We start from the raw sequence: 57671 nt of genomic DNA on the forward strand, positions 1-57671 counted from the left end.
CATGCGCCAACACAATATGGCTGTAATTACTGAGCTCTAAAGACGCTAAACGATTCATTTCAACAATGGTTGGCGCTACACCTACAAAACGATCTAGGTAGTACCACACTTCACCCGCTTCATATTGGCTCACGCCTTTACCGCCAACAAGTAACACCTTAGGTGCAGAAACCACAGCCATAGAGCGCGACCCTAAATCAGCACCTTTACTGGTTAAGCCAGTAGTAATTGGTTTAAGTTCAATCCCAAACTGGCTTTGTGCTTGATTTAGCTTTGCCACCCAGTCAGTATCAGTTTGAAGCCCAGCAGGAATGATAATACTACCGGCGTCAAAGTTTACTTCTGCGTTGGTTGATACTGCAGTTAATGGTTTTAGTGCAACACGTGCTTTAATGCCTTGCTGTAACAGACTATTGAGCATTTTCGGGGCCTGCATGTCATCCCATGCGAATCCATAGGCGTAATTTTTAGTCAGTGGCGCTAACTCTGGCTGCTTTGCTTTTTGCCAAGCTGTTTTTTCTATCTCTAACCCCCAACGGCTGTTTACTTTAGCAAATGGTAAATTAAACGCATGCGCTAATGTCCAACCCGACACATCGTAAAAGGTGTTATCGGCAAAGTTTTGTTGCTCACTAAAAATAGCTTTAACTAATCGATATTGTGGTTGCGCAAGCGGCACAAAATAACTATCAGCGGTAAAGTTTTTACCCTCAGCTTTTAGCCCTTCTTTCACTGGGTAGGCATTAATTTGATGTTGTTTAAGTATGCTTAAAAAATCGTTAGTACGGGTGTGATCTTCAGCTGCTTGAACAATATAGCCTTGATAGTCTTCATCTTTGGCAAGCTCAACCGCTTTGTTATAAAAGTTCGCTTGATACTCAAGCAAAGCTTGGCGGTTATCAATCGCCGCTTTAAACGTTGATAAGCTCGTTAAAAGTTGGTTTTTAATTGTAAACGCAAACGTTAGCGGACCATTGATCGTTTCTTGAATATGGCCACGAGAACTTGCTTGTTCAAATAAAATACCCACACCCCCGTTTACATCGGGGTAGGTAGAGCCTTTACCATAATAAAAGTCATCAAAGCTTTCTTCTGTAAAGTATAGCGCGTTGTTTTCATCTAATGTTTTAGCATGATAATTTGCAATCGCTTTGGTAAGGCTCACATTTTCTTCAGGCGTAATTGGGTGTTTACGACTTGGGATACCCGGTTGAAAAAAGTAGCTACTATTTGGCCCCATTTCATGAAAGTCAGTTAAAATATTAGGTTTCCAATAATGAAACTTAGCAATCCGAGCCCGCGACTCTGGGTGCTGTAACAACAACCAATCACGGTTTAAATCAAACCAATAATGGTTTGTACGGCTGCTTGGCCAGCTCTCTACATGCTCTCGGGTTTGCGGATCTGACGATAAGTTCATACCCCGATTACTATTAGCCCAATTTGCAAAACGTGCTAGTCCATCTGGGTTAAGCGACGGGTCGAGTAAAATAACCGTATTGTTAAGTAGGTCATTTATTTCATCGCCTTGCGCTGCCGCTAAATAATAAGCGACTAGTAACGCTGCATTACTACCTGATGATTCGTTACCATGAACACTGTAGCCCATCCATACGACACTGGGCTGCTCTGCTGTTTTATTGTTTGAATTATTTAGGCGAGCTAAATGTGCTTGGCGAGTTTTTTCTATATTTTTTAATTTGTTAGCCGCTGTAATCGTAAGCATAACTAACGGGCGCTGTTCGTGAGTTCGGCCTATTACTTCAAAATTAATTCGATCGCTTTTTTGAGCTAAAATTTCCATGTAGCGAACAAGTTGGTCATGCCTTACATGCCACTCACCCACTTGATAACCCAGTACCTCTTGTGGTGTTGGTATGGTGGAATCAAATTCAACCTGTTGCTCAAAATAATAAGATAGGGGCTTTGCCATACTTGAAAAACTGGCCAGTACCACCATTATTGTTAATATGAAGCGCATGTAAATCACTCTAAAAATGTTTGTTAATTGCACGCTACCATTGCTTAAAATAGATGCCAACTTTTTACGTTCAACACTAGCCGCAACACGATGAGCGGAGTATGATATGCAGTATCCGAGTAATTTAGTCAAGTATAGACGGTATTATGATTTCTATTTCCGAAACAGCGCAAGCGCATTTTGCTAAGCTATTAGCAGATCAATCTCAACAAACGAATATTCGTGTGTTTGTTGTTAACCCTGGTACATCACAAGCTGAATGTGGTGTTTCTTATTGTCCAGAAGACGCGGTAGAAGAGAGCGATATTCGCCTAAATTTTAACGGCTTTGATGCGGTTGTTGATGCTGAAAGCGCGCCTTTTTTAGCCGAAGCTGAAATTGATTTTGTTACCGACAAAATGGGTACTCAATTAACACTTAAAGCACCTAATGCTAAAGCACGTAAACTAGGTGAAGATGCCAGCTTGAATGAGCGTGTGCAACACATGCTAGAAACCGAAGTAAACCCACAACTTGCCAACCATGGCGGCCAAGTTAGCTTGGTAGAGATCACCGCAGCAGGTGTTGCTGTACTTCAGTTTGGTGGTGGTTGTAATGGATGTTCTATGATCGATGTCACACTAAAAGAAGGCATTGAAAAAGAGATGATTGCTAAGTTTGATGAAATCACCGGTGTGTCTGACATTACCGATCATGAAGCAGGCGAGCATTCTTACTACTAAGCATTAATTCATTATGCTAAAGCCACTTATTTACCGCTTAGGGAGCGACCCTAAGTTGAGTTTAAATCGCTTTTTTCGCGGGCTAGCACTATTTGTGCTAGCCGTGATATTTATCGCTGTAGGCTATTACAGCCATTATAGTTTGCAAGTTATTGGCTTAGTAATTTTAGTCCCCGCTTTATTTTTTGCTTTTTGGGGCTATGCGGGTATTTTTGCTAACCGCTTTTCTCAAGTATTAAAAAATATCCCTTCCAAAAATAACGACCCCGACCTTTGGAAGTAACGGTTTATATCAATTCGCTTAATTAAGTAATTGATTATTAGCTTTTAATTGTTGATATTTAACAATAAGCGTTACGCCTCGCATAAGCATAAAACAACTCATGGCTAACCATAAACCATGGTTTTGCCAGTCCTGAAATAGCCAAAACACCCCGAAAAAGCCTACAATCGCTGAAAGCAACATACTGTTTCGCATCGCTTTAGCGCGTGTCAGACCAACAAAAATACCATCGAACAAAAAGCAGCTCATAGCTAAAATAGGCAATGCTATTACCCAAGGTAAATAGTGAATGGCCTCGTCAATAACCTCTGGTACATTCGTTAATAGCTTAATAATGCTGCTGCCAAAAACTATAAAAAACACACTATACAAAACGCCAAATAACATACCCCAAAATACACTTATTTTTACCCAAAGCCTTATCTTTTCAACACTTTTTTGACCTTTAGCTTGACCTACTTTGGCCTCACTTGCATAGGCTATTCCATCAAGTGCAAAGCTAACTAACATTAAAAAGTTGAGTAAAACAGCATTGGCGGCCAGTGTGGTTTCACCGAGGCGAGCAGCATAAAAGGTCATAAAGCTAAAACATAATTGCAGTACTAAAGAACGAATAAAAATATCGCGGTTTAAGCTCAGTAGTCCTGCCATTTTTTCTAAACTAAACCAATTTGCTACAGCCAAGCTCATACCATGCTTTTTAGCAAGTTGAGCCACTAGCAATAAAGCAAATACAAGCGCGATATAGTCAGCAATAAGTGATGCCCACGCAGCCCCTGCAACCGCCCAATCAAGGTACACTACAAAATAAATATCGAGCACAATATTGGTAATGTTAGTCACTAACAGTAAATAAAATGGCCCTCGGCCATAATGAACACCTAACATCCAGCCTAGTAAAACTAAGTTGCATAGCGCTGCAGGGGCGCTAAAAATACGAATACTAAAATACCGATAGGCTTCATTGAGCACATCGCTATTGGCAGCTGATAAATACGCGATGGCATGTTTTATAAGGGGTGATAGCAAAATAAGGAGTAAGGCAACCGAAGTGGCTAACAATAAACTGCGCTTAAGTAAGGCTACGAGTTGGGTTAAATCATTTTGACCATAAGCCTGCGCCACCAGCCCAGTGGTGCTCATTCTTAAAAATCCAACGAGCCAAAATAAAATAGAGATCACAGTTGAACCCAAAGCAATACCGGCTAAATAATGCGCGCTCCCCAAGTGACCAATCACAGCCGTATCAACAATTCCTAACAACGGGACGGTAATATTTGATAATATCATCGGACCGGCTAACAACAACAAGCTTTTATGGTGTGCCTTATTATGTATAAGAAATTGTTTCATTTAGTATTATTATTCCTGATTTGTGGTTCTATACGCGCGCAAGCAGCTGTTATTCTACAGTATCATCACGTCAGTGAAACCCTTCCCGCTGTTACCAGCGTGAGTGCCAACACTTTTACTAAACACTTAAATTATTTAAAAGAGCATAACTTTAACGTTATTCCATTAAATGAGCTGATCAGTGCATTGCAACAAGGTAAGGCTTTAGAGGACAAAACAATCGCGATTACCTTTGATGATGGTTACAACAATAATTACGATCAAGCAGCTCCTATCCTTGAGGAATTTGGCTACCCGTACACTATTTTCGTAAACCCAAAACTCATTGATGAGCAAGCGAGCTATTTGATGGGGTGGGATAAGCTCAGGAAGCTTGCAAAAAAAGGAGCACTTATTGCTAATCATAGTGCCGAGCATAACTACCTACATAAAAAGCTTGAAAATGAAACGCAAAGCCAATGGCGCGAACGCACAAAAAAAGACATTCTTAGTTCACAACAGCGTATTAAAGAGGAAATAGGTCACGACTATAAATACGTTGCTTACCCATACGGAGAGTTTAACAATCAACTACAAGCACTCGTTACTGAGCTAGGTTTTGTTGGTATTGGCCAGCACTCAGGAGCCGTTAATCAACACTCTAACTTTAGCCGCTTACCGCGCTTCCCCGCATCTGGTTTTTATAGCAAACTAGGGACGTTAATTACCAAGATAAATTCAACTGCCTTTACCATTAATAAGCTAACCTATGAAGATAGTGTCACTTCAAAAAATCCACCGACACTCACTATAAAGCTTGAAACAGATGACTTTCATAAGAGTCAATTTGCCTGTTATGTATCAAGCGTTGGCCAAGCTAATTTAAATTGGTTAGACGATAGTACGGTTGAGATAACATCGCCAAAACAGCTTAATAAAGGCCGCTCTCGCTTTAACTGCACGGCTCCATCAATAAAACAAGCCGGCAGTTATTATTGGTTTTCACAACCTTGGGTGATCAACTAAGTTTTACCTTTTCATTACTTGATTTAATAACCGCTGGGTCATTTTCTCCAGCGGTACCACTTCATTTGCCGCCCCCATATCAATAGCAGCTTTAGGCATGCCCCATACCACAGACGAATACTCATCTTGCGCAAGCGTGTATGCACCTTGTTGCTTTAATGCGAGTAACCCTTTCGCACCATCACTTCCCATGCCGGTCAATAGTGTGGCAACAATATGCTTTGCACCTATTTCAAGTAATGAGTTAAATAAAACATCCACTGCGGGTTTATGTCTATTAACAGCCTCTCCATCATCAAGCTGACAATACAAAGCACTACCTTGTTTACTAATTCGTAAATGTAAGCCACCCGGAGCTATATAAGCGCAACCTGCTACCAGTTTATCGCCTTGCTGTGCTTCTTTTACGTTAATAGTACAAGTGCGCTGCATTCGCTCTGCAAATGAGGTGCTAAATACGGGAGGAATATGCTGCGTTATTACAATGGGTGGGCAATTTTTGGGCATACGTATCAGCACTTCTTTTATCGCCTCGGTTCCCCCTGTTGATGCACCGATTGCAATCACTTTATTTACTAAAAATTCGGCATGGGTGGGGATAGGTTCTGCTACAGCACTGGTTTTTTTGTAGCCTCGAACCCGAGCACTAGCCGCCACCCTGACTTTTTGCTGCACTGTGTCAGCATATTGACTCATTTGTTGTTTAACGTTAACCGTTGGCTTTGCAATAAAATCAACCGCCCCCAATTCAAGCGCTTCAAGGGTGATAGGGGAACCTTTTTGAGTCAGAGTGGAAATCATCACTACTGGCATGGGGCGTAAGCGCATTAAGTTTTTTAAAAAACTAATACCGTCCATTTTTGGCATTTCAACATCTAGTGTTAACACGTCCGGATTGTGTTTTTTAATCATTTCTCTGGCTTCGTATGGGTCTTGTGCACAACCCACTACCACAATGTCTTTTGCCTGTTGCAGTATCTCTGTCAGTAATTGCCTGATCAGTGCCGAGTCATCAATTATTAATACTCTAATCATAGCCATCCTTAAAAAAGTTCTATATCAGTGGCTTGAGTTTGCTGTTCAAGATTATGTAAGTAACGCACTTCACGTTTTTCAATGGTGTTATTGTGTAAGTTTCTTAGCTTTTTAACCTGTACTTTTCCATTATGGGGATTAAAAAATATTTTGCGCGGCCAGGGGCCACCCATATCATGCGCCACTAGGTTTAGCGCCTCTTCTACAACATACGCATTTGCAAAACTAATATTGCCAATACCTATATCTGTCATTGCGCTAATTATTTTGCCTCCCCCAAACAATTTTACTTTTAAGTTTGCCCGAGAAGCGCCATTTTTAAGCACTTCATTAATTAAATATTCCATGGCCCAGTTACCATAACGACAACTTAAACTATGTGCTTGGTCAATTCGCTCACCCTTTTGAATAGGTAGCATAAAGTGGTTAATACCTCCTATGCCAAGCTTATCGTCGTAAACACAAGCAGCAATGCACGACCCGAGCACTGTGGTGATCAGCTCATCGTTTTTAGAAACATAAAATTCACCTGGCAATACCTTAGCGACCACACGCTCTCGCGTGGCATCCCAATAGCGCTTAATGTGCTCGAATCCCGTTAAAACCGGCTTAAATTGTGTTTGCATGAGCTACTTTTTGATACATGGTTTTCCCTAAGTTTTTAAATAAGACATGCTCTTTTCCCATGGTTTCTGAATGCCCTAAAAATAAATAACCTTGGTTATTTAAAATATCGGCATAACGGTTAAAAAGCTGATCCTTTGTCTCTTTGTCAAAGTAAATCACTACATTTCTGCACAAGATCAAATCAAATGGACCCTTCATAGGCCAATCTTGGAGTAAGTTTAAACGCTTAAATGAAATACATTGCTGTAGCTTGGGTTTCACTTTATAACTTTGACCGTCTTTGCTAGTTAAAAACCAGCGCTTGAGCAGTGCATCATCCAATCCATTCACATTTGCCGCAGTATAAATACCGCTCTGAGCTTTAGCTAATACATTAGAATCAAGATCAGTTGCTAAAATTTTCACATCCCAATCACTTGGAAAAGCCCCTTGTAACGTCATAGCTAAACTGTAGGGCTCTTCACCGGTAGAGCAGCCAGCAGACCAAATGCGAACGCGCTTAGTCTGTTTATTTGTTTTTAACAGCGTTGGTATAAACTGCTCTTTTATAAACTCAAAGTGATGAATTTCACGAAAAAAAGAGGTTAGATTGGTAGTAATGGCATTAATAAATGCATCAAACTCCTGATCCTTATGATTTTTTAAGTAATCTAGGTAACTAGAAAAGTTTGTTAATTTACGCTCACGAATTCGCCTTGCTAATCGTGAGTAAACCATTTCACGCTTATGCTCTCCAAGCACAATACCACAAGCGTTATACACTAAATGAGCCACTTCCTTAAAATCGCTATCCGTTAATAAAAACTCTTTCATTATGCACTCTCAAATAAATATAAAGATAGATTCAAACTAACCTCATTGTTTGAACCATCTAAAATAGGGTTAAAACTCCTCCCACTCTTCAGCTGAGTCTACAAAGTTTTCACCTTTGCTTTTGTTATTAACAAAGCTATTTTCTTGCTTATGCGTTATTTCAGGGGTGCGAATGGTGGGCGATACCACCGCCATATCTTGCTGCCCTAGTGAAAAGAAGTGCAGTAAACGGCGCATTTCATTAGCCTGCTCTGCCATAGATTCACCTGCAGCCGATGCCTCTTCAACCAATGCCGCATTTTGCTGAGTCATTTCATCCATTTGCGATACGGCTTTATTTACTTGCTCAATCCCTGCACTTTGCTCTTCAGAGGCCTGAGTTATATCAGCTATCATTTGTGTCACACGTTTCACCGACACCACAATCTCCTGTAACGTCACACCTGATTCATTTACAAGAGCGCTACCATCAGCAACTTTGCCAACACTATCTCTAATTAACTCTTTAATTTCTTTAGCTGCACCAGCTGAGCGCTGAGCTAAGTTACGCACTTCACCCGCAACAACCGCAAAGCCTCGGCCTTGCTCACCCGCTCTTGCAGCTTCTACAGCAGCATTAAGTGCTAATAGGTTTGTTTGGAATGCTATTTCGTCTATTACACCAATAATGTCAGCAATTTTTTTACTCGATTCGTTAATAGCCGACATACTGGTTACGGCCTTATTAACAACCTCGCCACCTTGAATTGCTTTATCACAGGTTTCTTCAGCTAAGTCATTAGCCACCTTGGCATTATCAGCATTTTGACGAACCGTACTGGTCATCTCTTCCATACTAGAAGCTGTTTCTTCTAATGATGACGCCTGCTCTTCTGTACGCTGGCTTAAATCGGCATTGCCTTGTGAAATTTCTTCAGCCCCACTGGCCACCAGTGTAGCCGATGTATTAATGCGATTAATGACCTCGGTTAGCTTGTCTGCCGTCGCATTTGCATCTTTTTTAAGTTTATCAAACGAGCCGTAATACTGTTTTTCAATCCGTTTTGATAAATCCCCATTGGCCATTGCATCAAGCATAGTTCCAGTATCTGCTACGGCGTCATCAACCACTTTAACTAAACTATTAAGACCCTGAGCTAAACGCAGGAAGAAGCCACCTTTTCCTTGCTCAACCACTCGGCTATTTAATTCCCCTTTACTTGCGGCGCTGACCAACTGAGCAATCTCTTTTTCTATTGCCACCTCTGCCGTTCTGTCTTCCCATTCAACTACAGTCCCAATTCGCTCATCGTCTGGGGTTATAATTGGGTTAGCAACTAAACCAAAGGTTCTGCCGCCCACTTTAATTTCAGTACTGTAAGTGTTCGTTAGCTTTGCTAACATATTTTGCTGATGGGCTGGGTTTTTATGAAATATATCAATGTTTTGATTAAGTAAATTTTTACAATCAAAGTTAGGTAAATCGATGCGTATATCATTTTGAGCATTGCTCATCATATTTTTCACCGCGTCATTCATATACACAATCACATTCGATGCATCTGCAATCATAGTGTTTGTTGCTACAGTGTCTAACGCGCGACGAACACGTAGGTTTTCTTCTGCTCTAGCACGCTCTTCATCGGCCTTAAATACTTCATCAGTAATATCTTGCCACTCAACAATCGTTCCTAAACGCTCTCCTTCTTCGTTAAACCATGGCGAAGCAATTAAATTAAAAATAAGACCAGCTAATTTGAGTGTCGCTTTATGGGGCGCATCTAATTTTTTTAACAGCTCGCGCTGATGCGCAGGGTGTTGATGAAAATCATCAACACATGTGCCAATTAAGTCACTTACAGCAAAGTTGGGTAGTACCGATTGCAAATCCCTTTCCCGTGCTTTTAGCATTTGCTTAACACGGTCATTGGCAAAGATGATGTTTAAGTCATTATCAGCCATCATCACATTTGCTTGGCATACTTTTAGAGCGTTGGCTAAGTCAGCTGTTTTTTTAGAGGCTCTTTCAAGTTCTTTTTGTTCGCTAATATCAGTTGCATATTTAATGATTTTTATTAATCTTCCGTCCATATCATAAATGGGGTTATAAGAAGCATTAATCCAAATTTCACGGCCTTGTTTATCAAAGCGCAAGTACTCACCTCGGTCGTATTCACCCCGTCCCAGTTTGGCCCAAAAAGCTTGATAATCTGCACTATTTGCATATTCAGATGCAACAAATAAACGATGGTGTTTACCTTGTATTTCATTAAGGTGGTAGCCAAATGTGGCTAAAAAGTTATCGTTGGCATTTAGCACTGTGCCATCTAAGTCAAACTCGATTACCGCTTGCGATTTATTTATTGCCGCAACTTGTCCAGCAGCTTCTGCCGCCTTTAATTTTTGCAATGTGATCTCAGTGGCAAATTTAATCACTTTAATCACTTGACCCTGTGAATCTAAAACAGGGTTATAGGTGGCTTGTATCCAAACTTCTTTAGCATTTTTGCCAAACCGCTTAAATTCATCTGAAATAAACTCACCCGCGCTCAGTCGCTGCCAAAATTGACGGTATTCATTACTTTGCGCTTCGCTAGGGCTAACAAATAAAGAATGGTGCTGACCTTGAACCTCAGCAAGTGAGTAGTCCATTACGCGAAGAAAATTTGCATTCGCAGTGATAATTTTTCCGCTAGGTTCAAACTCAATTATTGCTAATGATTTATGCAATGCATTTATGATCAAATCATTGCTTGATTCAGACTGTTTTGAATTACTAAACCATCCCATGCTTATCACCACCTTTAAGTTATTTACTTTATTTAGTTACTGTTACCGCTAAATATCCATGGTTGCAGGCAAGTCAATCAGGGCGATCATTTTTTCGCCCACGTTAACTAACCCTGCGACATATTCACTTTCATTGGTTTGGGTTAAACTCGGTACGGCTTTAGCATCTTGCTCGGCAATACTATAAACATCCGCCACCGCATCTACCGTAATACCCATTACTTTACTTTCTTGTTCAAACTCTACTTTTACAATAATCACTACTGTTAACGGTCCATACTCAATGGTGGGTAAACCAAAACGTAACCGCAAATCAATAATAGGGACTATAGTGCCACGCAAATTAATAACGCCTTTTACGTACTCAGGGGCATTTGGCAATGCGGTTATGTCTTCCCAGCTGCGAATTTCTTGCACCGTTAATATGTCTACTCCGTATTCTTCTTCAGCCATAATAAAGGTAAGAAACTGCTTAACGCCTTCTTTGCGCTGTAGTTCAATATTGCTATTTAATGCTATTGATTCAGAGAACATGAATCCTCCAGAGTCGCCGATGGCTCAATACTTAATGCTTGGCTGCCAGGTTTTTTTAACCCAGAAAGCTTAATTAAACCGCTAATATCTAAAATTAACGAGACCCGCCCATCGCCTAAAATGGTTGCCCCCGATACTCCATCCACTTTATGGTAATTAGCTTCTAAACTTTTTATAACCACCTGCTGTTGCGACAATAAATCATCAACTAGCAGCCCTACTTTTTGGTTGTCGTTTTCCACTACAACCAACAGGGTTTTGTCTAGCGATTCAATCGCATTTTGATGATTAAAAATATCGTATAAACGCAGAATAGGAATGTATTCGTCACGTAATCTAAGTACGTCTAAGTCTTTACCAACTCGACTGACTTTGGAGATATCAATTTGTAATGACTCTACAATTGAGATTAATGGGATGATGTAAGTATGCTTGGCCACTTTAACCAATTGCCCATCTAAAATAGCCAAAGTGAGCGGCAGCCGAATAGTAAAAGTAGAACCAATACCTTGTGCAGAAGTGACCTCTACTGACCCATTTAATGATTGAATATTACGTTTAACCACGTCCATACCTACACCCCGGCCAGATAAGTCACTTACCTCATCAGCGGTAGAAAACCCTGGCATAAATATGAGTTCGTTAATCTCATCATCTGTTAACTCGCTATCGCCCGTAATTAGCTCGTTGGCAATTGCTTTTTCTTTAATCTTTTGGGTGTTAAGGCCTTGGCCATCGTCCATTATTTCTATGACGATGTTACCTCCCTGATGAAAAGCATTTAACGTAACCTTGCCCACAGGATCTTTACCTGCTGCAATACGCTTTTCTACAGTTTCAATACCATGATCCAAAGAGTTTCTTACTAAATGCACCATAGGATCAGATATTTTTTCCATCACGGTTTTATCTAGCTCGGTTTGCTCTCCAATCAGTTTTAACTCCACCTCTTTATTAAGCTTTTGAGCAATATCACGCACCAAACGCGGAAAGCGGCTAAACACAAAATTAATTGGCAGCATACGAATACGCATCACATTTTCTTGTAAATCTCGAGTGTTATGCGCTAATTGCGCCAATCCCTCTTGAAGAGACGTTACCGTGGTGGCTGTCATTTCCTGTTCGCTAAGCTGATTTAACATTGCTTGGGTAATGACCAACTCGCCCACCATATTAATTAATGAATCAACCTTATCGATACCAACCCGAATAGAAGTAGATTCAGGCGCAGCTTTAGCGCTGGGCGTATTGGCAGGTGCCTTTGCTTTACTCGCTTTGGGTTGCTCAGCAGTTTTGGAAGCTTCCTCCACAATAGCCGGTTCGTTAATTACTTCCTCTGACTCGGCTTTAGCATCATTAAATAAGCCGCCACATAGCTCGACTTTAATATCTGCATCATCTTCAACCCATTCAAAAATCTCTTTAATGGCTTGGTCATCACGTTCAGTATTTAAGAAAAATCGCCAATATAAAAAGCACTCATCAGTGGTTAATTCTTTAATGTCAGGTATCGCATCGGTGAATACTTGTACTTCTAACTCACCAAGCTCAGCTAATTCGCTGATCATAAACAAAGGTTCGTTACCGGTTTTAAATAGATGAAAATGTGGCTTAAAATCAATCTGGTAAGTATTAACGATAACCTGCTCAAGGTGTGTTTCATCACCTTGAACTTCACTTGCTGGCATACCTAGTAAGCTTTCAAACTGTTCTCGCAAAGTGTCTGCTTGGGTTAAATCAGGTTCTTCCTGTACTTTTAGTGAGCTTAGCAAAGCTCTTAAGCAATCTACTGATTTAAGTAATAAATTAATATGCTCGCTAGTTATATTGCGCTCACCTTCACGAATTTGATCTAGTAATGTTTCTAATACATGGGTAAAATTTGCAATTGAGTTAAATCCAAAAGTAGCACTGCCCCCTTTTATTGAATGAGCAGCTCTAAATATAGTATTAATGGTTTCTAAGTCTTCTTCGCCTGGCACTAAGTTGAGTAATTCAGTCTCCATGATATCGAGGCCTTCAAAACTCTCTTCAAAGAACACTTCAAAAAACTGGCTTAAATCAATACTCACAGTGCACTCCTAAGTTAACGGATTACTTTTTTTAGCACGGCTAATAGCTGATCTGGATTAAAAGGTTTTACAATCCATCCTGTTGCCCCAGCAGCTTTACCTTCTACTTTTTTATCCATCCCCGACTCCGTAGTAAGCATAAGCAGCGGTGTAAACTTGTAATCTGGTAGCCCTCTTAGTTCTCTAATAAGCGTGATCCCATCCATAATTGGCATGTTTACATCAGAAATAACTGCATCAAAACCTTGTTGCTTGGCAATGGCTAATGCCTCGCTGCCATCTTTGGCTTCGGTAACATCAAACCCTGCTGTTTTTAACGTAAAGCTCACCATTTGGCGCATTGATGCAGAATCATCGACAGCTAAAATTCTTTTCATATAAACCTCTAGTTAGTACTTTCTGAAGCTAAATATTCACTTAAACCGAGTTGTTCAATGGCATTTTTTAATGCGTCACTGCTGCCAACCCAGGCAATTTTTTGATTGATAGTAAGAAGGTGTTTTTGTAGGGCACAAAGGAGTTGAACCGAGGCGGTATCAGCAGACATAACATCGCTAATATCCAGACAAATATCTCGGCTATTATTAAGCTCGCTTAATAAATCTTGATGTAAAACGTCAACCTGAACAATTGAAAGCTCATTTGGTAGTTTAAGCATTTTTAAGCTTTTCCTTATCAACTCAATCCATAACAAAAGCTTAGACTGAGATAAAGAAAACGCCATAAAAACGACTAAAAAATAACTAATTAATTAAAAATAGCTGTTAAAAAACGTAAAAAGGGGCACAAAGCCCCTTTAAAATTATTAAACCATTAAAAGCTAGTTTTTGTAGAAATCTGCTATTTCAATAAATTCCGCTGTTAATTTTGTAGTATTAACCAAAGGCACATCACCTTGTTTAAATTCAGGCTTAAAAATAGCTCTTAATGCACCACTGCCATCAACAAGTGCAACCGATGCACTATGATCCACCGCATAGTCAGACTCATCACTATCACTAATTGCGTAAATTAATCCAAGTTCTCGTACAAATGGAAACAAGTCTTTATGCTCCCCAGATACAGCTAAAAAGGCAGGGTTAAAATAATCTATGTACTCTTTACGTTTTTGAGCAATATCTCGTTTAGGATCGACAGATATAAACCACACCTGCAGTGGATAATCAGCTTGTAAGTTTTTATAGACATTGTTGAGCTTAGCAAGCGTCATTGGACAAATGTCAGGGCAGCTTGTGTAGCCTAAAAACACTAAGTTCCACTGATCTAAAAACTGCTGTTTTGTCACTAACTCCCCCTGTTGATCATTCAGCGAGAAATCAGATAACGGTTTTGCAGTTTCGTACACTAATGCATCAAGATCTTGTAAATTTTTTTTATCACCACATGCCGATAAAAAAAGCACCGAAAAAACAATTAACCCACACCATAACTGCTTCATATAGTTAGCCATTTATCTATAAATAAGATAACAAAGAGTATCATTAAATGAATAATCGAAAAACGAAATAAATCCATCGCGGTGTCCTCTTTGGCGGCAAATTTTAAGTTAATTGCTTTGTATACAAATACCACATTGAGAATACATGCCCCGCTTAAATAAATTAGCCCCGACATACTTATCAAATAAGGCAGTACGCACACTATGGCTAATAGTACTGAGTACGCGAGCACACAGGTTTTACAAAAGTCGATTCCATGGGTCACGGGTAACATGGGGATTTTAGCGCGTTCGTAATCACTTTTACGCGCAATGGCTAACGCCCAAAAATGCGGAGGAGTCCATGTAAATATAATCATCACCAGCAACCAAGGAGCAGCGGCCATTTGATTGGTTTCAGACACCCAACCAAGTAAAGGTGGCATGGCGCCTGCCAAACCACCAATCACTATATTTTGTGGCGTAGCACGTTTTAAAAACGACGTATAAATAAACGCATAACCAACAAGTGCAAATAAAGTGAGTATGGCGGTGAGTGTATTTGCCCACAACATCAACATAATAAATCCTGCCACACCAATTACAGTTGCAAAACTAAGTGCATGTAATTTACTTAAGCGTCCTTTGGCGACTGGGCGGTGGCGTGTACGTGCCATTTTACTATCAATTTCGCTATCAACCACATGGTTGATAACAGCAGCTGCCGCAGAGAGTAAGCCTATCCCTAATAAACTTATGAATTGAACCCCAATACCTCTGCCAACGTCAGGGGCGAGTGCTAAGCCCACCCATGCCGTTAACACCAGCATAGCTACTACTTTAAATTTACTGATTGCTAAATAATCTTGGATTAAATGATAACTTTTAGTCAATAACGATGGGCTATAAACGGGCTGCATTGCTTTTTTGTTAATTGTAAGTGCCATAACGATTCCCCTTTAGGTACGGACTTTTAGGTAATAACATAACCTAACCATAGTTAATAACAGTATGGCAGCCATTAAGTTATGCGCCAGCGCAACACTGATCGGAAAGTGAAAATATACTACAGCTAACCCCAACGCTATCTGGCAAAATAACGCTACCAATACACTCACTGTGCAGCTTTTAATTTTTTGTGAATAGGCATGGCTGTATATTCGCCACATAACGAGTGCCAACACAATACAAGTGACCAATGCCCACATACGATGCAGTAAATGAATAGACATACGCGCTTGTTGTGACAACACGCCAAACTCATAATTGCTGTGCTCTAACGGTAGCTGAAAAACACTACTGAGCGAAAACGGCTGAGCATAGCTACATAGCGGTAAACCATTACAATGTGGCGCGGCATAATTAGCCGCTAACCAGCCACCTAAGGCGATTTGTAAAATAAGTACCGTGAGCGCCACCAAGCTTAGTTTAAAGTGAGGTTTTGCACCTGCGTCCCCCCCCGTAATTGGCTGGCTAGTCAGCCGTAAGTACAACAACGTTAATAACGCCAAAATACTAAACCCTCCGAGTAAATGCCCCATCACAATAAGCGGCTGCAGGTTCATAGTCACCGTCCACATACCTAGCGCGGCCTGAAAAATAACAAGCAAAAGCAGTAGCATCGGTAATTTTACAGGCGTAGTTGGATACTGGCGTTTTACAAAAGCCAAAATAAACAACACTAAAATTAATACCCCCAGCGTGCCGGCAAAATAGCGATGAATCATTTCTTTCCATGCTTTTGCTGTTTCAAATATCATATCGGGGTAGCTTTGAATCGCATGCGCAATCTCGGCTTCATGTTTTGGTACGGTTAAAAAGCCATAACAACCAGGCCAATCGGGGCAACCAAGCCCTGCGTCACTTAAGCGCGTATATGCGCCTAGAGCTACCACAATTAATGCGAATAAACTCGTTGCTAATACCAAATTTTTATAGTTTTTATACATAGCAGCCTCTACTTAGCTTGAACGAGAGTAATTAAGTAATTTTTTTAGATCTTTTAATAATCCCTTTTGTATCAAACGGTTTTCTTGTGGTTGAGGGTTAAATGGATATTCCAGCACTATCAGTCCCATATGGTCTATTAAATACAAACTCGCGGGTCTTAACTGCTGTTGTGCAGCAATCATATGCCAATGCGGCTTCGCTGCTTCGGGTTCACCAATTATCGCCATATCTACTTTGTGTTGGTTTTTGCCAAGGGCAACATATAAATTATCTAAAGCGGCGAGCTGCTCAGAGCAAGGCTCTTTACATTGTGCTGAATAATTTAAAGCAATGGTCCATTGTTTTGGATTATGCTGCTGCCAATTGTCTAGCTTAATTTCACGTTTTAAAAACTCACCATGATTAGTAATTGCTGTAGGTAGCCAATCAAGTTTTAACGCGCTGTAAGCCAGCACTAATGGGATAGCGCAACATACTACAAAGAGCAACAGGGGTTTATTTTTCATTATCTATCCTCTTCTTGCTTGCAAAAATAGCAACTACCACACAGGCAATTGCAATTAGAAACCACTGTACTGAGTAGGCATAATGTTTCTCTGGACTCATCACAACAGCTTCATAATGGGGGGCCGCAATCTCATCTTCGTCGCCTTGGCGATAGGCTATAAAATCCACTAAAGTTCGCTGGGATTGGCTACTGAGAGCTTGCAGATCAATGATTTGAACTCGTTTAGCTAAATCTGACTGAGTATTGCTATTAGCTAAGGTAAAGCCACTTAAATTATCTTCTTTAATTTGTGCCGTTAACGTAAATTTACCACTAGGTATTGTCACGTTTGGTAGGATTTCTCTTGAGCGGCCGGCTTTTACCCAACCTAAATTAACTAATAAAAAGCGCGACTCATCAGGTAATTTTAATAATGTCAGTAAGTCGTATCCAACCTGACCATTATAAATTTGGTTATCGAGCAGCCAATAATTATTGGTATCAAAATAACCACTCAGCGAAACTAATACGCCGGTTTTATTCCACTCTTTTGGCAGTTGTTGCAACTGTGCCCAGCTCATAACTCCTTGCTGTTGAATATTTTCAATGGCATTAAGCTGCTGTTGCTTTTGATCTGCGCGCTGTAATTGCCAAAACCCTAAACGCATACAAACTAATACCACAATAACAACCAGGCAAACTGTGATTATTGAGCTAAGCTTTTGTTTGTTAAATACAACTAACTGCATAGGGTAAATCCAGTGATTATTAAAATTATTATTGTTCTACTGTTATTATTTATATTGTTTAATTTATTTCGTGCTTTATTTATTATGGTGTCGGGAAAAACCAATGGACGCCCCATGTCTCACTTTTTAGGGCGTCGAGTGTTATTTTCTGTTGTAGTGTTAGTGATGGTAATTGCCGCACTAAAGCTCGGTTTAATTACGGCAAATCAATCACCTTTGCCCACTACAGTACATATACAAAAACAAACAAACATAGCCAAACAACATCAACAAAATGCCAGTACCACGCCGCAGCTTGAAAGGCGAAGTGCTTATTTTTTGTAAAGTGACCTTTTAAAATCCGTAGGAAAACGATTAATAGAATAATGGTACCTAAGGTGACATGCATACCGTGAAAACCGGTTAGCAAAAAGAAGGTATTACCGTAAATTCCCGCATCAAGGGTTAAATTAAGGTCATTATAAGCATAAATATATTCTTCTACTTGGAGCCCTAAAAAGCATACTCCCAGCAAAATAGTTACGCCTAAAAACACCTTAAGTGGAGTGCGTTTGTTATTTTCCATCGCTACATGAGCAAAATGCAGAGTTACCGACGACGCTAATAAAATAAGGGTATTTATCAGTGGTAACCCTTGCCAGCCCATTGCTTGCGTAGAGGTGCCCCCTGGGGTATTTAACAATGGCCACACAGCCTCAAAAGTAGGCCATAACACTTCGTTAGTCATGGCGTTGTTATCGGCGCCTCCAAGCCAAGGCACAGAAAACATGCGGGCATAAAAAAGGGCGCCAAAAAAGGCCATAAAAAACATGACTTCTGAAAAAATAAACCAGCTCATACCTTGCCTGAATGAGCGATCCATTTGTGCAGAATATAAACCTTGATGAGACTCTTCAATCACATTTTTAAACCAGCTAAACAGCATATAAAGCAATACGGCAATACCCACATACAGTAAGTAAACACCACTGCCTCCCTCTTTACCCATATCCATAACTGTTAAGGCTGCCCCTACCGCAATAAAAAATAGCGCCACCGCGCCAACTATTGGCCATGGACTTTGATCAGGTACGTAATAATGTTCATATTTTTGATTCATTTCATTTGCTCCTAGTTTTTCACTAGTTTTATAAGCTAGTTATTACTGGCTACTAACTTCTCGCTAATATCAAATACGGTATAAGACAGAGTTAACTCCTCCACATCACTAGGTAACTCAGTATCAACATAAAAAAGTAATTTAAACTCTAACTCCTCGCCAGCCTTCAAAGGTTGCTGGTCAAAGCAAAAACACGCTATTTTGTGTAAATACTTAGCCGCTTTACCCGGCGCTACCGAGGGTATCGCTTGCATCACTTTGTCTTCATTACTGTTGTTTTTAGCGCTAAACATAACCTCACGCATGGCCCCTGGTTTTACATCTACACTGTATTCTTTAGATTTAACCTCAAAAGGCGCACCACTTTGGGCATGGGTGGTAAAACTAACGCTGACCTCTCTATTCTCAGTAACCAAGGTACTTTGCTGTGCTTGTTCTAACGAGGGCTTACCATTAAGCCCCGTTATATCGCAAAACACGTCATATATAGGTACCATGGCAAATGCAAAAGCAAACATTGCAATGCAAATAACCACCAGCTTTTTTAATAACGGTAGATGACTCATTATTTAATATCCGGCGGCGTTGAGAACGTATGGTAAGGCGCTGGTGAATCAACTTCCCATTCAAGCCCTTCAGCTCCATCCCAAACTTTTGCAGGCACTTTATCGCCCCCTTTTGCACATTTATACACAACGACAACAAACAGTAATTGCGATAAACCAAAGGCAAACCCACCTATACTAATAATGGCGTTAAAGTCAGCAAACTGCAGTGCATAATCTGGAATTCGACGTGGCATACCGGCTAATCCCACAAAATGCATTGGGAAAAACAGCACATTTACACTTACCAAAGACAACCAAAAATGCCATTTTGCCAAGGTAATATTGAACATATTTCCGGTCCATTTTGGCAGCCAATAATAAGCCCCTGCCATAATAGAAAATACCGCGCCCGTTACGAGTACATAATGAAAGTGTGCAACCACAAAGTAAGTATCGTGGTATTGAAAATCAGCAGGCGTAATAGCCAGCATCAATCCCGAAAAACCACCTAAAGTAAACAGCACAATAAATGCGATACTAAATAACATAGGCACTTCAAAGCTAATAGAGCCACGCCACATAGTTGCTACCCAGTTAAATACTTTTACGCCGGTAGGTACCGATATCAACATAGTCGCGTACATAAAAAACAACTCACCCGCCACGGGCATACCAGTGGTAAACATATGATGTGCCCACACGATAAAGCTCAACAAGGCAATCGAGGAAGTGGCGTACACCATAGAGGCGTAACCAAATAGTTTTTTACGTGAAAAAGTAGGAACAATCGTAGAGATAATGCCAAAGGCAGGCAAAATCATAATATAAACTTCAGGATGACCAAAAAACCAAAATATATGCTGGAACATTACCGGATCGCCACCACCAGCGGCGTCAAAGAAGCTGGTCGCGAAGTATTTATCGGTGAGTACCATAGTAACTGCACCAGCAAGTACCGGCATTACTGCAATAAGTAAAAAAGCCGTGATCAGCCATGTCCACACAAATAACGGTAGCTTCATCCACGTCATTCCAGGGGCGCGCATATTCACTATGGTTACCACCACATTAATGGCTCCCATAATCGAACTAATACCCATAATATGCACCGCAAACACAAACATTGCTGTGTTGTCGTTACTATAAGTGGTGGAAAGCGGAGCGTAGAAGGTCCAACCAAATGCAGGGCCGCCACCAGGCATAAACAGTGACGCTAGCAGAATTAAGAACGCAAACGGTAAAATCCAAAAACTCCAGTTGTTCATTCTCGGTAATGCCATATCTGGCGCACCAATCATTAGCGGGATCATCCAGTTTGCCAATCCAGTAAATGCAGGCATTACTGCACCAAATACCATGATCAGTCCATGCACTGTGGTCATTTGGTTAAAAAAGTGTGGATCAACTAACTGTAAACCCGGCTGAAATAGCTCAGCCCGGATCACCATGGCCATTGCTCCACCAATTAAAAACATAGTGAGTGAAAAAATTAAATATAAGCTGCCTATGTCTTTATGGTTGGTTGTAAATAACCAGCGTTTAAAGCCAGTAGCGGGTTGATGGGCATGATGAGCCTCATTGGTATTAGGTTGTTCTGCAATGCTACTCATTATTTAGCCTCCCCATCAGCATCCAGTGCCGCTTGTATTTCGCTTGGTTGAATTACCTCTCCGGTGTCATTACCCCATGCGTTACGTTTATAAGTAATAACGGCTGCTATCTGCTTAATAGATAATTGCTTGGCAAAAGACTGCATCGCTGTACCAGGCTTGCCATAAAGTAAAATATCGATGTGACCTTTAATATCACCTACCACTATTGGACTGCCTTTAAGTGCAGGAAAAACCCCTGGCAGGCCTAAACCTGTAGGTTGGTGACACGCAGCACAGCTCGCCATATAAACTTGCTCACCCAGTGCCATTAACTCTTCTTTTGGTACTACTTGGTCAAGTAGCGCCGCACTTTCGGCGGCCGCTTTTTGTTTAGCTTGTTTAGCCTCTGCCAACCACGTTTTGAAGTCTTCTTCTGTTTTTGCTTCTACCACAACAGGCATAAAGCCATGATCTTTACCACACAGCTCTGCACACTGCCCGCGGTAAGTACCTACTTCATTAATATTGGTCCATGTTTCATTGATAAACCCCGGATTTGCATCTTTTTTAACAGCAAAATCAGGTACCCACCATGAGTGAATCACATCATCTGAGGTCATTAAAAAACGTACTTTTTGATTAATCGGTAGCACCAGCGGCTTATCTACTTCAAGTAAATAGTTCGGGTTTTTATCGGCAAGATTCGTTATTTCATTTTGAGGAGTCGCTAACATTGAATAAAACTCAACGTCCTCCCCCATATATTCGTAATGCCACTTCCACTGTGATCCAGTAATTTTTATGGTGATATCAGCTTTGCTGGCATCCTCCATGGCAATTAGGGTTTTAGTCGCAGGAATGGCCATAACAATTAAGATGACAAAAGGAATAGCAGTCCAGAGTATTTCTACTTTGGTGCTTTCATGAAACTGGGCAGGGACAGCCCCTTTAGATTTGCGATGATGAATGAGTGCCCAAAACATAATGGCAAACACGATCACCCCAATCACACAACATATTAAAAATATAGTCATGTGTAGTTGGTATACATTATTACTTATATCAGTTACGCCTTTACGCATATTATATTGGCTATTAGCAAGCACATTTTGCGAAAAAACTAACAATATAAGCCACAAGGAAGAACTCAGCTTACCCATGTGACGGCTCCTTTGATGCTATTGCTGACGCAAAGCGAAGGGACATACGACTTAAACGCCCATTCGTTATTTTTATTTTTTATAAGGGTGCTGGAGTTATTAAATGTGTGTGCTCAAAACGACTACGCTGTGAGTTATTTTTATTCCAGCTCTTTAATAACTAGTTAAAAAATAAACAATAAGCAAGGTGAGTATGAAAAATAAACAAGGGGTTACTTAAAAAAGTGCAGCAAAAAAATAGTCACTAATTAGTTAGTTAACCTAAGAGTCAGAGGTGGTAAGGGGTAGCTTGAATAACAGCGGAAAAAATATAAAATTTTATGATTTAAAAATAATTAGGATAAATTTATTTATATAAGTATTTAGCGATGTTATTTACAATAACAAAAGCGATTAAAAAGCAGTACCATAAAAATAATACAAGTAAAATCAGCGCCTAATTAATATTAAGCGCTAAGTTATGTTTAACTATCACATCCAGTCAGCGTTACGAATAACACCTACCGCTAAGCCTTCAATATTGAAAGATTCATTTTCCAAGTCGACTTCAATTGCCGAAAACTCGTCATTTTCAGCATGCAGTAATACTTTTCTGCCGGCTTTTTCTAGGCGTTTAACCGTAACATCATCATCCACTCGAGCAACAATAACCTGACCATTTTCAGCCACTTGAGTTTTATGTACAGCGAGTAAGTCGCCATCCATAATACCAATATCTTTCATACTCATGCCGTTAACACGCAGTAAAAAATCGGCCGCAGGTTTAAACATTAAAGGGTCAATTTTACAGTGGCTTTCAACATGCTGTTGCGCCAATATTGGCTCACCCGCAGCAACCCGACCAATTAAAGGCAAGCCTAATTGCTCTGGCTCTTCTTCTTCAACAAGCTGAATGCCGCGACTCGCACCCGGCTTCATTTTAATTACACCTTTTTTAGCCAGTGCTTTTAAGTGTTCTTCTGCAGCATTTGCACTTTTAAAACCCAGTGTTTGTGCAATTTCGGCACGTGTAGGAGGCATACCAGTGTCTTTAATAAACACTTTGATAAGTTCGAGTATTTGCGCTTGGCGTTTTGTTAATGGTCGCATACAACTGGTTTTCCATACAGTACAATTAACTGTGAGTATATACAGTTATTTAAAAATCGCAAATATAAATTAAGACCTTATAAGTCATGATGGCTAAACAATAAGATGCTTTAAAACCGCAATAATAAATGTAATTATTAGCAGTGCATTATCATATTAATTCTCAATTACTTATCCAAGGAGCTAGCATGAGTATTTGGCACCAACCAATTACATTAGAGTTTTGTAAGCAATTAGATCAAGGGATCACTGGCCAAGGCACGCTCATGAAGACCATGGGAATTGAAATCAGTGAAATTGGTGATGACTACTTAGTCGCCACTATGCCAGCCATACCTGAGCACCATAATCCAATGGGTATAGTGCATGGTGGTGCCAATGTCGTGCTTGCTGAAACAGTAGCAAGTTATGCCGCTAACTTTGTGGTTGATTTCAGTCGATTTTATTGTGTTGGGCAAGAGATCAGCGCAAGCCACTTAAAAGCGTCACGCAACGGCACATTAACCGCCACCGCAAGGGCTTATCATATAGGTAAACGCAGCTCGGTTTGGGATATTAAAATAACCAATAGCCGCAATGAGCTTTGCTGCGTATCAAGAATGACCGCAGCCGTAGTCGAGCGAAAAGGTTAAATTACTTTTCCAGAGGGTAAATAGTAACTTCAATGCCTGCGCCAATTGCAGATATGCGTAACAAGGTATCTGCATGCAAGGCCTGATTAAAACATTTTGGCGACGTACCAGACTCAAACCCCATATCAAACGTTCTGCGAGAGCAACTTAACCATTGCTTTAATGCATTGCGTGAACACGACTCGATTAACTCACACAAGTGATTAATTGCTTTATCGGGTGTGGTTATTTCACCAGCCACCTCAATGCGTGCCAGTTGGCGGTATTCGTCTTTATCATAATGTAAAATGGTTGCGACCTTTTTTAAATCAGCAACTAATACGCTAATATCTTGCTTTGACTCAAGCTCTAGATCTACATTTAAAAATTGAATTTCCGACATACAGTTGTGTTACCCCACTTAAATTTCACCGCAAACTTTAACCTAATTTTGCATTTATACCAAATCAACAGCTTATAATTTATTTAATTCCTTTATTAAGCTGCAAGTATTAAAGTAACGGTTAATACAGCTATTAACCTAATGATAGCTAGCTCCATTAGGTACCTTGCACAAAAAATAATAATAATGAGAAAGCGAATGAACAAACGCATTTTTAAAACAGCCCGTAAGCTGCATAAATGGCTAGGCTACTTTTTAGTAATACAAATTTTTGCATGGCTGCTTGGCGGTTTATTTATGAGCGCCATGCCACTTGAAAAAGTACACGGTAAACACCTTGCAAACCGCCAACTAGAAAACCCTTTCAGCCAAGCCGATTACACAGCCTCACTTGATAAAATTATTGCAAATACACCACAACCCCAACAAATTAATTATAGTCATTTTTTAAATATCCCAGTAATTACGGTAACTACAGCAAGTAAAATCTATAGTTTTAATGGTGTAACCGGCAACCCACTCCCACCACCAAGCAAGGCACAAATCATCGCTAATGCCCAGGCTCACCTTTTAATTAAAGCAAACGTTATAAGCACAAAAAATCTGGCAACCAGTTTTAGAGAAGCCGGGTTTAAAGAAAATATTTGGCAGGTTAATTTTAACGATATGTTTAGCACCAGCTTATATTTTAATGCTGATAACGGCGAGTTCATTACAGTTCGCAGTAATATTTGGCGAGTGTTTGACTTCTTTTGGATGCTACATATTATGGATTACGATGAGCGCGAGGATTTTAACAACCCGTTACTTATTAGTTTTGCTGCCAGCAGTGTATTTTTTAGCTTTACTGGTTTTATTTTATTACTGCAAAACATCCGATTCAGAACAAGAAAACGTCAGCTATCCTGAGCTTTTAAGTGGATTCGGTTGAAAACTGATTTACCATTTAGGTTATTCACTCTAAAATCGCAGCTCCTGTAGTTCACTAAAGTGATAGGATATGCCGCATTTTATTTTTGCGTTATTGCTTTGCGTTGTCAGCTTTAATCTAAATGCTGAGCAATTTACTCGTTTTTCCAGTGCTAAAAAACACTTAATTAAAACCTTACCAACGGATGCAAAAAGTATCTATTGTGGTTGCGACATAAAACGTAAAGGCAAAAAGTTAGTACCCGATGCAACCCATTGTGGTTATGTGCCACGCAACACATTTACCCGCTCAGGTAACGTGAATCAACGCGCTCTACGAATAGAATGGGAACATATTGTACCCGCTTGGGAGTTTGGTCATCAGTTACAATGCTGGCAAAATGGTGGACGCAAAAATTGCCGTAAAGTAAGTGCAAAGTTTCGCATGATGGAAGCTGATATTAACAATTTAGCTCCCGCAATCGGTGAAATTAACGCTGATCGTTCAAACTATCGCTTTGGCATGTTAGCCCAAAATGCTAATCAATATGGTCGCTGTGAGGTTAAGGTTAATTTTAAACAACGCGTTATTGAACCGCCGGTTTATGCACGTAAACGTATTGCCGATGCATACGCTTACATGCAAAAAACTTATGGTTTAAAAATATCAAATAAACAACAAAAGCTGTTTAATGCGTGGCAACAACAAGCTTATGCCGCAAACACCGACAGTAAAAAGCTGTAAACTTATGTTTATAATGCTTGGTGTGGTCCAAATATTTCGTAATGAATATTCGCGCTCTGTACACCTAAATCAAGTAGTTGGCCTTTTACATAAGCCATGAACGAAGCTGGTCCACACAAATAAAATACACCCTCACTAATAGGCAGTGATGCCTCAAGCACAGATAAATCCATAAGCCCTGTGTAATCACATCCCTCACCACCTTGATTAAACCAGGTTAAGGTTTTTAGTTGTGGATACATAGCCGTTTGCTGAGCTAGGTAGTCTTTAAATGAATACTCAAGGCTATTTTCACACGCGTGTAAGTAACTAATCGCTTGATTAGTATTGCCACTCAATAGCGTTTGCAGCATAGCCATCATTGGGGTTTGGCCAACACCTGCAGAAATAAGCACAACGGGGCTTGTTGCATCTTTCAAAAAGAAATCACCTGCTGGTGGGTATAGCTCTACTAGTGCGCCCTGCTCTAGTGAGTGTAAATAGTTAGACACCACGCCAGGCTGTGGTTGGCACTCTTTTTTAACGCTAATACGATAGTTTTTAGCATTGCTCTTTTGCGAAATAGAATACTGGCGGATCTCTTCATATTCAGCCCCCTCAGGCTTAACTTTAATGCCAAGATATTGTCCTGGCTTGTGGGAAATAACAGCTTTGCCGTCTAAAGGTGTGAGGATAAAGCTGGTTACAAATTCAGACTCAACATGTTTATGAGTAATTTCAAACTTCCGTGTACCTACCCAGCCACCATGATTATTTTTACTGTGTGCATACAACGCTGCTTCTTCGGTAATACAAATATCAGCCAGTAGGTTATAAGCTTCTCGCCATGCGTATTCAACATCAGCTGTAAACTGATCAGGAATAAGCTCTTTAAGTGTGCCGATCAAATGCGCCCCTACAATAGGGTAGTGTTCGGGTAAAATATTCAAGCTGGTATGCTTATGGTTAATTCTAGCTAATGCCTCTTTTAACACGGCTAAATTATCAATATTTTGCGCATACGCAGCCAAGGCATTAAATAATGCAAATTGCTGACGACCCGTTTCTTGGTTAGTCATATTAAAAATATGTTTAAGTTCCGGGTTATGGCTAAACATGCGCTTATAAAAATGATCGGTGACGGCTGTACCCGCTTCTGCAAGTAATGGAGCTGTACTTTTTACAATCTCAATAGTTTTTTCAGATAACATTTTGGTTTCCTATGGGTGAACTAACCACGACGCCCATCAACACGACGCCGCGTTAATATAGGAGTGCAGTGAATTAAAAATAATAAAAAGGCCAGTAACCAAAGCACAGCACTGATCTGCCAAGCTAGGTGTGGCCCAATAAAAGACGGGAGAAAAGCACGAATAATTGCGGCACTAAACACCAATGCAAATGCAAGATTCATAAAACCAGGAATACTAAGTGAGCGACCGGTATGTCCTAGTGATACCCGTGTCATCATGGCTAAAATCATCATGCCGATACCACCAATAGTGATAAAATGCAGAGCGTCTTTAAACAGTATTGCACTGCTGTAAAAACTGATTGCCACTAACATTAAACCTATACCTAAAGCTAAATACGCAAAGTGTAACGACCATAATAATGGGACTTTTAAGACTTGCTTGTTCCACCAGCAAACACCGCGAACTAAATGCAAAAACGCTGCACTCATCACAACTAGTGTCGGGTTAATTACAGTGAAAAATAATTTACTAATAAAAAATAATGCTATCGCCAATACCGATAAGTATAAAATAGCTTTATCTATGTTTGGTGTGCGTACCTGCTTAGATAAGCCCAGCCCTTTGGCAGTAAAAAAGGGTAATACACGCCCAGCTACAACCCCCACCAACAAGCTTATAACCAGTACTGCGGTATCAACCATCGCCAGCGCTAGCTGCGTTTGGTTTTTTAGCACTAGTATTAAATACAACATATTGAGCGTACATAAAAATGAAAGAATAAATAAAAACAAGTAGTTGCGTTTACTGCTCGCTTTTATCAACATGCTGGCTAACACTATAATTACCGAGAGCCACCAAATAACTTGTAAAATCAGTACCGCATAAACATTAAACTGATCAATGCTAGGCACAACTACAAAAAAACTAAGCCGTGCACTAAGCCATATTAGGCTAAGCCACATCAATGGTTTACCGTTAATACTTGCAACACCGGTCCATGTTTGTGCTGCAGTAAGTAAAAAGCCAGCCACAACCACGCCCGCAAAACCAAATAACATTTCATGTGCATGCCACAAATTAGCAGGCATAGCTAAATGCCACTGTGCATCGCCACTTAAAATAAGTAACCAATAACCCACAGATAAACACGCTAGTGAGCCACCCGCTAAAAAAAAGGGTCTAAACGCCAACATCCATAATGACCATTGCGATACTTGATGAAATGCGACCTGCGCTAGCATAGGTTCGGCTAAATTTATGGGCTTCATTAGCGCCCCTCCTGCCCCAGCCCATGCTGCGCCACACAGCGCAGTACGTAACTCACTTTGACAATAGCCGCGAGGACAATCGTGCTAATGTGTGCAAAAATTTGTACCGGTATCGAAAAATAGCCTGCATAGGGATAACTTATTAACAGCGTAATCAACACCCCAAATACGCTAATACATAGCACCTTATTTGCATGAGATAGCAAACGGTAATACAGAGAATTAGACTCCACTGAATAATTAACCTGCTCTAAGAAAGTACTGCCCATAACAACCCCAATAACTGCTTTCGTTATTTTGTCATTACACAGACCATGCCAATTAAATAAACACTTTAAATTCAATGCATTATTTAATTTCACTTTACAAAAAGAGTCTTTATGACCTACTATAAAAACCAATAAAATACACTAATAGGTCATTTTGACATGAACCAACAACTCAACCTGACTCAAGTTGCCTTGGAGCTTGCACAAAGCACCTTACATGCGCACAGTTTCGAGCAACTTTTAGCCACGGTTGAACGTGTTATTCCAAGTGATGCTAGCGCCTTGTTAATTCGCCAAGGCGAGCAATTAAAGCCTTTAGCGATTAAAGGTTTAATGCCTGATAGCTTAGGCAGGCGTTTTAATATTGCAGAGCATCCTCGTCTTGATGCTATTTGTAATCACCGCTTGGCACTGCAATTTGCACATGACTGCCCGCTTCCAGACCCATATGACGGCTTACTACTAGCTAAAACCGGTGATATTCCAGTGCATGCCTGCTTAGGTTTACCGCTTTACGATAAAGATTCGCTGCTTGGTATTCTGACCTTTGATAGCCTAAACGCTGATGCGTTTGACGGCATTACCGCTGATACACTCAACACCTTACAAACCTTGTGCAGTGCGCACTTTAAAACCGCCCTAGAGCTTGCCCATTACAAACAACATGCCCAGCACTCAAGTGAATTAGTACAAGCGTTAAACCGTGAGGCACTTAAACGTGATGGTGGTGAAATTATTGGCCAAAGCCCAGTAATACAAACGCTTAAAAATGAGATAAAACTAGTTGCGGCATCAAACTTTAGCGTCCTTATTTTAGGTGATACTGGGGTTGGCAAAGAATTGGTGGCGCGTAATATTCACTTGCATTCAGCACGTAAAGATCAGCCATTAATTCATTTAAACTGTGCGTCTCTGCCTGAAAACCTCGCCGAAAGTGAATTTTTTGGCCATGCAAAAGGCGCCTTTACGGGTGCGCAAAATGCTCGCCAAGGTAAGTTTCAATTAGCCGATGGCGGTACCTTATTTTTGGATGAAATAGGCGAGCTACCACTGGCAATGCAAAGTAAATTACTACGGGTACTGCAAAGTGGCGAAGTACAAACCGTTGGTGAAGATGAACTTAAATATGTTGATGTTAGAGTGATTGCAGCCACTAACCGTGACTTAAAACACGAAGTTGAACAGGGACGATTTCGCGCCGACTTATACCACCGCCTAAGTGTGTACCCGCTGAGTGTGGCGCCGTTAAAAGCCCGTGATGAAGATGTTATTTTATTAGCCGGTTATTTTTTGGAAAAAACAGCTCGAAAGCTTGCCATTAAACAGTTAAAACTCAGCATTGAAACGCAATTACTGCTTAAAAAATATGACTGGCCTGGCAATGTAAGAGAGCTGGAACATGTTATTAATCGCGCCGCATTAAAAGCTAAACAGTATCAATGGCAACAACCAATTATTACTATTGAGCCAGAGCATTGTGAGCTAAATTTAAGCGCTATTAATACTTTTGCACTTGAACACTCAAACCAGCTTGCAACCACACCTTTGGCAAACAACATTTCGTTAAAGCAAGCCACCGATACTTACACTCAGCAACTTATTATACAGCAACTTCAACAGCATAATTATAACTGGGCAAGCACAGCCCGTAGTTTGCAGGTCGACCGCGCTAACTTAACGCGGCTAGCCAAGCGCTTAGGTATTTCAGTTAAAAAATCAATCTAATACTTAACTTAATTTACGCTGCTTAAAATAAGTTTTTAATAACTGACTAAACGCTTGCACTTTCGCAGTACGATGCACTAAATGATGCGTCACTAACCATAAGTCAGTAGGCCAACTTAGTTCGTTAGGTAATACAGGGACTAAATCAGGGTATTGCGCTGCAACATCATGCTGTAATCCGCCAATCCCTAGCCCCTTAACGATGGCGCGAGTGGCCTCTGAGGTTTCTGATACTCTAAGTTTAACTTGCGACGGAGGAATATTTTCATCAACCCATGCAAAATAAGGCACTTTGCCATTATAACCAGCAACTCCTGACACAAAATTATGCAGCGAAAGTTGTGCTAACGTTTGTGGCAAGCCATAACGATTTATGTAGTGTTTTGAAGCATAAAACCCTGACGAGAGTGCCGCTAAATGCTGAGCAATATAATCACCTTCATCCGGTCTGGGCCCTGCTCTTACAGCGATATGCGCTTGGCCATGGTCTAAACGCAAACGCTTTTGATCCATAATCACTTGTAATTGCACTTGCGGATGCAAGGTTTGAAACTGCTCGCATACCTCACTTAATACATCAATAAAGCCACTCACAGTGGTAAGTAACAAACTACCTTGTAAGGTGCTATCTGCAGCAATTATATCGTTATGTAAGCGCTCTAGCTCACCATTAATTGCTTGTGCTGTGGTAAATAACTTAGCGCCAATCTCTGTGACTTTGTAGCCACGAGCATGGCGATGGAATAATCGCGCATTTAAGCTTTTCTCTAAGTTATTTATTCGCCTGAGCACTGTACTGTGATGAACATCTAGCGCTTCGGCTGCTGCAGTTAAAGTGCCTAAACGCGCCACTTCATAAGCAACCTTAAGATCTTGCCAATCATCAAATTGAATTGCCATGGTAACCACTTTTCAAGTTGTGCATATACGCACATAAGTTTTGCGTTTATTTGGCTTTTCTGCAAGTAATTATTTGTTAAAGTCACTGCTATACACAATCAACATTAGGATCAGCTCATGACTACACCAAAAATTATTGCCCTAGCAGGTAGCTTACGTAAAGACAGCTTCAATCAAAAACTTATTAATGAAGCAGCGCGTTTTGCTTTAGAAGGTGGCGCTGAAGTGGAAGTGATTAAACTTGCAGACTTAGCCATACCTATGTTTGATGAAGATCTCGAGGCACAAGGCACACCTGCCGGCGTACAACAATTAAAAGACAAGCTACGCACAGCCGATGGTATTTTATTGGCTAGCCCAGAATATAATGGCTCTATTACTGCGGTGTTAAAAAATGCCATTGATTGGGCATCGCGCACCGAACAAGGCGCAGAGCCAGCATTTGCAAATAAAGTAACCGCGTTATATGCAGCGTCACCAGGTGGGCTTGGCGGCTTACGTGGTTTAAATCATGTGCGTGATATTTTATCAGGCATTGGCAGCTTAGTATTAGCTAACCAACTGGCAGTACCGGCTATTCATACTTTATTAGACGAAAACGGCCGTATTAACGACCCCGCTACCGCTGAAAAAGTGGCCGGCCTTGCACAGCAGTTAGTTAGCGTAGCAAGTAAGCTAAAATAAGCAGTGGCTATAACTTTGTTGCTGCAAGCTTTGCAGCAATAAAGTCTTCATGGGTAACATACAACAAGTTTGCAACGCGACGAATAACGTATTCTTCTTGTGGATCAAGTTCACCGTCTGCGTACGCTAAGCGCCAAAGCAGTTCAACTATTTCAATGCGCTGCTTTGCACTGCATTGATTATTAATTTGCTTTGAAAATTGAAAATAATCAATGGCATCATCTAAACTTGAGCTTGCTTGTTCGGTTAACTCATCAACTGCTTCATCAGTTAAATCAAAATATTTTTTTAATGTCAGACTTAGCGTATGTTGTTCATCTGCCTGTAAGTCGTTATCCGCTCGCATAACCTCAATTAATAACGCGGCAACCGCTGTTTTTAAATCATGTTGTTCAATATCATAATCTTGCTGATCAATACTCGAAAAAAGCTGTTTAATTTGTTTGAACATCACATTTCCCCTTTTTGGGTGTTAGACTTATATCATAACGGGTGTAATAGGTATGCTGATCACACTACCCAATATCAAGATGGAGTTAAAGGTTTATGAGCAGAAAAGCCAATCATTATCTATATGGAAGTATTAGCTGGATGTTATTAACAGCATGTTTGAATGTGTCGGCAGAGCAAGCTGAAATGCAGCGACTATATGACTTTGATGAAAAGGTGCATTACAAACAAACGCAAATAGACACTAACAACTATCACCTAGAAATACAGTCTGACGACTACTCGCACTTTAAAAACCAAAGTGTTTTTTTATTGCGCCACGCAAACCGTTTATGTCGCGATAATCCTTTTATGTTAAAAGTAACCGAAGGTGTGCAAGAGTATGAACGTTTTCCAACTAAGCCACGCGCTTATCAGCCACCGCTCAGTGTATTTGTGCAGTGTGAAATGCCTGCAGAAAAAACCTCAAAAAAATAACACCTCGTTATTTTCAGTAAAACCACTGAGTATTAAAATAGCCTGTGGTTTTACTGAAGCTGAATTTAGTTAACGCTATATCCCCACGGCGCAGCCGGTGGTGTGATAGGTTTAGTTAAATCAAAATCCACACGGAATTCGCGACCTTGGCGAATAAGTCTATAAGTGAACTGTTCAGGGTAAATATACATTTGCCATGTATTGCCAACAGATTGTGGTATGCCTTGGCTAACAAATAACTCTTTTGAATACTGATCAGCAGGGAATGATTGCATATTAGTAAAACCCGCATCCAAAGTATGACCGCCATACATAGTAGACACATCATCACTGCCATCTTTATGGCGATGATCGTGCTTTAGACTCAACCCACTGCCCGTTTTAGTAATGATCCACGTACGTGAGGCGTCATCACCCACATGAAACGGAACTTGTAGCTCACGTTCATTACACTTACGCACATGCATAACTAACTTTTTATCGGCAAATGAACTCGGTCCTGTGGCGTTATCAACCGTTACTTTACCCTCAAAAGCTTTACCGCAATGTGCTGCTATGTTGTCAAAAAAGCCATCATGGCTTGGAATTGAGACTAAAGGCGCTGGGCGAGCTAATGCAGCGGTTGATGCAAGCATTAGTGCTGCAGCTGTTAATAATTTCATAATGTATCCCTAAACATGTAAAAAATTAGCTTAGCGTTTAAACAAACACAAAGACAGTAATCACGATGAACAGCAATAAAAAATAAAACTAGGAATAGATCTTTGCTTTAATTAATTGGTTAAAAATATCGCTTGAAAGAGTATAAGAAATTAAATATCGTTGATTAATAAAGGTAGGTAATTAAACACAAACTCAGTTTTAGCACGGAGCACATATATAGATGGAGAACTATATCGGCCTAGTAATCATCGTATTACTATTAATTATTCAAAATCGCTACACTTTGCACATATATCAATATCTTGCTAAGCATTATCCAGAACAATGGGAAAAGCTATCACAAAATTCATTAGGCGGTTCACCCTATGCCAATCTTGCTGAGTCATTTAAAGATGGTTTTTTTTCGACAATCAATGACTCAAAAGTAGTTCACTATCACAAATTTAAAACCCTCAATTTATTAGTAATGGTAATTATTGCGTGTACAGGCCTGTTGCATGCATTCTTAACATAAAGTAACAAAAAAAGCGCAACCTAAGTTGCGCTCAAGTTTCATATGTAAAAGTGTTACTGCCAAGGACGCTCAGCGGCAAGTTTTGCTTCAAACGCATCAATTTGCGGATTCAGGGTCTCGGTTACACCGATAAAGTCTAAGCCACTTAATAAACGCTCTTTCACGTCTTTGCGAATATCAAAGCTGATTGGCGCAAATTTATTGCTGCGCAATTGCTGGTTTTCTAAATCCACATCAATGTGAATATCGTCATGCCGCTCACTTAACACAAATAACTCTTCCAGCGTTTGCGCTGGCAATGCAATAGCAAGCATTTGGTTATTACCACAGTTATTAAAGAAAATATCAGCAAAGCTTTCAGCCAAAATCACTTCAAAACCATATTGTTTAAGCGCCCATGGTGCGTGCTCGCGTGATGAGCCACAACCAAAATTATCGCGCGTTAATAATATTTGCGCACCTTGGTAACAAGGACGATTTAAAATAAATTCAGGGTTTGGCTCGCCATTATCTAAATAACGCCAATCGTAAAATAGCGCAGCATCAAATCCATCACGGCTGGTTGAAGTTAAAAACTGCTTAGGAATAATTTGGTCGGTATCGACATTGTTTTTATCAAGTGGGGCCATTAAGCCGCTAAAATAAATGCTCATTAGGCTTCTCCTCTAATATCAACAAAGTGGCCATGTATTGCTGCTGCTGCCGCCATTGCAGGACTCACTAAGTGTGTACGCCCGCCTCGCCCTTGGCGTCCTTCAAAATTACGGTTAGATGTAGATGCACAGCGTTTACCTGCGCCTAAACGGTCGTCATTCATTGCTAAACACATAGAACAACCCGGCTCACGCCATTCAAACCCTGCAGCTTTAAATATATCGGCAAGGCCTTCATCTTCTGCTTGCTGTTTAACCAAACCTGAGCCCGGCACAATTAATGCCTCAACGCCAGCAACCACTTGCTTGCCTTCAACAATTTTTGCTGCGGCGCGTAAATCTTCAATGCGACTGTTGGTGCATGAGCCAATAAATACTGTGTCTACTTTGGCAGTTGATAACTTATCGCCCGCTTTTAAACCCATGTATTTAAGTGCACTACGAATAGCATCAGCTTTAATTAAATCGGTTTCTTTGTCTGGATCTGGAATACATTCGTCAACGCCAATCACTTGCTCTGGGTTAGTCCCCCAGGTGATCTGTGGTTGAATATTAGCGGCATCTAGTTCTACCTCTAAGTCAAAGGTTGCGCCATCATCAGTTTTTAAGGTTTCCCAGTAGGCAACAGCGGCATCAAAATCAGCGCCTTTTGGTGCAAACGGGCGCCCTTTTAAGTAGTCATACGTTACCTTGTCTGGGGCAATTAAACCGGCCTTGGCACCCATTTCAATACTCATGTTACATAGCGTCATACGCGCTTCCATTGATAACGCTTCAATGCCTTCACCACAAAATTCAGCCACATAACCCGTACCACCAGCAGTGCCTAGTTTACCTATAACCGCCATAATTAAATCTTTAGCCGTTACTGTTGGGCGTAACACACCGTTAATTTGAATTTTTAACGACTTAGCCTTTTTTTGCTGTAGCGTTTGCGTAGCTAATACGTGCTCAACTTCTGAGGTTCCAATACCATGGGCAAGCGCTCCAAACGCGCCATGGGTTGAGGTATGGCTATCGCCACATACTATGGTGGTGCCTGGCAAAGTAATCCCTTGTTCTGGGCCAATCACATGCACAATACCTTGGTTTACTGAATTTAAGTCGTACAGCAAAATGCCAAATTCTTTGCAGTTTGCATCCAGTGCCATTAGTTGATTTTTAGAGACTTCGCTGGCTGCATCTAATGAACGGCTTTTAGTTGAAACATTATGATCCATGGTGGCAATGGTTTTTTCTGGACAGCGCACTTTACGATTTTTTTCACGTAAACCTGCAAATGCTTGTGGTGACGTCACCTCATGTACTAAATGACGGTCAATATAAAGTAAATCGGTTTGCTCATTAATGCTGGCAACCGTGTGTGCTTGCCAAATTTTATTGTATAAGGTTTGGGCCACTTGCTAACTCCCTGATCTGATTGAGCCACAGCCTAACGGTGCTGTGGCTTTAATAATTAAATACGTGAAACGATGGCTGCTGCAACATCGTTGGTGGTATAGCCGCCCTGCGGATAAATATCAGGCGTCCCCACTCCTGCTTCAACCGCCTCTGCGACTGCTTTTTCAATAGTGCGCGCCGCTTCATCTTGTCCTAACGAATAACGTAACATTAATGCGGCACTTAAAATTTGTGCAATAGGGTTTGCCACCCCTTTCCCGGCGATATCAGGCGCTGAACCACCCGCGGGCTCATACAAGCCAAAGCCTGATTGATTTAAGCTAGCCGAAGGTAATAACCCCATAGAGCCGGTGATCATCGCGCATTCGTCCGATAAAATGTCACCAAATAAGTTATCGCACAGCAATACATCAAATTGGCTAGGTTGTTTAACTAGCTGCATCGCTGCGTTATCTACATAAATGTAATCTAAGCTCACCTCAGGAAAATCTTTACTGACTTCAGTGACTACTTTACGCCACAGTACACTTGATGCTAAAACATTGGCTTTATCAACCGAGGTTACGTGATTGCTGCGCAATTTAGCGGCCTCAAAAGCAAAGCGTGCAATGCGCTCTATTTCTTTGCGTGAATAGGTTTGGGTATCAAATGCTGTTTCTTCTGCCCCTTCGCCACTGCGGCCTTTCTCACCAAAATAAATACCACCCGTTAGCTCGCGCACACACAAAATATCAAAGCCTTTTTCGCTAATATCAGCACGTAGTGGTGATGCAGCGCTTAATGCGGGTAACAATTGAGCAGGGCGTAAGTTACAAAACAAACCAAAGTGCTTTCGCAGTGGTAACAATGACGCGCGCTCTGGTTGGTCATTCGGTGGTAAATGCTCCCACTTAGGGCCGCCCACGGAGCCAAATAAAATAGCATCGGCGTTTTCACAGGCTTTTAAAGTTGTATCAGGAAGTGCTTTGCCAAATTCATCAATGGCTGCGCCGCCAATCGCGTGATGCTCACGGTTCAGAGTAAAACCAAATTTATCACTGACTGCGTCAAGTACTTGCTCTGCAGCTGCTATAACTTCTGGGCCAATACCGTCGCCTGCTAATACGGCAACGCTGTAATGTGTTTTACTCATCCTGCTTTCCTTTGTTGTTTTAAATCAGACACTTTTTGTGCTCGATAAATTAAGTTATAAACCCGAACCATAGCCCGTACTGAGGCTTCGACCACATCGGCCGCAATACCGGCACCGTGGTAAGGACGACCATCATATTTAGCAATAATATTAACTTGCCCTAATGAGCTGGCGCCTTGGCCGGTGGCCTCTAAATTGTATTCAATCATTTCAACACTCATACCTGTTAAGCGCTCAATAGCAGCAAACGAAGCTTCAACTGGACCATTACCTGTGGCCGCTTCTTGTTTTGCTTCGCCATCAATCAGCAAGCCTATGGTTGAGCTGGCCACCGATTGTGAATTAGACGCAGAGTTAACAAACTCTAACTGGTACTTTTCGTCTTTGTCGTTAATTTGATTAAAGTAAATCATGGCCTCTAGGTCGTAGTCGTATACTGTGCCTTTTTGGTCAGCCAGCGCAACGAAACTTTGGTATAAGCTATCCATGTCGTAATCTGATTTTTGATAGCCTAATTCTTCTAAGCGGTGTTCTATAACATGACGGCCTGAACGTGAAGTCATGTTTAGTTGATTACTTGGCACACCCACACTTTCTGGTGACATAATTTCATACGTGTTTTGCGCTTTTAATACACCGTCTTGATGAATACCTGAGCTGTGAGCAAACGCATTTTCGCCAACAATCGCTTTATTTGGCTGTACCGGCATATTACAAATTTTGGACACTTGACGAGAGGCGCGATAAATTTCTTCGCTTTTTATGTCGGTATATACGTTTAAGTGGTCTTTACGCATTTTCATGATCATTGCCACTTCTTCAAGTGAACAGTTACCCGCACGCTCACCTATACCATTAATGGTGCATTCGATTTGGCGTGCACCGGCTTGCACTGCGGCCACGGAGTTGGCAACGGCTAAACCTAAATCGTTGTGGCAATGCACACTTAAACGTGCTTTATCAATATTTGGCACGTTATTCATTAAATGACGAACCATTGCTGCGTATTCATCTGGAGTTACAAAACCGACGGTATCTGGCAAGTTAATTGTTGATGCACCTGCGTTAATTGCTTGCTCAACAATTTTGCATAAATCCCAGTGCGGTGTACGCCCAGCATCTTCACAAGAAAACTCAACATCATCGGTATATTTACGCGCTAATTTAATAGATTTAACAGCCATTGCAGTGGCATCATCAAGGCTCATACGCAACTTGTGTTCAAGATGAAGCGGGCTGGTGGCAATAAAAGTATGAATACGGCTTTGCTGTGCAGCGCGCAGCGCATCGCCACAGGCCTCGATATCTTTGGCAACCGAGCGAGCTAAGCCACAAATAATAGGGCCTTTCACCTCGGTGGCAATACGTTGCACTGAGCGAAAGTCAGCTGGGCTCGACACCGGAAACCCCACTTCCATTACATCCACATTTAAGCGGCTAATGGTATGCGCTAGTTGAACTTTATCGTCTTCTGTTAGGCTTGCTTTTAGTGCCTGCTCACCATCACGTAAAGTGGTATCAAAAATCCATACTTTATCTTGCTGTTGCATAACTGCCCCTCAATTGCTGTATTACCCAAATTTCGATTTATCCCTGCAGCGAGATAAAAAAAACCCCGCGGTTGCGGGGTTTTTAATGTTTAACTCAATGCAAACACACTAATCCCCGCTCACTTGCCACAGCAGTAAGAGGTTTAGGTTTAGTGTAATTAAGCGAATAGTTTGCATCTGTTTTCTTGTGTGTGTGTCCAATGAGGCTTATTTTTATCATTGCAACGCAGAAGGCGCAAGCATAAAAATACCAACCAAATAATTAAGGGGGACTTTTTTGGGATTTAAAATTCAAGAAAAACTAGATAATAGAATAAAATAGCCAACTTAATCCTTGGGCAGGTTTAAATTAATAAGCGCTGTAAAATACAGCGCTTATTTTAACTTTTTTAATATTTATTCTTTATTTTCAGTACGTACGTAATTTGACGCGCCGCGCGTAATATAACGTAACTGCCATATAACTCGCTCAATCAGTTCATCGCGTTGCTGACCTTCAATATCAAGCGCTTCAGCACCTGCATTAAATACCAACGTAACCATGGCTTCTGCCTGAATATACGCATGAATAGCATCGCAGGGGGTTTCACTTTCTAAATAATGTGCGAGCTCTAAAATAAAGTGTTTCACTTCACGTGCCACTGCTGCTCTAAATGCTTTTGAGGTACCTGATCGTTCACGCAATAAAAGTCTAAACTGATTGCTTGAGTTATCAATAAACTCCATAAAAGTAACCACAGAGGTGTTGATTACACTGCCACCACTGGCTATTCGTCTGCGAGCTTGGCGCATCAGCTGGCGCAGGGTTAAACCCGCTTCATCAACCATGGTTAAGCCCAACTCGTTCATATCTTTAAAGTGACGATAAAAAGAGGTAGGCGCAATACCAGCTTCGCGTGCTACTTCACGCAAGCTTAAATTAGAAAAGCTATGATCAGCACTAAGTTGATTAAATGCAGCTTCAATTAATGCTTGTCGTGTTTTTTGTTTCTGTTGTGCTCTAACACCCGACATCAACAGCTCCCTGAGTGAATTTGTAATAAATTTTTAATTAAAAAAATAGCTAATAGTACAGTCTAATACTTGACGGCAGCAGATTGAAATATTATTTTAGCGTACAGTTGTACGCTGAGAAATGAGAAACATGAAAAAACCACCAATTATATGGACCAACGTCCTTTTCTTTAGCCTGACGTTTTTGGCTGCTATTACACTTGTACCTTGGTATGGGTTTAACTATGGCTTTACAGGCACACAATGGGTTGCTTTTATCGCTTGCATGTTTTTTGCGGGGTTATCGATCACCGCAGGCTACCATCGCTTATGGGCGCATAAAACCTATAATGCTCACCCTGTAGTTGAATTTATTTTTGCCCTTGGTGGTGCCTTTGCGCTTCAAAACAGTGCATTGCATTGGAGCAGCGATCATCGAATTCACCATGGTCAAGTTGATGACCCAGTTAAAGACCCTTATGCCGCCACAAATGGCTTTTGGTATAGTCACATTGGTTGGATGCTACGTGACTACCAAGGCGACAGCTACGATGACTACAGCAACTGTCGTGATTTACAGCGAAATAAAATTGTTATGTGGCAGCACAAGCATTACTTAAAGCTGGTGATTGCCATGAATGTTGGTTTACCACTAGCACTCGGCTTAATGCTTGGTGATATATGGGGCATGTTACTGTTAGCTGGCTTATTGCGTTTAGTACTGAGCCAACACTTTACCTTTTTTATTAACTCAGTAGCGCATATTTGGGGTTCACGCCCTTACACTGAAAAAAATACCGCGAGAGACAATGGCTTTTTAGCACTGTTTACCTACGGTGAGGGTTATCATAACTTCCATCATATTTTTGCCAGCGATTACCGCAATGGCATTAAATGGTTTCATTACGACCCAACAAAATGGATGATCCGCTCACTCGCTGCCATTGGTTTAGCAAGTAAATTAAAGCGCACACCGGTTGAGCGCATCGAAAAAGCCAAAGCAGAAACCTTAATGAGTAAAACACAAGGTCGCCTTGCAAAATTGCCTTTAGCGCAAGATAAGCTTACATTATTACAACAAGAGTACGATTTGCTACTTAAAAAGCTGCAAAACTATTGCTCATTACAAAAACAAGTGTTGGAAGCTAAAAAAAATAATATGGCAAAGCAGTGTGAAAGGTCGGCATTAATGGCACAATATCACGAGCTTGAAGCCGCCTGGGAAACACAAAAACAGGCATGGCTAGCACTTAATGCGAGGTTATTAAAAGCCTCTTTTAGTTAAAATAGGAGTGGCTGTGGCCAAACAACCAGAAAAGAAAAAAGTACCCGTGAGCTACCAATATGATGCAATCATTATTGGCACGGGTCCTGGCGGTGAAGGGACCGCTATGAACCTCTCTAAAAGTAACAAAAAAGTAGCGGTGATTGAACGTCAAACTGCCGTAGGTGGTGGCTGTGTTCACTGGGGAACCATTCCTTCAAAAGCACTTCGTCATTCGGTTAGCCGCTATATTGAATACAAAGCGAACCCTTTGTTTAACGTAGGCGAACGTCCTACGAGGCTCACTTTCCCTGATATATTACGCCATGCCAGTTCGGTAATTTCAAAGCAATCAAACTTACGCAGCAGCTTTTATGATCGTAACCGCATTCATATGTTTCAAGGTGATGCTAGTTTTGTTGATAAGCACACTATTGAAGTTAGACGCAATGACGGCTCCACTGAACGACTAACCGCAAAAACAATTGTTATTGCTACTGGCTCACGACCGTATCGCCCACCAGGTGTGGATTTCACCCATTCGCGTATTTATGAAAGTGACACCATTTTAGGCCTTGAACACGACCCTCATCGCGTACTTATATACGGCGCGGGTGTAATTGGCTGTGAATATGCGTCTATTTTTAAAGGGCTAGGTGCCAAGGTAGATTTAGTTAATACTCGCGATCGTTTACTGGCATTTATGGATACTGAAATATCAGATGCATTGAGCTACCACTTTTGGAATAGCGGTATTGTTATTCGTCATAACGAAGAATTTGATCGCATTGAAACCCGCGATGACTGCGTTATCATGCATTTAAAATCAGGTAAACGTGTAAAGGCTGACTGTATTTTATTTGCCAATGGCCGAACCGGTAATACTGATACACTGAATTTAGAAGCGATTGGCTTAAAAGCAGATAGCCGCGGACAAGTAAAAGTAAACGAAACCTACCAAACTGAAGTAGATAACGTATATGCGGTAGGTGATGTGATTGGCTACCCAAGCCTTGCTAGTGCTGCCTTTGATCAAGGTCGAATTGCCGCTGATGCCATCGCTTGTGGTAACTGCGATGAAAAGTTGATTATTGATATTCCAGCCGGTATTTATACTATCCCTGAGATGAGTTCTGTCGGTAAAACAGAGCAGCAATTAACTGCTGCAAAAGTACCGTACGAAGTGGGACGTGCGCAATTTAAACACTTAGCACGCGCACAAATTGCAGGCACCGATGTGGGGAGCTTAAAAATATTGTTCCACACTGAAACCAAAGAAGTACTTGGCGTACATTGCTTTGGTGAGCGTGCCTCTGAAATTGTTCACATTGGCCAAGCTATAATGGAACAAAAAAATGGTGGCAACACCATAGACTACTTTGTAAATACAACGTTTAACTACCCAACTATGGCAGAAGCCTATCGGGTTGCGGCATTAAATGGCTTAAACCGCTTGTTTAAGTAATATTTAACGCTAGGTAACAAAAAGCCCGCTTGAATCAAGCGGGCTTTTTTAATAACTCATCGTTATTTAGAAACTATTTATGATATTGCGCACTTAGCTCATGCACGGCGTTAATAAATACACCGGCATTTTCTGGGTCAACATCTGGTGTAATACCATGACCTAAGTTAAATACATGACCATTGCCTGTACCAAAGTCTTCTAAAATAGTACCCACTTCTTGGCGAATACGATCTGGCGTGCCGTGAAGCATTGATGGGTCCATATTGCCTTGTAGCGCCACTTTATCGCCAACACGACGTTTAGCATCACCAATATTAATAGTCCAATCTAGGCCTACTGCATCACAACCTGTTGCTGCAATTGCCTCAATCCATTGGCCACCATTTTTAGTGAATAAAGTAACGGGTACTTTACGGCCGTCATTTTCGCGAATTAAGCCATCAACGATTTTATGCATATACTGCAGTGAAAACTCATTGTAGTCACGTGGGCTCAATACCCCGCCCCATGAGTCAAATATCATTAGTGATTGTGCACCCGCTTTAACTTGCGCGTTTAAATAATCAATCACTGAATCAGCTAGCTTATCAAGCAATAAATGCAGTGTTTGTGGCTCAGCAAAGGCCATTTTTTTGATTTTACCAAAAACTTTACTGCTTCCGCCTTCAACCATATAAGTTGCAAGTGTCCAAGGCGAACCCGAAAAACCAATTAATGGCACTTCACCTTTAAGTTCACGACGAATGGTGCTCACGGCGTTCATTACATAGCCAAGCTCATCGGTAGGATCGAGTTTAGGAATTTTTTTAACATCAGCTAGTGACGAAATTGGACGTTCAAACTTAGGGCCTTCACCCGTTTCAAAGTACAAGCCTAATCCCATTGCATCGGGAATAGTTAAAATATCACTAAATAAAATAGCGGCATCTAACGGGTAACGGCGCAAAGGCTGTAATGTAACTTCACAGGCTAACTCTGCATTTCTACACAGGCTCATAAAATCGCCCGCTTGTGCACGTGTAGCACGGTATTCAGGTAAATAACGCCCTGCTTGACGCATCATCCATACTGGCGTGACATCAACAGGTTGCTTGGCAAGGGCACGTAAATAACGGTCGTTTTTTAATTCGCTCATAGCGTATAGAGTCCTAGGGCTTTTAGAAATTGTGCAAGATTGTACCACCATATTCGCGCCCCCTCTATCGCTAAGCGATTAAATCGCCACAGAGTAGCGCCAGATCAAGTAATTTTTAATTTTCACTTCTTTTTGTACACAAAACAACCAAACAAACGTTAATAAAAAAACTTTTCATTAAACTATTTGCAACATTTAAAAAAGCTTGATATTGTTACTCCCGCGTTAACAAAACAATAACAAAAATCGTTAATATAAAAATAATAAAAATCTCTAATAAAAATAAGAATGCTTGTTTAAACAAGCCTAATAAAGAAATTAAACCACCGTAATAGGTGGTTTTTTCTTGCCTGAAATAAATACTTACAACTTATTCCCTTAAACAAAACTCTCTCTGGTATTACATCTATTTTACTTGTTGATATACACGTCAATTAAATATATCTTGGATAATATAAACATTAATACCAATTAAAAATCCAACCCAGCTTAGGAGAAGAATTATGCTGAAGCGTGTAGAAAAAGCTCAACAAAAGTGGGGGGGTAGCCATACGGTCATCGACAATTGGTTAAACGAACGCCAAGAGCTAATTGTACTTTATTGTAAGATTGCGGGCTTTTCACCTTACGAGAAAAAAGATCAATCTTTGCCTGAACCGTCTCAAATTCAAGCATTTTGTCAAATCTTAATGGATTACCTATCAGCCGGCCACTTTGAAGTGTACGACGATATTGCCAAAGCTTGCGAAAAGAAAGGCCTAGAAAGCCAGCAGCTTGCTAATACTATATACCCACGTATTTCAGATACCACAGACATTGCTCTGGATTTCAACGATAAATACGCAGAGGTAGATGCAGAAGATTTATTAACCGGATTTGATAACGATCTATCAGTCATGGGTGAAGCACTAGAAGCGCGCTTTGCACTTGAAGATGAGTTAATTGATAACTTATATTCTAATCACACTGACTAATTAGTTATTCAACACAATAAAAAAGGGACCTTGAGTCCCTTTTTTATTAATCAATAACGCTTATTCTGCAGCGGCAGCTTCTGCATCATTTTGAATTTCTAATAATTCAACTTCAAAAATAAGTGTTGAATTAGCAGGGATTTTACCTAAGTCACGGTCGCCGTAAGCAAGGTCTGAAGGAATAGTAAACTTATACTTAGAACCTACAGGCATAAGCTGTAAGCCTTCAGTCCAACCAGGAATAACACGGTTTAGTGGGAAAGTTGTTGGCTCGTTACGTGAGTAAGAGCTATCGAACTCAGTACCGTCTAACAATGTGCCTTTGTAATGTACTTTAACCACATCAGTTGCAACTGGTTTTGCGCCTTCGCCTTCGCTCATTACTTCGTACTGTAAACCAGACTCAGTAACCATTACGCCTTCTTTTTTAGCATTATCAGCTAGGTATTTTTCACCCTCAACTTTGCTTTTTTCAGACTCTACCTTTGCTTTTTCTTCTTGTTTAGTACGCACTGACTCATCTAATGCTGTTAATACTTCACGAATTTTTTCTTCGTCAATTTTAGCATTACCGGCAAGTGCATCTTCAAAACCACGCATTAATAATGCTTGATCTAATTCGATACCAATTTCTTTTTTATCCGCTAGGTCTTTATTTAAAAAGTTACCTACAGATGCACCAATACCGTATGCTTGTTGTTGCGCTACAGTATCTAGTTTAACGTCTGCTTGCTCTTTTTTTGCTTCTTGATTACAAGCTGTAAGCGCTAAAACTGACGCTGCAATCAATGACAATTTAATCGTCTTTCTCATTTTAAATCTCCGACACACTTTGCAGTTGTCATTTATTGTAATATTACTAGTTAAAGATTAACGGCCTACATGGTAGGCTGCTTGTTTAATAGCTAAACTAAAAACATATCCAGTGATTAGACAAACAACCTAGGCGTTTTTCGCAACCTAGTCTAACCTCTCAGTCACGAAGAGTTAAGAGGAAATACCTGTAATATGTCGTTATTTCGTACTTTTTTAGTTGCTACCTGCTGTTTATTAACAATTGCATGTAGTGATGAAAAACAACAAGCAGTGGCTAGCTTTGAGCACACGGCACAAGGTGCTTTCTCATCCGCACTCTCGCATGATGGTCAATACAGCTTAGTGTCTTCTATCAATCATGGGGTCGCACTTTGGGATAATCAACAGCAAGCCCTTAAATACCAATGGTTTCAACAACAAGCGCAAGACAGCCTTGTTTACGCTGTAGCCATTGCTTTTGATAATAGCGTGGCTGTTACCGCCGAAAAAACCACCTTCGCCGTTTGGGATATTGCCTCAGGAAAAAATAAAGGTTTTTATAAAATACAAAAAGCCAGCATCCGCGATATTGCCATTAGTAACCAAGGCAACAGTGTTGTGTACGGGCGTAGCGATGGCGTTGTAGTATTTATAAACCTTAATACTGGCAGACGCATTGAATTTTTAGGCCACCAAGATAAAGTAAACACTGTAGACCTATCACCTAATGGGCGCTATGCATTGAGCGGCTCAAACGATTATGTGGCCTACTTATGGGATACCCAAAGTGGACAAGTTATTCATCGCTTTAATCACCCAACCAGAGTGACCCAAGTCGCTTTAGATCCTCAAGGGCGTTATGCTTTTACCGCCGACAGTATGGCACAAGCAAATGTATGGAGGCTGACTACAGGTGACCTTGTCAGTAAACTAAAGTATATTGCGCGTCAGAAAATTTTTACTGCGGTGCGCTTTAACGACCAAGGCACTTTATTAGCAACAGGTTCACCAAACAAACGAGTGGATTTATGGCAGCTAAATAGTGGTGAAAAAATTCAAACATGGCAAGTGACCCCGCGAGAAGGCAGCAAGCCAAAATCAGCAGTGGTACTTGATGTGACATTTACAGATAACGGTAAATCATTGTTAACTGAAAGCTCAAGCGGAATCGCTGAGCGCTTTATTATACGAGAACCAAATGAACACAATTGAACATCGGTTAATGGAACTTGAGGCTAAAGTGGCTTTTCAAGACGAAACGATTGAAATTTTAAATGATGAAATAAAAGTTCACCAGCAACAGTTGGCAAAAATAAAGCGCCAAACCGAGTTGCTGGCTGAAAAACTCAAAGAATCGCAGTCATCACAGCCTATGATGTCGAATATGCCAGAGCCACCGCCGCCGCATTATTAAGCAGCACTAGCAAGGCGCTAGTCGCCTGGATTAAACACGCCAATGATCTGTTCAAATTGGCGTGTTGATGCCTGCACAGCCTGCTCTGGTTGAGCCATTTTATGACCACACTGCATACATTCAACTTTTTCTACGTCGTGCTCTTTGTAAAGCATTAACATATCCATAGTTTTACACTCAGGACACGTTGCTCCAGCAATAAATCGTTTTTTATGTTTCACTTCGCTTTTCCTACCGTTTTGACTAACGTTATTTTATCGCAATATTTGCCTACTTGATACGATTGATATGGCTAATAAGATCCGTGTTATAATGGCGGCAATTCAATCAAGGCACAGTAAAGTAACGTATTTATGATCCAAATCTCAGAAATAGAACTGCTTCGCGGTGGCAAAGCTTTATTAAAAAATGCATCGGCTACATTATTCCCAGAGCACAAAGTGGGTCTTGTTGGTGCCAATGGCTGTGGTAAGTCAACACTATTTAGTTTATTAAAGTCTGAGCTTTCGTTAGATGGTGGTAATTGCAGTATTCCTAAAGATTGGTCACTGGCCTCGGTAAAGCAAGAAACCCCCGCCCTTGAAATAAGCGCCATAGATTACGTACTGCAAGGCCACCCTGAATACTACGCACTGCGTATAGCGCTTCGTGAAGCCGAGCAAAATAACGATGGCGACACTCAAGCTAAAGTGCATATTCAGCTTGAAAATATTAAAGGCTATAGCATTGAAGCCAAAGCAGGTGAGCTGTTACATGGTTTAGGCTTTGCCAATAATCAAATAGAAAACCCGGTAAGTGCATTTTCGGGTGGTTGGCGCATGCGCTTAAACTTAGCCCAAGCGCTTATTCGCGATGCCGACTTACTGTTACTGGATGAGCCAACAAACCACCTTGATTTAGATGCCGTGTATTGGCTCGAGCGTTTTTTACGTGCCTACACCGGCACGCTAGTACTTATTTCTCACGACCGTGAGTTTTTAGATGCTGTGGTTGATCAAATTTGGCATATAGATAAACAACTTATTAATGTGTACAAAGGTAACTACTCGCAGTTTGAACGCCAAAAAGCTGAGCGCCTATTGCAGCAGCAAGCCATGTTTGAAAAACAACAAGAGCAAATTGCCCACCTAGAGCAGTTCATTACCCGCTTTAAAGCCAAAGCCAGTAAAGCCAAACAGGCACAAAGCCGTGTTAAAGCGCTAGAGCGCATGGAAAAACTTGCCCCAGCACATGTTGACTCACCATTTGATTTTGAATTTGCCGAGCCAACCGCTCTGCCTAACCCGTTAATGACGCTCGACAAAGCCAAAGCCGGTTATGGCGATGTCACAATTTTAAACAGTATTAAGCTGAACTTAGTACCAGGCAGCCGTATTGCACTACTGGGTAGAAATGGCGCAGGTAAATCAACACTGATTAAATTACTATCAGGTGACTTACAACCTCAAGCAGGTGAAGTGTTTCAGCATCAAGGCTTAAACATTGGCTACTTTGCGCAGCATCAACTTGAGTCTCTAGATTTAAAAGCCAGTGCCGTCACTCACCTGCAACGCTTAAACCCTAAAGCCAGCGAACAATCATTGCGTGACTTTTTAGGCGGTTTTGCCTTTGTAGGCGATAAAGCACTCGACCCTGTAGCTCCCTTTTCTGGCGGTGAAAAAGCCCGTTTAGTACTGGCTATGTTGGTTTATCAAAAACCAAATTTACTACTACTCGATGAGCCAACCAACCACCTTGATTTAGAAATGCGCCACGCTTTAGTTATGGCATTACAAGGCTTTGAAGGCGCTATGGTTACGGTATCGCATGATCGCCATATGCTTAAAAATACCGCCGATGAATTTTATTTAGTTGATAATGGCGAGGTCACTCAATTTGGCTACGACCTAGACGCGTATTATCAGTGGCTACTTAATGCAAATAAAGAAGCCGCTAAAAACGACACCGACGAAGAGCCAAAAGCCCACTCTCAAGTTAACCGTAAAGAGCAAAAGCGCTTAGAGGCCGAGTTTAGAAAAGCGATTCAACCGCTTAAAAAGCAAATTGAAAAACTTGAAAAGCAATTAGATAAATTTGCTGCAGAACTAGCTGACGTTGAAGAGGCACTAGGCGATAACACCCTCTATAACGACGAAAATAAAGGCAAGCTTAAAGAGTTAATTACTAAACAAGCCACACTTACGCCTAAGCTTAACGATGTTGAAGAAGAGCTACTTATGGCCCTTGAAGAAATGGAACAAAAAGAGCAGGCATTCGCCGATGAACTTGCTTAATAGCGACAACTTTTGGCAATTTGCATGTCAGCTTTATAGCGAAGATGGCATGCAAGCGCGCCTATTAAATTACCAAACCCAGCAAGGTAAAAACGTAAATCTGTGTTTGTTGTTGTATTACCTAGATTCTCTCAATCTAACAATTAGCCAAACACAACTAAATAAGCTTGAGCAATCAATTAGTGAGTTTGATAAGCTGGTATTGAAGCCCCTACGAGCCACACGCGCCTATTTAAAAGCCAATCAAACCGAGATTGCCGATTACGCTGTAATTCGTAAAGAGCTACTCAGTGCTGAGCTCAAGCTTGAAAAACAGCAGCAACAGATGTTGATCAATGCAGTTAATAGGCTTGAGTTATTAGCATGCACAGCGCCAGATAATAGTGCGCTGTATTTGTAAGCTATTCGTTCCTAGCTATTCGTTTTGGCTGTCAGCGATCAGCAGCCTGGTTACCCTCATTTGCTACTCATTGTTTTCTCTTTGTGTATCAAGGATCTTAAGTAACTTATTCACAAAGAGTGTAAGAGACACTGCGCTTTTAGAGGGAACTGTAAAAAGCTAAAAAATTAACTGCCTTGCTGTTTGGGTCTGCCCTCATTTACTTCTCATTCTGTTCTCTTTGTGCAAAAAGATCTTTAAATGACTGACTCACAAAGAGGTTTAGAGACGCTACGCTTTAGAGGAAAACAATTACAGCAAAAATTATCGTCATAAATGACAATCCACAGTAATTCATTACCTTGTAACTGCTTTTTATCATTAGCTCTCGTTGGGTTTCGCTATGCTCTATCCAACCAACTTGATCCAAATCAACTTCTTTACGGCTCTTTTTATAATCAGGAAAATAGCTTGATCTGGATCATATCAAGCACTACTGAGCCAGCCTATGATTACCCCATAGACATCAGGAGGCAATTATGGACGTATTCTTTAGAGATTTTTTTAGCGACCCAGTACTATTTTTATCATTTGGATTTTTAGGCGTCGTTATTAGTTTATGCCTCTTCTTTGTGTATTTTTTCATGAAAAAAGTACACGATGCAGACATTAAAGAACAGCATTAAGCACGACGCACAAAGCGCCTTATTAGTTTACTGATTAGGCGCTTTTTATTTTTAAATATAAAAAATTTGCTACACTAGCGCTTCGTTTATTGCAAAGTGCGTAGTACAGACATGATCCCTAAGTTCAAACCCGCATGGTGGATGACCAACCGACACGTTCAAACCATAATGCCGCGTTTTTTTCGCCCTTTTCACCATACTCGCTACGAACTTGCGCAACTTGATACGCCAGACGGTGACTTCATCGAGCTTGCTTGGTCACTCCCGCATAACGAAACAGCCCCGCTTGCAGTGGTACTTCATGGGCTTGAAGGCAACATAAACAGTTTCTATGCCAAAGGCATGATGAAGGCATTAAAAAAGCAAGGCTTTGCTGTCGTATTGATGCACTTTAGAAACTGTTCAACCGAAGTAAATCGCTTACCAAGAGCCTACCATAGTGGCGACACCGCCGATTTAGCTTTTTTTATTAATCATTTAAAACAACAATTTCCAAATCGTCCGATTGTGGCGGTGGGTTTTTCATTAGGTGGCAATGTACTGGCTAAGTACTTAGGTGAAGAACAGATTCACTGCCCGCTTAGTGCAGCCGCCGTGATATCTGCGCCCTATGATTTGTCATCATCTAGTGATGTTATTCGTAAAAGCTTGGGGAAAATTTATCAAAAATACTTGCTCGATCGAATGAAAAAATCGATGCAACGTAAGTTACCGCAAATTAAACAGCAGATACCGATCACCACTGATCAATTAATGGAAATTGATGATTTATTAGAGTTCGATAACCAGCTTACAGCACCGTTACATGGTTTTGAAAATGCACACGATTACTACGAAAAAGCCAGTGCAATGCCGTATTTAAAAGATATTGCGACACCTACACTAATTATTCATGCTAAAGACGACCCTATGCTGTCGATTAAAGCAGTTCCAAGTAGTCAGGATGTAAGCGAGCATGTTACGCTGCGTATCTCTGAAAAAGGCGGCCACGTTGGCTTTATTAGCGGTAACAACCCGTTTAAACCGGTGTATTGGTTAGAGCAAGTGGTGCCTAATTATTTTAAGCAATGTGTATTTAATAACACCGATAAAGAGTGACTATGATTATTCCTTTTGAACAACTTGATAAAGACACACTGTACAACCTAATTGAAAGCTATGTACTGCGTGAAGGCACAGATTATGGCGAACAAGAATTCAGTATACAAAGTAAAGTGGCGCAAGTAAATCAGCAATTAAAAAGCGGCGAAGCTATGGTGTTTTTCTCTGAACTGCACGAATCGGTCACCATAATCTCTAAAAGTGAATTCAAAGCACTGCAAAGTGAAGCGCAATTCGACGAGTAAACTTGTCAGACACGGCGTAAAAATAGACAATGGCTTTTTTAACTCAAAGAGCCATTATAAATGATAAAACTAAGCTCACTAGTTGCTGCAATGTCGATTGCATTAACCGGCGCAGTCAGCGCTGAAATAACCCCTTCAGATAAAGCAATTAAGCTTGCTCACGATACCATTTTAATCGACACCCACATTGATGTACCTTACCGTATTCATGATAAATGGGCGGATGTAACTAAAGCCACTGAAGGTGGCGATTTTGACTACCCTCGTGCAGTAAAAGGCGGCTTAAATGCGCCATTTATGTCGATTTATATTCCTGCCCATTTAGAGTTTGAAGGCAAAGGGAAAAGCTTTCAATTAGCGAATCAATTGATTGATGGTATGGAAGCGATTGCGTTTCGTGCCCCAGATAAGTTTGCCATTGCCAGCTCAACAAGCGATATAGAAGCACAATTTAAGCAAGGTAAAATGTCGATTGCCATGGGGATGGAAAATGGATCGCCTATCGAGGGCGAAATGAAAAACCTACAACACTTCTTTGATCGTGGCGTACGTTACATCACCCTAGCTCACTCGCAAAGCAATCATATTTCTGACTCATCATACGATATTCGTCGCAAGTGGAAAGGCTTAAGCCCATTCGGCAAAGAGCTGGTTGCTGAAATGAATAATATAGGAATGCTGATTGATGTATCGCATATTTCGGACGATGCATTTTATCAAGTAATGGAATTGTCTAATACACCTGTTATTGCGTCACACTCATCACTACGTAAATACACACCGGGTTTTGAGCGTAATATGAATGACGACATGCTGTTAGCCCTTAAGAAGAACGGTGGTGTGATTCAAATTAACTTTGGTTCAAGTTTTGTTACTTCAAAAGCCGGAAGTTGGTACGATCAATTCAAAAGTAAAAAGCAAACAATTACTGAAGAAGGTAAAAAAGTAGCTAAAGATTTTGATGCGATGTACCGCGCTAAAAACCCATTCCCATTTGCCAGCCTTGAGCAAGTACTTGATCATATTGATCACGTTGTGAAGCTAATTGGTATCGATCATGTTGGTATTGGCTCTGATTACGACGGTGTAGGTGACTCACTGCCTATCGGTTTAAAGGATGTATCTAGCTACCCTAACCTAGTTCAAGGTTTGATGGACAGAGGTTACAGCGATACAGACATTAAAAAGATTTTAAGCGGCAATACACTAAGAGTATGGAAGCAAGCTGAGGCGTATGCGAAAAAACACTAGCTTGTAAGCTGTCAGTTGTCAGTTGTCAGTTGTCAGTTGTCAGTTGTCAAAAAGTTTAATTAATAGCACGGCTTAAAGTCGTGCTTTTTTATGTGTTAAGTATAATTTAACACCAAGCTACTGATAGCTGATAGCTGAAAACTAAACACTTTTATTCAGGCATTAAAAAACCCGAGACTAAGCTCGGGTTTTTTTAGTATTAATTAGCTTAGGCTAACTATTACTCGTTGAACGTTGCTACAAAGCACCTACGCCTAAGGTAACAGCGCCACCTTCACATGACGTAAATCGCAGACATTAAAAAAGGCCACCGAAGTGACCTTTTTCTAACAATTAACTTAAAAGTTAATTATTACTCAACGATAGTTGCTACAACACCAGCACCTACAGTACGGCCACCTTCACGGATAGCGAAACGAAGACCTTCGTCCATCGCGATTGGCGCGATTAGAGTTACTGTCATCTTAACGTTATCACCAGGCATTACCATTTCTACGCCTTCTGGTAACTGTACGTCACCAGTTACGTCAGTTGTACGGAAGTAGAACTGTGGACGGTAACCTTTGAAGAATGGAGTATGACGACCACCTTCATCTTTCGAAAGTACGTATACTTCTGAAGTGAATGTAGTGTGTGGCTTGATTGAACCAGGCTTAGCTAGTACTTGACCACGTTCAACGTCTTCACGCTTAGTACCACGTAGAAGTGCACCAATGTTCTCACCAGCACGACCTTCGTCAAGAAGCTTACGGAACATCTCAACACCAGTACAAGTAGACTTAGTAGTGTCCTTGATACCAACGATTTCAACTTCGTCATTCACGTTGATGATACCAGCTTCAACACGGCCAGTTACAACAGTACCACGACCTTGGATTGAGAAAACGTCTTCGATAGGCATGATGAATGGCTTATCGATGTCACGCTCTGGCTCTGGAATGTAAGAATCAAGAGCTTCTGCAAGCTCAATGATTTTAGCTTCCCATTGCTCTTCGCCTTCAAGTGCTTTAAGTGCAGAACCTTGAATTAGTGGTAAGTCATCACCTGGGAAGTCGTACTCAGAAAGAAGTTCACGAACTTCCATTTCTACTAGCTCAAGTAGCTCTTCATCATCAACCATGTCACATTTGTTCATGAACACAACGATGTAAGGAACGCCAACTTGGCGAGAAAGTAGGATGTGCTCACGAGTTTGTGGCATAGGACCGTCAGTCGCAGCTACTACTAAGATAGCGCCATCCATTTGAGCAGCACCAGTGATCATGTTTTTAACATAATCGGCGTGTCCAGGACAATCTACGTGTGCGTAGTGACGAGTTGGTGTATCGTACTCAACGTGTGAAGTTGAGATTGTGATACCACGCTCGCGCTCTTCTGGAGCGTTATCGATTGATGCGAAATCTTTAGCAACACCGCCGTATACTTTTGCAAGTACGTTAGTGATTGCTGCTGTTAATGTCGTTTTACCGTGGTCAACGTGGCCGATTGTACCTACGTTTACGTGCGGTTTTACGCGTTCAAACTTTGCTTTTGCCATGACGGAACCTATCAGTTTTGTGTATCTAGATTACATATGAAAATAATCCACCATAGGTAGATTAAGTTAATTTTTTCAAATTTCAAATAGTTTTTTTCTGACAGATAAAGGAAGTGTTTAAGGAGATTCGATTGACTGGTGCTGATAGGCAGATTTGAACTGCCGACCTCACCCTTACCAAGGGTGCGCTCTACCAACTGAGCTATATCAGCATCATCAAATTGGAGCGGGCAGCGGGAATCGAACCCGCATCATCAGCTTGGAAGGCTGAGGTAATAGCCATTATACGATGCCCGCTTTAAGGAACCTGTTCTTAAACTACCTCTAACCGTCTAGAATAAAGTGGTGGAGGGAGCTGGATTCGAACCAGCGAAGGCTGAGCCGTCAGATTTACAGTCTGATCCCTTTGGCCGCTCGGGAACCCCTCCACGATAATTCTTTATACTAAGCACTTCCGGTAAAAGGAAAGTGGTGCCGACTAACCGAGTCGAACGGTTGACCTACTGATTACAAGTCAGTTGCTCTACCAGCTGAGCTAAGTCGGCACTGCTTTAGTACGGGGCGAGATTCTAGAGTAAGGTTTATTGGGATGCAACCAAAAAATTAAAAAAAATGTGATTTTATGCTTCAAACGCTCACTATTCGCGCAAAAAGCGGTTTTTTTGTTGTTTTTAACTCTTTTTAGCCAACTCGTACCAGTAATTTAAGCCTTTCATTACTAGCATTGGGTCGAAAATACTCTGTGGAAAATGCCCTTGTAATAGCTGACCATAACCACCAGCAAAAATTAAAAGGCTATTTTTTGTATTTAAATGCCGCTTTGCTTGCTCAATTGCGCCAATAGTTGCCACTAATGCACCATTTTTTAATCCATTAGGGGTGTTTTTGCCAAGCTCATTAGCAAATGGCGTGTTTGCATCATCAAATACGCGCTGGGTATTTTGAGTAAGTGATCGGGTCATTAAATCAAGCCCTGGTAATATCCAACCACCTAAGTGCTGCCCATCATCATTAAGGACGTCTATAGTCGTTGCCGTGCCGGCATCAACAACAATTGCAGCCGTATTAGGGTAAAGCGTATAACCACTAATAAGTGCTAACCACCTATCTATGCCCAAATTACCGACTTGCTGATACGCACAATGCAACGTACTGAGTTCACGACTAACCGATGCTTCAAAGCAATCAATGTTATGTGTTTGAGCTTGCTCTAATAGCTGTTTGAGTAATTCACTACGACCCACACAAGCGTAAACAACAACCGTGATTTGCTGCCATGGGATATTATTAATATCGCACGGCTGTATTTGCTCGTTTTGCCACAATACGGCTTTGAGTGAGGTATTACCTACATCAATTAACAATCTCATGCTTGCGCCTTTCTTAATGAAATCTCGCCGCCATAATAACTTTTCACTTCACCGTCTTGGCGAATACGTACACCACCGTGCGCATCTATGCCTTCACAAATTCCCCGCCAACTGCGATGCCCGGTATTAAGCTCTACCTGTTGACCAGCAAATGCATTTAATGCATTCCATTGTTTATACATAGTTTGTAAGCCATTCTCGCGATATTGCACTAAGCGCTGCTCTAAGCAATAAGTTAATGAAGCTACTAGTTGATTTTTATCTAGCTGCTGGGTGTGCTGACTTAAATCTGTCCATGCTTGGTCAATGTGCTGACTGGCACTTTCTGGCATATTTAAATTAATACCAACCCCTATCACTAACTGACAGGGTCCTTGTGGCTGCCCGTCTAACTCGACCAAGACACCTGCGAGTTTTTGTTTTTTTATATAAATGTCGTTTGGCCATTTAAGCTCTACTTCAATAGCATAAAGTGCTTTTATCGCATCATACACAGCTAAACCAACAGCAATCGATACACCCATAGCGGCTTGTAAGCCATCGTCTAAGCGCCAAAAATAACTGTAGTATAAGTTAGCACCAAAGGGTGATTGCCATACTCGCCCTCGACGCCCCCGCCCTGCTTGCTGCATTTCGGCTACAATCACGGCGCCCGATTCGAGCGCTGCTTTAGCTTGAATGCGGCGCATTAACTCGCTGTTGGTTGAGTCAATCAGTGGTTGCACTTCAATATTCGCAGTATTTGCGCCTAAAGCAGCATAGTGCTGCTGTATGCTTTGCTGATTAAGCAAACCAACATGGTTATTTAAGCTATAGCCTTTACCTGTTACTTTAAATACATCTAGGCCCATAGCTTGTAAGCTTTGAATATGCTTACTTACCGCCGCGCGACTTATTCCTAATTCATTACCCAGTGCTTGCCCAGAGACAAACCCGCCTTTATTGAGCGCATTTAAAATGGCCAACTTATTACCGTCAGGTGCCTTCATGCTGATTGCTCCAAAGAGATATGGCATTCATTGTACTGATCAATTAATCGCACTTCGTGCTCTAAGCTTATGTTGTAACGTGTTAAAACAATATCCTGAATGTGGGCAATCATATTAATTAAATCATTCCCTGTACTATTACCATGATTAACCAGTACCAGCGCTTGCTGTTGATGCACTTCAATCCCCGCAATTTTATATCCCTTTAATCCCGCTTGCTCTATTAACCACCCTGCAGCCACTTTATGGTGACCATCACCATGCGGGTAGTGAGGCACCTCAGGGTATTTAGCAATTAACTGCGCTAAGTCACTATTGGTGATAATAGGGTTCTTAAAAAAGCTGCCCGCATTAGCCAGTTTATAAGGGTTTGGGAGTTTGCTATTACGCGTTTGTATCACTTGCGCGCACACTTGCTGTGGAGTTGGATTTTTTAATTGCTGCAGCGGTCCATAGCTGAGCACTGGTTGCCATTTTTTGGGCAACTTAAAATGCACTTGGGTGATCACTGCTTTATTTTTTAGCGCGTGTTTAAACACCGATTCACGATAAGCAAACTGACATTGTTGATTAGTTAAAGATTTAAAGCTGCCGCTATCAATAGCAAAATAATCAACAGCTTCTATAAACTGTGCTATTTCTACGCCATAGGCACCAATATTTTGCACTGGTGCAGCGCCGACAGTACCGGGTATGAGCGCTAGGTTTTCAAACCCTGCAATACTTTGCTCCAGCAAGTAGGTCACTAATTGATGCCAATTTTCACCGCCCGCCACACTAACTAAAAAGTCATCCGAGCGCTCAGTGATAGTAATGCCTTGGGTTGCCATTTTAATGACCGTGCCTGCATAGTCATTTAAAAAAATAGTATTACTGCCCTCACCCAACAAGCAAAAAGGGACTTTAAAGCACTGGCTTTTAAGCTGCGCTAAGTCGGTAATTTCAACGAAATTTTGGCATTGGCTACTTAATGCAAATGTATG

The 57671-nt window shown here is 41.0% G+C and carries 59 protein-coding genes and 4 tRNA genes (2 of these 63 running past the window's edge); 21 read left to right on the forward strand and 42 right to left on the reverse strand.

Annotated features, from left to right (window positions below):
- On the reverse strand, positions 1-1981 hold the 5' portion of the coding sequence (locus B1F84_RS14300) for a M14 metallopeptidase family protein (RefSeq protein ID WP_205988828.1). It extends 569 nt beyond the left edge of the window; 1981 of the gene's 2550 nt are visible here — the first part of the coding sequence; it begins with the start codon at positions 1979-1981; its stop codon lies beyond the left edge, outside the window.
- 146 nt (positions 1982-2127) lie between these two features.
- On the opposite strand from B1F84_RS14300, the gene nfuA reads away from it, so the two are divergent.
- Together nfuA and B1F84_RS14310 are read left to right on the forward strand one after the other, a co-directional pair.
- Positions 2128-2703: a Fe-S biogenesis protein NfuA gene (gene nfuA / locus B1F84_RS14305; RefSeq protein ID WP_008465569.1), complete on the forward strand. Its 576-nt coding sequence runs from the start codon at positions 2128-2130 to the stop codon at positions 2701-2703.
- A 13-nt stretch (positions 2704-2716) separates the two neighbouring features.
- A complete protein-coding gene (locus tag B1F84_RS14310; RefSeq protein WP_131691793.1) occupies positions 2717-2986 on the forward strand; it encodes a hypothetical protein in 270 nt (89 codons plus the stop codon).
- Between the two features lie 18 nt (positions 2987-3004).
- Here B1F84_RS14310 and B1F84_RS14315 read toward each other — a convergent pair whose 3' ends face one another.
- A complete protein-coding gene (locus B1F84_RS14315; protein WP_240702005.1) occupies positions 3005-4339 on the reverse strand; it encodes an MATE family efflux transporter in 1335 nt (444 codons plus the stop codon).
- Between B1F84_RS14315 and B1F84_RS14320 the strand changes: the two genes are divergently transcribed.
- The gene (locus B1F84_RS14320) at positions 4319-5344 is read left to right on the forward strand and encodes a polysaccharide deacetylase family protein (protein WP_131691794.1); all 1026 of its coding nucleotides are present in this window, start codon (positions 4319-4321) and stop codon (positions 5342-5344) included. The genes B1F84_RS14315 and B1F84_RS14320 overlap by 21 nt on opposite strands.
- Before the next feature lie 3 nt (positions 5345-5347).
- On the opposite strand, the gene B1F84_RS14325 is transcribed toward B1F84_RS14320, so the two are convergent.
- From B1F84_RS14325 to B1F84_RS14385, 13 genes are all read right to left on the reverse strand, one after another.
- On the reverse strand, positions 5348-6379 hold the full coding sequence (locus tag B1F84_RS14325; RefSeq protein ID WP_131691795.1) for a chemotaxis response regulator protein-glutamate methylesterase: 1032 nt from the start codon (positions 6377-6379) through the stop codon (positions 5348-5350).
- Between the two features lie 8 nt (positions 6380-6387).
- Positions 6388-7005 carry a chemoreceptor glutamine deamidase CheD gene (cheD, locus tag B1F84_RS14330; RefSeq protein WP_131691796.1) on the reverse strand — a complete coding sequence of 206 codons (618 nt, stop codon included), beginning with the start codon at positions 7003-7005 and terminating at the stop codon, positions 6388-6390.
- Positions 6989-7819 (reverse strand): protein-glutamate O-methyltransferase CheR, encoded by an 831-nt coding sequence (locus B1F84_RS14335; protein WP_131691797.1) that lies wholly within the window; start codon positions 7817-7819, stop codon positions 6989-6991. Before B1F84_RS14335 ends, cheD begins: the two co-directional genes overlap by 17 nt.
- A 69-nt stretch (positions 7820-7888) precedes the next feature.
- A complete protein-coding gene (locus tag B1F84_RS14340) occupies positions 7889-10588 on the reverse strand; it encodes a methyl-accepting chemotaxis protein (protein WP_131691798.1) in 2700 nt (899 codons plus the stop codon).
- A gap of 48 nt (positions 10589-10636) precedes the next feature.
- Positions 10637-11122, reverse strand: coding sequence for a chemotaxis protein CheW (locus B1F84_RS14345; RefSeq protein WP_076919607.1), 486 nt, complete (start codon positions 11120-11122; stop codon positions 10637-10639).
- Entirely contained in the window at positions 11104-13194 is a 2091-nt protein-coding gene (locus tag B1F84_RS14350) for a chemotaxis protein CheA (RefSeq protein WP_131691799.1), read from the reverse strand. The genes B1F84_RS14345 and B1F84_RS14350 overlap by 19 nt, the downstream gene beginning before the upstream one ends.
- A gap of 14 nt (positions 13195-13208) precedes the next feature.
- Entirely contained in the window at positions 13209-13571 is a 363-nt protein-coding gene (locus B1F84_RS14355) for a response regulator (RefSeq protein WP_008115349.1), read from the reverse strand.
- 8 nt (positions 13572-13579) lie between these two features.
- The gene (locus B1F84_RS14360) at positions 13580-13852 is read right to left on the reverse strand and encodes an STAS domain-containing protein (RefSeq protein WP_008465590.1); all 273 of its coding nucleotides are present in this window, start codon (positions 13850-13852) and stop codon (positions 13580-13582) included.
- A 162-nt stretch (positions 13853-14014) separates the two neighbouring features.
- Positions 14015-14632, reverse strand: a complete 618-nt coding sequence (locus tag B1F84_RS14365; RefSeq protein WP_131691800.1) for an SCO family protein — start codon at positions 14630-14632, stop codon at positions 14015-14017.
- The gene (gene cyoE / locus B1F84_RS14370) at positions 14629-15558 is read right to left on the reverse strand and encodes a heme o synthase (RefSeq protein WP_131691801.1); all 930 of its coding nucleotides are present in this window, start codon (positions 15556-15558) and stop codon (positions 14629-14631) included. The genes B1F84_RS14365 and cyoE overlap by 4 nt, the downstream gene beginning before the upstream one ends.
- Positions 15559-15570: 12 nt before the next feature.
- Positions 15571-16560 carry a COX15/CtaA family protein gene (locus tag B1F84_RS14375; protein WP_131691802.1) on the reverse strand — a complete coding sequence of 330 codons (990 nt, stop codon included), beginning with the start codon at positions 16558-16560 and terminating at the stop codon, positions 15571-15573.
- 12 nt (positions 16561-16572) lie between these two features.
- A complete protein-coding gene (locus B1F84_RS14380; protein ID WP_131691803.1) occupies positions 16573-17067 on the reverse strand; it encodes a transmembrane cytochrome oxidase associated protein in 495 nt (164 codons plus the stop codon).
- Entirely contained in the window at positions 17057-17797 is a 741-nt protein-coding gene (locus tag B1F84_RS14385; RefSeq protein ID WP_131691804.1) for an SURF1 family protein, read from the reverse strand. The genes B1F84_RS14380 and B1F84_RS14385 overlap by 11 nt, the downstream gene beginning before the upstream one ends.
- Before the next feature lie 12 nt (positions 17798-17809).
- Between B1F84_RS14385 and B1F84_RS18080 the strand changes: the two genes are divergently transcribed.
- Complete coding sequence (locus B1F84_RS18080; RefSeq protein ID WP_131691805.1) at positions 17810-18121, forward strand: DUF2909 domain-containing protein; 312 nt, start codon at positions 17810-17812, stop codon at positions 18119-18121.
- Here B1F84_RS18080 and B1F84_RS14395 read toward each other — a convergent pair.
- From B1F84_RS14395 to lexA, 5 genes are all read right to left on the reverse strand, one after another.
- Entirely contained in the window at positions 18021-18896 is an 876-nt protein-coding gene (locus B1F84_RS14395) for a cytochrome c oxidase subunit 3 (protein WP_010392387.1), read from the reverse strand. The two genes, B1F84_RS18080 and B1F84_RS14395, sit on opposite strands and share 101 nt — an antisense overlap.
- 35 nt (positions 18897-18931) lie before the next feature.
- Complete coding sequence (locus B1F84_RS14400; protein ID WP_131691806.1) at positions 18932-19462, reverse strand: cytochrome c oxidase assembly protein; 531 nt, start codon at positions 19460-19462, stop codon at positions 18932-18934.
- Complete coding sequence (ctaD, locus tag B1F84_RS14405) at positions 19462-21054, reverse strand: cytochrome c oxidase subunit I (protein WP_008114160.1); 1593 nt, start codon at positions 21052-21054, stop codon at positions 19462-19464. The genes B1F84_RS14400 and ctaD overlap by 1 nt, the downstream gene beginning before the upstream one ends.
- A complete protein-coding gene (gene coxB, locus B1F84_RS14410; protein ID WP_008465602.1) occupies positions 21054-22196 on the reverse strand; it encodes a cytochrome c oxidase subunit II in 1143 nt (380 codons plus the stop codon). The genes ctaD and coxB overlap by 1 nt, the downstream gene beginning before the upstream one ends.
- 471 nt (positions 22197-22667) lie before the next feature.
- Positions 22668-23285 carry a transcriptional repressor LexA gene (gene lexA, locus B1F84_RS14415; protein ID WP_008114166.1) on the reverse strand — a complete coding sequence of 206 codons (618 nt, stop codon included), beginning with the start codon at positions 23283-23285 and terminating at the stop codon, positions 22668-22670.
- Positions 23286-23473: 188 nt separating this feature from the next.
- On the opposite strand from lexA, the gene B1F84_RS14420 reads away from it, so the two are divergent.
- Positions 23474-23917, forward strand: a complete 444-nt coding sequence (locus B1F84_RS14420; protein WP_008114168.1) for a PaaI family thioesterase — start codon at positions 23474-23476, stop codon at positions 23915-23917.
- 1 nt (position 23918) lies between these two features.
- Here B1F84_RS14420 and B1F84_RS14425 read toward each other — a convergent pair whose 3' ends face one another.
- Positions 23919-24299: a hypothetical protein gene (locus tag B1F84_RS14425; RefSeq protein WP_008114170.1), complete on the reverse strand. Its 381-nt coding sequence runs from the start codon at positions 24297-24299 to the stop codon at positions 23919-23921.
- A 198-nt stretch (positions 24300-24497) separates the two neighbouring features.
- Between B1F84_RS14425 and B1F84_RS14430 the strand changes: the two genes are divergently transcribed.
- Complete coding sequence (locus tag B1F84_RS14430) at positions 24498-25208, forward strand: hypothetical protein (RefSeq protein ID WP_131691807.1); 711 nt, start codon at positions 24498-24500, stop codon at positions 25206-25208.
- Positions 25209-25299: 91 nt separating this feature from the next.
- A complete protein-coding gene (locus B1F84_RS14435; protein ID WP_008465604.1) occupies positions 25300-25953 on the forward strand; it encodes an endonuclease in 654 nt (217 codons plus the stop codon).
- 8 nt (positions 25954-25961) lie between these two features.
- Here B1F84_RS14435 and hmpA read toward each other — a convergent pair whose 3' ends face one another.
- Positions 25962-27143, reverse strand: coding sequence for an NO-inducible flavohemoprotein (hmpA, locus tag B1F84_RS14440; protein ID WP_131691808.1), 1182 nt, complete (start codon positions 27141-27143; stop codon positions 25962-25964).
- Positions 27144-27163: 20 nt separating this feature from the next.
- Positions 27164-28396 (reverse strand): NnrS family protein, encoded by a 1233-nt coding sequence (locus tag B1F84_RS14445; protein WP_131691809.1) that lies wholly within the window; start codon positions 28394-28396, stop codon positions 27164-27166.
- A gap of 428 nt (positions 28397-28824) precedes the next feature.
- Here B1F84_RS14445 and norR point away from each other — a divergent pair, with 428 nt between their 5' ends.
- On the forward strand, positions 28825-30390 hold the full coding sequence (gene norR, locus B1F84_RS14455) for a nitric oxide reductase transcriptional regulator NorR (RefSeq protein WP_131691811.1): 1566 nt from the start codon (positions 28825-28827) through the stop codon (positions 30388-30390).
- A gap of 3 nt (positions 30391-30393) precedes the next feature.
- Here norR and B1F84_RS14460 read toward each other — a convergent pair whose 3' ends face one another.
- The gene (locus B1F84_RS14460) at positions 30394-31290 is read right to left on the reverse strand and encodes a LysR family transcriptional regulator (RefSeq protein WP_008465609.1); all 897 of its coding nucleotides are present in this window, start codon (positions 31288-31290) and stop codon (positions 30394-30396) included.
- A gap of 117 nt (positions 31291-31407) precedes the next feature.
- Between B1F84_RS14460 and B1F84_RS14465 the strand changes: the two genes are divergently transcribed.
- Complete coding sequence (locus tag B1F84_RS14465) at positions 31408-31974, forward strand: NAD(P)H-dependent oxidoreductase (RefSeq protein ID WP_008465610.1); 567 nt, start codon at positions 31408-31410, stop codon at positions 31972-31974.
- 7 nt (positions 31975-31981) lie between these two features.
- On the opposite strand, the gene B1F84_RS14470 is transcribed toward B1F84_RS14465, so the two are convergent.
- A complete protein-coding gene (locus B1F84_RS14470; protein WP_008114187.1) occupies positions 31982-32425 on the reverse strand; it encodes a TerB family tellurite resistance protein in 444 nt (147 codons plus the stop codon).
- A 140-nt stretch (positions 32426-32565) separates the two neighbouring features.
- Here B1F84_RS14470 and B1F84_RS14475 point away from each other — a divergent pair, with 140 nt between their 5' ends.
- The gene (locus tag B1F84_RS14475) at positions 32566-32901 is read left to right on the forward strand and encodes a hypothetical protein (protein WP_008114189.1); all 336 of its coding nucleotides are present in this window, start codon (positions 32566-32568) and stop codon (positions 32899-32901) included.
- A gap of 65 nt (positions 32902-32966) precedes the next feature.
- On the opposite strand, the gene B1F84_RS14480 is transcribed toward B1F84_RS14475, so the two are convergent.
- Entirely contained in the window at positions 32967-33563 is a 597-nt protein-coding gene (locus B1F84_RS14480) for a hypothetical protein (protein WP_131691812.1), read from the reverse strand.
- 221 nt (positions 33564-33784) lie between these two features.
- On the opposite strand from B1F84_RS14480, the gene B1F84_RS14485 reads away from it, so the two are divergent.
- Positions 33785-34078, forward strand: coding sequence for a hypothetical protein (locus B1F84_RS14485; RefSeq protein ID WP_131691813.1), 294 nt, complete (start codon positions 33785-33787; stop codon positions 34076-34078).
- A 53-nt stretch (positions 34079-34131) separates the two neighbouring features.
- Here the strand turns inward: B1F84_RS14485 and leuD are convergent, their stop codons facing one another.
- From leuD to fabR, 5 genes are all read right to left on the reverse strand, one after another.
- A complete protein-coding gene (gene leuD / locus B1F84_RS14490; RefSeq protein WP_131691814.1) occupies positions 34132-34731 on the reverse strand; it encodes a 3-isopropylmalate dehydratase small subunit in 600 nt (199 codons plus the stop codon).
- Positions 34731-36131, reverse strand: a complete 1401-nt coding sequence (leuC, locus tag B1F84_RS14495; protein WP_131691815.1) for a 3-isopropylmalate dehydratase large subunit — start codon at positions 36129-36131, stop codon at positions 34731-34733. The genes leuD and leuC overlap by 1 nt, the downstream gene beginning before the upstream one ends.
- 56 nt (positions 36132-36187) lie before the next feature.
- Positions 36188-37264 carry a 3-isopropylmalate dehydrogenase gene (leuB, locus tag B1F84_RS14500; RefSeq protein WP_131691816.1) on the reverse strand — a complete coding sequence of 359 codons (1077 nt, stop codon included), beginning with the start codon at positions 37262-37264 and terminating at the stop codon, positions 36188-36190.
- Positions 37261-38814 (reverse strand): 2-isopropylmalate synthase, encoded by a 1554-nt coding sequence (leuA, locus tag B1F84_RS14505; RefSeq protein ID WP_131691817.1) that lies wholly within the window; start codon positions 38812-38814, stop codon positions 37261-37263. The genes leuB and leuA overlap by 4 nt, the downstream gene beginning before the upstream one ends.
- Before the next feature lie 396 nt (positions 38815-39210).
- Positions 39211-39828, reverse strand: coding sequence for an HTH-type transcriptional repressor FabR (gene fabR, locus B1F84_RS14510; RefSeq protein WP_131691818.1), 618 nt, complete (start codon positions 39826-39828; stop codon positions 39211-39213).
- A 130-nt stretch (positions 39829-39958) separates the two neighbouring features.
- Here fabR and B1F84_RS14515 point away from each other — a divergent pair, with 130 nt between their 5' ends.
- Positions 39959-41092, forward strand: a complete 1134-nt coding sequence (locus B1F84_RS14515) for a fatty acid desaturase (RefSeq protein ID WP_131691819.1) — start codon at positions 39959-39961, stop codon at positions 41090-41092.
- Between the two features lie 13 nt (positions 41093-41105).
- Entirely contained in the window at positions 41106-42536 is a 1431-nt protein-coding gene (gene sthA, locus B1F84_RS14520) for a Si-specific NAD(P)(+) transhydrogenase (RefSeq protein WP_205988832.1), read from the forward strand.
- Between the two features lie 73 nt (positions 42537-42609).
- Here the strand turns inward: sthA and hemE are convergent, their stop codons facing one another.
- Complete coding sequence (gene hemE / locus B1F84_RS14525) at positions 42610-43674, reverse strand: uroporphyrinogen decarboxylase (RefSeq protein WP_008114207.1); 1065 nt, start codon at positions 43672-43674, stop codon at positions 42610-42612.
- 503 nt (positions 43675-44177) lie between these two features.
- On the opposite strand from hemE, the gene B1F84_RS14530 reads away from it, so the two are divergent.
- Positions 44178-44648 (forward strand): Rsd/AlgQ family anti-sigma factor, encoded by a 471-nt coding sequence (locus B1F84_RS14530; RefSeq protein WP_008465622.1) that lies wholly within the window; start codon positions 44178-44180, stop codon positions 44646-44648.
- Positions 44649-44708: 60 nt separating this feature from the next.
- On the opposite strand, the gene fkpA is transcribed toward B1F84_RS14530, so the two are convergent.
- The gene (gene fkpA, locus B1F84_RS14535) at positions 44709-45461 is read right to left on the reverse strand and encodes an FKBP-type peptidyl-prolyl cis-trans isomerase (protein WP_008465623.1); all 753 of its coding nucleotides are present in this window, start codon (positions 45459-45461) and stop codon (positions 44709-44711) included.
- 195 nt (positions 45462-45656) lie between these two features.
- On the opposite strand from fkpA, the gene B1F84_RS14540 reads away from it, so the two are divergent.
- Both B1F84_RS14540 and B1F84_RS14545 read left to right on the forward strand, forming a co-directional pair.
- The gene (locus tag B1F84_RS14540; RefSeq protein WP_131691820.1) at positions 45657-46655 is read left to right on the forward strand and encodes a hypothetical protein; all 999 of its coding nucleotides are present in this window, start codon (positions 45657-45659) and stop codon (positions 46653-46655) included.
- On the forward strand, positions 46642-46857 hold the full coding sequence (locus B1F84_RS14545) for a SlyX family protein (protein WP_008465625.1): 216 nt from the start codon (positions 46642-46644) through the stop codon (positions 46855-46857). The genes B1F84_RS14540 and B1F84_RS14545 overlap by 14 nt, the downstream gene beginning before the upstream one ends.
- A gap of 17 nt (positions 46858-46874) precedes the next feature.
- Here B1F84_RS14545 and B1F84_RS14550 read toward each other — a convergent pair whose 3' ends face one another.
- The gene (locus B1F84_RS14550; RefSeq protein WP_008114218.1) at positions 46875-47078 is read right to left on the reverse strand and encodes a YheV family putative zinc ribbon protein; all 204 of its coding nucleotides are present in this window, start codon (positions 47076-47078) and stop codon (positions 46875-46877) included.
- Between the two features lie 132 nt (positions 47079-47210).
- Here B1F84_RS14550 and B1F84_RS14555 point away from each other — a divergent pair, with 132 nt between their 5' ends.
- The 5 genes from B1F84_RS14555 (at position 47211) to B1F84_RS14575 (ending at position 52792) form a co-directional block, all read left to right on the forward strand.
- On the forward strand, positions 47211-49130 hold the full coding sequence (locus B1F84_RS14555) for an ATP-binding cassette domain-containing protein (protein ID WP_055012754.1): 1920 nt from the start codon (positions 47211-47213) through the stop codon (positions 49128-49130).
- On the forward strand, positions 49117-49530 hold the full coding sequence (locus B1F84_RS14560) for a TIGR02444 family protein (protein WP_131691821.1): 414 nt from the start codon (positions 49117-49119) through the stop codon (positions 49528-49530). The genes B1F84_RS14555 and B1F84_RS14560 overlap by 14 nt, the downstream gene beginning before the upstream one ends.
- Positions 49531-50306: 776 nt before the next feature.
- On the forward strand, positions 50307-51293 hold the full coding sequence (locus B1F84_RS14565; protein WP_008465629.1) for a hydrolase: 987 nt from the start codon (positions 50307-50309) through the stop codon (positions 51291-51293).
- Positions 51294-51295: 2 nt separating this feature from the next.
- Entirely contained in the window at positions 51296-51541 is a 246-nt protein-coding gene (locus tag B1F84_RS14570) for a YheU family protein (RefSeq protein WP_008465630.1), read from the forward strand.
- A 60-nt stretch (positions 51542-51601) separates the two neighbouring features.
- Entirely contained in the window at positions 51602-52792 is a 1191-nt protein-coding gene (locus B1F84_RS14575) for a dipeptidase (protein WP_131691822.1), read from the forward strand.
- Positions 52793-53144: 352 nt separating this feature from the next.
- Here B1F84_RS14575 and tuf read toward each other — a convergent pair whose 3' ends face one another.
- The 8 genes from tuf to murB all read right to left on the reverse strand — a co-directional run.
- Positions 53145-54329 (reverse strand): elongation factor Tu, encoded by a 1185-nt coding sequence (tuf, locus tag B1F84_RS14580; RefSeq protein WP_131690340.1) that lies wholly within the window; start codon positions 54327-54329, stop codon positions 53145-53147.
- Between the two features lie 136 nt (positions 54330-54465).
- Positions 54466-54541, reverse strand: a tRNA-Thr gene (locus tag B1F84_RS14585).
- A 10-nt stretch (positions 54542-54551) separates the two neighbouring features.
- Positions 54552-54626 (reverse strand) — tRNA-Gly (locus B1F84_RS14590).
- A 46-nt stretch (positions 54627-54672) separates the two neighbouring features.
- Positions 54673-54757 (reverse strand) — tRNA-Tyr (locus tag B1F84_RS14595).
- A 41-nt stretch (positions 54758-54798) separates the two neighbouring features.
- Positions 54799-54874 (reverse strand) — tRNA-Thr (locus B1F84_RS14600).
- A gap of 126 nt (positions 54875-55000) precedes the next feature.
- Entirely contained in the window at positions 55001-55699 is a 699-nt protein-coding gene (locus tag B1F84_RS14605) for a type III pantothenate kinase (RefSeq protein WP_131691823.1), read from the reverse strand.
- Positions 55696-56688, reverse strand: a complete 993-nt coding sequence (gene birA / locus B1F84_RS14610; RefSeq protein WP_131691824.1) for a bifunctional biotin--[acetyl-CoA-carboxylase] ligase/biotin operon repressor BirA — start codon at positions 56686-56688, stop codon at positions 55696-55698. The genes B1F84_RS14605 and birA overlap by 4 nt, the downstream gene beginning before the upstream one ends.
- Positions 56685-57671 carry the 3' portion of a UDP-N-acetylmuramate dehydrogenase gene (gene murB, locus B1F84_RS14615; RefSeq protein ID WP_131691825.1) on the reverse strand. Its footprint extends 24 nt past the window's final position, so 987 of the gene's 1011 nt are visible here — the last part of the coding sequence; its start codon lies off the right edge, out of view; its stop codon occupies positions 56685-56687. The genes birA and murB overlap by 4 nt, the downstream gene beginning before the upstream one ends.

It is taken from the genome of Pseudoalteromonas sp. DL-6 (assembly GCF_004328665.1).
GTDB lineage: Bacteria > Pseudomonadota > Gammaproteobacteria > Enterobacterales > Alteromonadaceae > Pseudoalteromonas.

Coding starts and splice junctions, on each gene's coding strand:
- B1F84_RS14555 (WP_055012754.1), top strand. CDS start 47,211: ATGATCCAAATCTCAGAAATAGAACTGCTTCGCGGTGGCAAAGCTTTA.
- fabR (WP_131691818.1), bottom strand. CDS start 39,828: ATGTCGGGTGTTAGAGCACAACAGAAACAAAAAACACGACAAGCATTA.
- B1F84_RS14530 (WP_008465622.1), top strand. CDS start 44,178: ATGCTGAAGCGTGTAGAAAAAGCTCAACAAAAGTGGGGGGGTAGCCAT.
- B1F84_RS14425 (WP_008114170.1), bottom strand. CDS start 24,299: ATGTCGGAAATTCAATTTTTAAATGTAGATCTAGAGCTTGAGTCAAAG.
- leuB (WP_131691816.1), bottom strand. CDS start 37,264: ATGAGTAAAACACATTACAGCGTTGCCGTATTAGCAGGCGACGGTATT.
- B1F84_RS14310 (WP_131691793.1), top strand. CDS start 2,717: ATGCTAAAGCCACTTATTTACCGCTTAGGGAGCGACCCTAAGTTGAGT.
- B1F84_RS14480 (WP_131691812.1), bottom strand. CDS start 33,563: ATGAAATTATTAACAGCTGCAGCACTAATGCTTGCATCAACCGCTGCA.
- B1F84_RS14460 (WP_008465609.1), bottom strand. CDS start 31,290: ATGGCAATTCAATTTGATGATTGGCAAGATCTTAAGGTTGCTTATGAA.
- B1F84_RS14360 (WP_008465590.1), bottom strand. CDS start 13,852: ATGCTTAAACTACCAAATGAGCTTTCAATTGTTCAGGTTGACGTTTTA.
- B1F84_RS14375 (WP_131691802.1), bottom strand. CDS start 16,560: ATGTATAAAAACTATAAAAATTTGGTATTAGCAACGAGTTTATTCGCA.
- lexA (WP_008114166.1), bottom strand. CDS start 23,285: ATGCGACCATTAACAAAACGCCAAGCGCAAATACTCGAACTTATCAAA.
- B1F84_RS14470 (WP_008114187.1), bottom strand. CDS start 32,425: ATGTTCAAACAAATTAAACAGCTTTTTTCGAGTATTGATCAGCAAGAT.
- B1F84_RS14395 (WP_010392387.1), bottom strand. CDS start 18,896: ATGAATCAAAAATATGAACATTATTACGTACCTGATCAAAGTCCATGG.
- B1F84_RS14605 (WP_131691823.1), bottom strand. CDS start 55,699: ATGAGATTGTTAATTGATGTAGGTAATACCTCACTCAAAGCCGTATTG.
- B1F84_RS14345 (WP_076919607.1), bottom strand. CDS start 11,122: ATGTTCTCTGAATCAATAGCATTAAATAGCAATATTGAACTACAGCGC.
- B1F84_RS14320 (WP_131691794.1), top strand. CDS start 4,319: ATGTATAAGAAATTGTTTCATTTAGTATTATTATTCCTGATTTGTGGT.
- birA (WP_131691824.1), bottom strand. CDS start 56,688: ATGAAGGCACCTGACGGTAATAAGTTGGCCATTTTAAATGCGCTCAAT.
- cyoE (WP_131691801.1), bottom strand. CDS start 15,558: ATGGCACTTACAATTAACAAAAAAGCAATGCAGCCCGTTTATAGCCCA.
- B1F84_RS14335 (WP_131691797.1), bottom strand. CDS start 7,819: ATGAAAGAGTTTTTATTAACGGATAGCGATTTTAAGGAAGTGGCTCAT.
- B1F84_RS14570 (WP_008465630.1), top strand. CDS start 51,296: ATGATTATTCCTTTTGAACAACTTGATAAAGACACACTGTACAACCTA.
- nfuA (WP_008465569.1), top strand. CDS start 2,128: ATGATTTCTATTTCCGAAACAGCGCAAGCGCATTTTGCTAAGCTATTA.
- tuf (WP_131690340.1), bottom strand. CDS start 54,329: ATGGCAAAAGCAAAGTTTGAACGCGTAAAACCGCACGTAAACGTAGGT.
- B1F84_RS14435 (WP_008465604.1), top strand. CDS start 25,300: ATGCCGCATTTTATTTTTGCGTTATTGCTTTGCGTTGTCAGCTTTAAT.
- B1F84_RS14545 (WP_008465625.1), top strand. CDS start 46,642: ATGAACACAATTGAACATCGGTTAATGGAACTTGAGGCTAAAGTGGCT.
- hmpA (WP_131691808.1), bottom strand. CDS start 27,143: ATGTTATCTGAAAAAACTATTGAGATTGTAAAAAGTACAGCTCCATTA.
- B1F84_RS14445 (WP_131691809.1), bottom strand. CDS start 28,396: ATGAAGCCCATAAATTTAGCCGAACCTATGCTAGCGCAGGTCGCATTT.
- B1F84_RS14400 (WP_131691806.1), bottom strand. CDS start 19,462: ATGAGTCATCTACCGTTATTAAAAAAGCTGGTGGTTATTTGCATTGCA.
- hemE (WP_008114207.1), bottom strand. CDS start 43,674: ATGAGCGAATTAAAAAACGACCGTTATTTACGTGCCCTTGCCAAGCAA.
- B1F84_RS14380 (WP_131691803.1), bottom strand. CDS start 17,067: ATGAAAAATAAACCCCTGTTGCTCTTTGTAGTATGTTGCGCTATCCCA.
- B1F84_RS14325 (WP_131691795.1), bottom strand. CDS start 6,379: ATGATTAGAGTATTAATAATTGATGACTCGGCACTGATCAGGCAATTA.
- cheD (WP_131691796.1), bottom strand. CDS start 7,005: ATGCAAACACAATTTAAGCCGGTTTTAACGGGATTCGAGCACATTAAG.
- B1F84_RS14365 (WP_131691800.1), bottom strand. CDS start 14,632: ATGAAGCAGTTATGGTGTGGGTTAATTGTTTTTTCGGTGCTTTTTTTA.
- B1F84_RS14430 (WP_131691807.1), top strand. CDS start 24,498: ATGAACAAACGCATTTTTAAAACAGCCCGTAAGCTGCATAAATGGCTA.
- B1F84_RS14475 (WP_008114189.1), top strand. CDS start 32,566: ATGTTATTAACAGCATGTTTGAATGTGTCGGCAGAGCAAGCTGAAATG.
- B1F84_RS14540 (WP_131691820.1), top strand. CDS start 45,657: ATGTCGTTATTTCGTACTTTTTTAGTTGCTACCTGCTGTTTATTAACA.
- norR (WP_131691811.1), top strand. CDS start 28,825: ATGAACCAACAACTCAACCTGACTCAAGTTGCCTTGGAGCTTGCACAA.
- B1F84_RS14515 (WP_131691819.1), top strand. CDS start 39,959: ATGAAAAAACCACCAATTATATGGACCAACGTCCTTTTCTTTAGCCTG.
- B1F84_RS14420 (WP_008114168.1), top strand. CDS start 23,474: ATGAGTATTTGGCACCAACCAATTACATTAGAGTTTTGTAAGCAATTA.
- B1F84_RS14315 (WP_240702005.1), bottom strand. CDS start 4,339: ATGAAACAATTTCTTATACATAATAAGGCACACCATAAAAGCTTGTTG.
- B1F84_RS14465 (WP_008465610.1), top strand. CDS start 31,408: ATGACTACACCAAAAATTATTGCCCTAGCAGGTAGCTTACGTAAAGAC.
- B1F84_RS14485 (WP_131691813.1), top strand. CDS start 33,785: ATGGAGAACTATATCGGCCTAGTAATCATCGTATTACTATTAATTATT.
- B1F84_RS14560 (WP_131691821.1), top strand. CDS start 49,117: ATGAACTTGCTTAATAGCGACAACTTTTGGCAATTTGCATGTCAGCTT.
- leuA (WP_131691817.1), bottom strand. CDS start 38,814: ATGCAACAGCAAGATAAAGTATGGATTTTTGATACCACTTTACGTGAT.
- ctaD (WP_008114160.1), bottom strand. CDS start 21,054: ATGAGTAGCATTGCAGAACAACCTAATACCAATGAGGCTCATCATGCC.
- B1F84_RS14340 (WP_131691798.1), bottom strand. CDS start 10,588: ATGGGATGGTTTAGTAATTCAAAACAGTCTGAATCAAGCAATGATTTG.
- B1F84_RS14575 (WP_131691822.1), top strand. CDS start 51,602: ATGATAAAACTAAGCTCACTAGTTGCTGCAATGTCGATTGCATTAACC.
- coxB (WP_008465602.1), bottom strand. CDS start 22,196: ATGGGTAAGCTGAGTTCTTCCTTGTGGCTTATATTGTTAGTTTTTTCG.
- fkpA (WP_008465623.1), bottom strand. CDS start 45,461: ATGAGAAAGACGATTAAATTGTCATTGATTGCAGCGTCAGTTTTAGCG.
- B1F84_RS14355 (WP_008115349.1), bottom strand. CDS start 13,571: ATGAAAAGAATTTTAGCTGTCGATGATTCTGCATCAATGCGCCAAATG.
- leuD (WP_131691814.1), bottom strand. CDS start 34,731: ATGAGCATTTATTTTAGCGGCTTAATGGCCCCACTTGATAAAAACAAT.
- B1F84_RS14385 (WP_131691804.1), bottom strand. CDS start 17,797: ATGCAGTTAGTTGTATTTAACAAACAAAAGCTTAGCTCAATAATCACA.
- B1F84_RS14565 (WP_008465629.1), top strand. CDS start 50,307: ATGATCCCTAAGTTCAAACCCGCATGGTGGATGACCAACCGACACGTT.